Source organism: Streptomyces sp. NPDC006140, assembly GCF_040628815.1.
GTDB lineage: Bacteria > Actinomycetota > Actinomycetes > Streptomycetales > Streptomycetaceae > Streptomyces.
Genome location: NZ_JBEXTS010000012.1, coordinates 1 through 57048, shown reverse-complemented (window position 1 = coordinate 57048; position 57048 = coordinate 1). Strand labels below are relative to the sequence as shown.

Annotated in this window: 50 protein-coding genes and 3 pseudogenes (1 of these 53 only partly in view); 20 read left to right on the top strand and 33 right to left on the bottom strand. The window is 71.6% G+C overall.

The window, feature by feature from the left end; all coding sequences use genetic code 11:
* The 7 genes from ABZ386_RS28245 to ABZ386_RS28215 all read right to left on the bottom strand — a co-directional run.
* Nucleotides 1–222 carry the beginning of a siderophore-interacting protein gene (locus tag ABZ386_RS28245; protein ID WP_358966383.1) on the bottom strand. It extends 630 nt beyond the left edge of the window, so 222 of the gene's 852 nt are visible here — the first part of the coding sequence; it begins with the start codon at nt 220–222; its stop codon lies beyond the left edge, outside the window.
* A 125-nt stretch (nt 223–347) separates the two neighbouring features.
* Nucleotides 348–1391 (bottom strand): ABC transporter substrate-binding protein, encoded by a 1044-nt coding sequence (locus ABZ386_RS28240; RefSeq protein ID WP_351341754.1) that lies wholly within the window; start codon nt 1389–1391, stop codon nt 348–350.
* A gap of 182 nt (nt 1392–1573) precedes the next feature.
* Complete coding sequence (locus ABZ386_RS28235) at nt 1574–3577, bottom strand: glycosyltransferase family 2 protein (protein WP_358966380.1); 2004 nt, start codon at nt 3575–3577, stop codon at nt 1574–1576.
* A gap of 172 nt (nt 3578–3749) precedes the next feature.
* Entirely contained in the window at nt 3750–4910 is a 1161-nt protein-coding gene (locus ABZ386_RS28230; protein WP_351341748.1) for an acyl-CoA dehydrogenase family protein, read from the bottom strand.
* Between the two features lie 5 nt (nt 4911–4915).
* On the bottom strand, nt 4916–5866 hold the full coding sequence (locus ABZ386_RS28225; RefSeq protein ID WP_358966377.1) for a hydroxymethylglutaryl-CoA lyase: 951 nt from the start codon (nt 5864–5866) through the stop codon (nt 4916–4918).
* On the bottom strand, nt 5863–7779 hold the full coding sequence (locus ABZ386_RS28220; protein WP_358966374.1) for an acetyl/propionyl/methylcrotonyl-CoA carboxylase subunit alpha: 1917 nt from the start codon (nt 7777–7779) through the stop codon (nt 5863–5865). Before ABZ386_RS28220 ends, ABZ386_RS28225 begins: the two co-directional genes overlap by 4 nt.
* Before the next feature lie 14 nt (nt 7780–7793).
* The gene (locus ABZ386_RS28215; RefSeq protein WP_356616295.1) at nt 7794–9410 is read right to left on the bottom strand and encodes a carboxyl transferase domain-containing protein; all 1617 of its coding nucleotides are present in this window, start codon (nt 9408–9410) and stop codon (nt 7794–7796) included.
* 86 nt (nt 9411–9496) lie between these two features.
* Here ABZ386_RS28215 and ABZ386_RS28210 point away from each other — a divergent pair, with 86 nt between their 5' ends.
* Nucleotides 9497–10093, top strand: coding sequence for a TetR/AcrR family transcriptional regulator (locus tag ABZ386_RS28210; protein WP_114252830.1), 597 nt, complete (start codon nt 9497–9499; stop codon nt 10091–10093).
* Nucleotides 10094–10196: 103 nt separating this feature from the next.
* Complete coding sequence (locus tag ABZ386_RS28205; protein WP_351341736.1) at nt 10197–10637, top strand: DUF6086 family protein; 441 nt, start codon at nt 10197–10199, stop codon at nt 10635–10637.
* 50 nt (nt 10638–10687) lie between these two features.
* Here ABZ386_RS28205 and ABZ386_RS28200 read toward each other — a convergent pair.
* Nucleotides 10688–10795 (bottom strand): annotated as a pseudogene (locus tag ABZ386_RS28200) (nucleotidyltransferase family protein); the annotation flags it as partial.
* Nucleotides 10796–10854: 59 nt separating this feature from the next.
* On the opposite strand from ABZ386_RS28200, the gene ABZ386_RS28195 reads away from it, so the two are divergent.
* From ABZ386_RS28195 to ABZ386_RS28185, 3 genes are all read left to right on the top strand, one after another.
* On the top strand, nt 10855–11205 hold the full coding sequence (locus tag ABZ386_RS28195) for a hypothetical protein (RefSeq protein ID WP_351341733.1): 351 nt from the start codon (nt 10855–10857) through the stop codon (nt 11203–11205).
* Between the two features lie 474 nt (nt 11206–11679).
* Nucleotides 11680–12837 (top strand): acyl-CoA dehydrogenase family protein, encoded by a 1158-nt coding sequence (locus tag ABZ386_RS28190; RefSeq protein WP_351341730.1) that lies wholly within the window; start codon nt 11680–11682, stop codon nt 12835–12837.
* A gap of 35 nt (nt 12838–12872) precedes the next feature.
* A complete protein-coding gene (locus ABZ386_RS28185) occupies nt 12873–13754 on the top strand; it encodes an acyl-CoA thioesterase II (RefSeq protein WP_351341727.1) in 882 nt (293 codons plus the stop codon).
* On the opposite strand, the gene ABZ386_RS28180 is transcribed toward ABZ386_RS28185, so the two are convergent.
* Together ABZ386_RS28180 and ABZ386_RS28175 are read right to left on the bottom strand one after the other, a co-directional pair.
* Nucleotides 13747–14535 carry a phosphatase gene (locus ABZ386_RS28180; protein ID WP_351341724.1) on the bottom strand — a complete coding sequence of 263 codons (789 nt, stop codon included), beginning with the start codon at nt 14533–14535 and terminating at the stop codon, nt 13747–13749. The two genes, ABZ386_RS28185 and ABZ386_RS28180, sit on opposite strands and share 8 nt — an antisense overlap.
* Nucleotides 14536–14628: 93 nt before the next feature.
* Nucleotides 14629–16275 carry a PucR family transcriptional regulator gene (locus ABZ386_RS28175; RefSeq protein WP_358966371.1) on the bottom strand — a complete coding sequence of 549 codons (1647 nt, stop codon included), beginning with the start codon at nt 16273–16275 and terminating at the stop codon, nt 14629–14631.
* 116 nt (nt 16276–16391) lie between these two features.
* Between ABZ386_RS28175 and ABZ386_RS28170 the strand changes: the two are divergent.
* The 5 genes and pseudogenes from ABZ386_RS28170 (at nt 16392) to ppk2 (ending at nt 21280) form a co-directional block, all read left to right on the top strand.
* A pseudogene (locus ABZ386_RS28170) lies at nt 16392–17231 on the top strand (hypothetical protein).
* Nucleotides 17232–17287: 56 nt separating this feature from the next.
* A complete protein-coding gene (speB, locus tag ABZ386_RS28165; protein ID WP_031114210.1) occupies nt 17288–18268 on the top strand; it encodes an agmatinase in 981 nt (326 codons plus the stop codon).
* Nucleotides 18265–19950, top strand: coding sequence for a thiamine pyrophosphate-binding protein (locus ABZ386_RS28160; RefSeq protein ID WP_358966368.1), 1686 nt, complete (start codon nt 18265–18267; stop codon nt 19948–19950). Before speB ends, ABZ386_RS28160 begins: the two co-directional genes overlap by 4 nt.
* Nucleotides 19951–20050: 100 nt before the next feature.
* Nucleotides 20051–20293, top strand: coding sequence for a DUF6411 family protein (locus ABZ386_RS28155; RefSeq protein ID WP_351341714.1), 243 nt, complete (start codon nt 20051–20053; stop codon nt 20291–20293).
* Nucleotides 20294–20323: 30 nt separating this feature from the next.
* A complete protein-coding gene (ppk2, locus tag ABZ386_RS28150; protein ID WP_358966365.1) occupies nt 20324–21280 on the top strand; it encodes a polyphosphate kinase 2 in 957 nt (318 codons plus the stop codon).
* Nucleotides 21281–21365: 85 nt separating this feature from the next.
* Here the strand turns inward: ppk2 and ABZ386_RS28145 are convergent, their stop codons facing one another.
* The 3 genes from ABZ386_RS28145 to ABZ386_RS28135 all read right to left on the bottom strand — a co-directional run bounded on the left by ABZ386_RS28145 (nt 21366) and on the right by ABZ386_RS28135 (nt 25072).
* Entirely contained in the window at nt 21366–21968 is a 603-nt protein-coding gene (locus tag ABZ386_RS28145; protein ID WP_351341709.1) for a hypothetical protein, read from the bottom strand.
* Between the two features lie 194 nt (nt 21969–22162).
* Nucleotides 22163–22765 (bottom strand): hypothetical protein, encoded by a 603-nt coding sequence (locus tag ABZ386_RS28140; protein WP_356500950.1) that lies wholly within the window; start codon nt 22763–22765, stop codon nt 22163–22165.
* A 138-nt stretch (nt 22766–22903) separates the two neighbouring features.
* Complete coding sequence (locus tag ABZ386_RS28135) at nt 22904–25072, bottom strand: glycosyltransferase family 39 protein (protein WP_358966361.1); 2169 nt, start codon at nt 25070–25072, stop codon at nt 22904–22906.
* A 145-nt stretch (nt 25073–25217) separates the two neighbouring features.
* Here ABZ386_RS28135 and ABZ386_RS28130 point away from each other — a divergent pair, with 145 nt between their 5' ends.
* On the top strand, nt 25218–26069 hold the full coding sequence (locus ABZ386_RS28130; protein WP_351341701.1) for a serine hydrolase: 852 nt from the start codon (nt 25218–25220) through the stop codon (nt 26067–26069).
* A gap of 53 nt (nt 26070–26122) precedes the next feature.
* Nucleotides 26123–27088 carry an esterase-like activity of phytase family protein gene (locus ABZ386_RS28125; RefSeq protein ID WP_351341699.1) on the top strand — a complete coding sequence of 322 codons (966 nt, stop codon included), beginning with the start codon at nt 26123–26125 and terminating at the stop codon, nt 27086–27088.
* On the opposite strand, the gene ABZ386_RS28120 is transcribed toward ABZ386_RS28125, so the two are convergent.
* Nucleotides 27089–27454, bottom strand: a complete 366-nt coding sequence (locus tag ABZ386_RS28120; protein WP_358966359.1) for a hypothetical protein — start codon at nt 27452–27454, stop codon at nt 27089–27091.
* Nucleotides 27455–27596: 142 nt separating this feature from the next.
* Here ABZ386_RS28120 and ABZ386_RS28115 point away from each other — a divergent pair, with 142 nt between their 5' ends.
* The 3 genes from ABZ386_RS28115 to ABZ386_RS28105 all read left to right on the top strand — a co-directional run bounded on the left by ABZ386_RS28115 (nt 27597) and on the right by ABZ386_RS28105 (nt 33372).
* Complete coding sequence (locus ABZ386_RS28115) at nt 27597–31316, top strand: ABC transporter ATP-binding protein (protein WP_356500944.1); 3720 nt, start codon at nt 27597–27599, stop codon at nt 31314–31316.
* Nucleotides 31317–31428: 112 nt separating this feature from the next.
* Nucleotides 31429–31821 carry a hypothetical protein gene (locus ABZ386_RS28110; RefSeq protein WP_351341691.1) on the top strand — a complete coding sequence of 131 codons (393 nt, stop codon included), beginning with the start codon at nt 31429–31431 and terminating at the stop codon, nt 31819–31821.
* A gap of 114 nt (nt 31822–31935) precedes the next feature.
* The gene (locus ABZ386_RS28105) at nt 31936–33372 is read left to right on the top strand and encodes a S28 family serine protease (protein ID WP_358966356.1); all 1437 of its coding nucleotides are present in this window, start codon (nt 31936–31938) and stop codon (nt 33370–33372) included.
* A gap of 25 nt (nt 33373–33397) precedes the next feature.
* Here the strand turns inward: ABZ386_RS28105 and ABZ386_RS28100 are convergent, their stop codons facing one another.
* From ABZ386_RS28100 to ABZ386_RS28055, 10 genes are all read right to left on the bottom strand, one after another.
* Nucleotides 33398–34054 carry a hypothetical protein gene (locus ABZ386_RS28100; RefSeq protein WP_358966353.1) on the bottom strand — a complete coding sequence of 219 codons (657 nt, stop codon included), beginning with the start codon at nt 34052–34054 and terminating at the stop codon, nt 33398–33400.
* A 146-nt stretch (nt 34055–34200) separates the two neighbouring features.
* The gene (locus ABZ386_RS28095) at nt 34201–36036 is read right to left on the bottom strand and encodes a glycoside hydrolase family 3 protein (protein WP_355723942.1); all 1836 of its coding nucleotides are present in this window, start codon (nt 36034–36036) and stop codon (nt 34201–34203) included.
* Nucleotides 36037–36415: 379 nt separating this feature from the next.
* Nucleotides 36416–38206, bottom strand: coding sequence for an ABC transporter ATP-binding protein (locus ABZ386_RS28090; RefSeq protein ID WP_356500939.1), 1791 nt, complete (start codon nt 38204–38206; stop codon nt 36416–36418).
* A gap of 28 nt (nt 38207–38234) precedes the next feature.
* On the bottom strand, nt 38235–38726 hold the full coding sequence (locus tag ABZ386_RS28085) for a lasso peptide biosynthesis B2 protein (RefSeq protein WP_358966350.1): 492 nt from the start codon (nt 38724–38726) through the stop codon (nt 38235–38237).
* Entirely contained in the window at nt 38723–39013 is a 291-nt protein-coding gene (locus tag ABZ386_RS28080; protein ID WP_351341676.1) for a lasso peptide biosynthesis PqqD family chaperone, read from the bottom strand. Before ABZ386_RS28080 ends, ABZ386_RS28085 begins: the two co-directional genes overlap by 4 nt.
* 16 nt (nt 39014–39029) lie before the next feature.
* Nucleotides 39030–40862 (bottom strand): lasso peptide isopeptide bond-forming cyclase, encoded by a 1833-nt coding sequence (locus tag ABZ386_RS28075; RefSeq protein ID WP_358966347.1) that lies wholly within the window; start codon nt 40860–40862, stop codon nt 39030–39032.
* A 58-nt stretch (nt 40863–40920) separates the two neighbouring features.
* Nucleotides 40921–41031 carry a keywimysin-related RiPP gene (locus ABZ386_RS28070; RefSeq protein WP_351341670.1) on the bottom strand — a complete coding sequence of 37 codons (111 nt, stop codon included), beginning with the start codon at nt 41029–41031 and terminating at the stop codon, nt 40921–40923.
* A gap of 193 nt (nt 41032–41224) precedes the next feature.
* Nucleotides 41225–42028 carry a sugar phosphate isomerase/epimerase family protein gene (locus tag ABZ386_RS28065; protein ID WP_355723954.1) on the bottom strand — a complete coding sequence of 268 codons (804 nt, stop codon included), beginning with the start codon at nt 42026–42028 and terminating at the stop codon, nt 41225–41227.
* Between the two features lie 11 nt (nt 42029–42039).
* Nucleotides 42040–43005 (bottom strand): bifunctional helix-turn-helix transcriptional regulator/GNAT family N-acetyltransferase, encoded by a 966-nt coding sequence (locus ABZ386_RS28060; protein ID WP_351341665.1) that lies wholly within the window; start codon nt 43003–43005, stop codon nt 42040–42042.
* A gap of 72 nt (nt 43006–43077) precedes the next feature.
* Nucleotides 43078–43677 carry a dihydrofolate reductase family protein gene (locus ABZ386_RS28055; RefSeq protein ID WP_351341662.1) on the bottom strand — a complete coding sequence of 200 codons (600 nt, stop codon included), beginning with the start codon at nt 43675–43677 and terminating at the stop codon, nt 43078–43080.
* Nucleotides 43678–43835: 158 nt separating this feature from the next.
* Here ABZ386_RS28055 and ABZ386_RS28050 point away from each other — a divergent pair, with 158 nt between their 5' ends.
* Nucleotides 43836–44426, top strand: a complete 591-nt coding sequence (locus ABZ386_RS28050) for a class I SAM-dependent methyltransferase (protein WP_358966344.1) — start codon at nt 43836–43838, stop codon at nt 44424–44426.
* Here ABZ386_RS28050 and ABZ386_RS28045 read toward each other — a convergent pair.
* Both ABZ386_RS28045 and ABZ386_RS28040 read right to left on the bottom strand, forming a co-directional pair.
* On the bottom strand, nt 44419–45333 hold the full coding sequence (locus ABZ386_RS28045) for an amidohydrolase family protein (RefSeq protein ID WP_358966341.1): 915 nt from the start codon (nt 45331–45333) through the stop codon (nt 44419–44421). The genes ABZ386_RS28050 and ABZ386_RS28045 overlap by 8 nt on opposite strands.
* Nucleotides 45334–45587: 254 nt before the next feature.
* Nucleotides 45588–46637: a LacI family DNA-binding transcriptional regulator gene (locus tag ABZ386_RS28040; protein ID WP_351341654.1), complete on the bottom strand. Its 1050-nt coding sequence runs from the start codon at nt 46635–46637 to the stop codon at nt 45588–45590.
* A gap of 310 nt (nt 46638–46947) precedes the next feature.
* Here ABZ386_RS28040 and ABZ386_RS28035 point away from each other — a divergent pair, with 310 nt between their 5' ends.
* Genes ABZ386_RS28035 through ABZ386_RS28025 form a run of 3 tightly spaced genes read left to right on the top strand, consistent with a single transcriptional unit; the run spans nt 46948 to nt 50080 of the window.
* Nucleotides 46948–48099, top strand: coding sequence for a Gfo/Idh/MocA family oxidoreductase (locus tag ABZ386_RS28035; RefSeq protein ID WP_355726048.1), 1152 nt, complete (start codon nt 46948–46950; stop codon nt 48097–48099).
* The gene (locus tag ABZ386_RS28030) at nt 48096–49247 is read left to right on the top strand and encodes a dihydrodipicolinate synthase family protein (protein WP_351341649.1); all 1152 of its coding nucleotides are present in this window, start codon (nt 48096–48098) and stop codon (nt 49245–49247) included. The genes ABZ386_RS28035 and ABZ386_RS28030 overlap by 4 nt, the downstream gene beginning before the upstream one ends.
* Entirely contained in the window at nt 49244–50080 is an 837-nt protein-coding gene (locus ABZ386_RS28025) for a sugar phosphate isomerase/epimerase family protein (protein WP_358966338.1), read from the top strand. The genes ABZ386_RS28030 and ABZ386_RS28025 overlap by 4 nt, the downstream gene beginning before the upstream one ends.
* A 67-nt stretch (nt 50081–50147) precedes the next feature.
* Here ABZ386_RS28025 and ABZ386_RS28020 read toward each other — a convergent pair whose 3' ends face one another.
* Nucleotides 50148–51038, bottom strand: coding sequence for an NAD(P)-binding domain-containing protein (locus ABZ386_RS28020; RefSeq protein ID WP_358966335.1), 891 nt, complete (start codon nt 51036–51038; stop codon nt 50148–50150).
* A gap of 50 nt (nt 51039–51088) precedes the next feature.
* Between ABZ386_RS28020 and ABZ386_RS28015 the strand changes: the two genes are divergently transcribed.
* A complete protein-coding gene (locus ABZ386_RS28015; RefSeq protein WP_356500928.1) occupies nt 51089–51493 on the top strand; it encodes a MerR family transcriptional regulator in 405 nt (134 codons plus the stop codon).
* 1219 nt (nt 51494–52712) lie between these two features.
* Here ABZ386_RS28015 and ABZ386_RS28010 read toward each other — a convergent pair.
* The 6 genes and pseudogenes from ABZ386_RS28010 to ABZ386_RS27985 all read right to left on the bottom strand — a co-directional run.
* On the bottom strand, nt 52713–53186 hold the full coding sequence (locus ABZ386_RS28010) for an SUKH-3 domain-containing protein (protein WP_358966332.1): 474 nt from the start codon (nt 53184–53186) through the stop codon (nt 52713–52715).
* Between the two features lie 40 nt (nt 53187–53226).
* A complete protein-coding gene (locus tag ABZ386_RS28005) occupies nt 53227–53931 on the bottom strand; it encodes a hypothetical protein (protein WP_358966329.1) in 705 nt (234 codons plus the stop codon).
* Nucleotides 53932–54042: 111 nt separating this feature from the next.
* A complete protein-coding gene (locus ABZ386_RS28000) occupies nt 54043–54426 on the bottom strand; it encodes a hypothetical protein (RefSeq protein WP_358966327.1) in 384 nt (127 codons plus the stop codon).
* 185 nt (nt 54427–54611) lie between these two features.
* On the bottom strand, nt 54612–54959 hold the full coding sequence (locus ABZ386_RS27995) for a helix-turn-helix domain-containing protein (RefSeq protein WP_356500919.1): 348 nt from the start codon (nt 54957–54959) through the stop codon (nt 54612–54614).
* A 36-nt stretch (nt 54960–54995) separates the two neighbouring features.
* Entirely contained in the window at nt 54996–55364 is a 369-nt protein-coding gene (locus tag ABZ386_RS27990) for a hypothetical protein (RefSeq protein WP_355725903.1), read from the bottom strand.
* 5 nt (nt 55365–55369) lie between these two features.
* Nucleotides 55370–57048: pseudogene (locus ABZ386_RS27985) on the bottom strand (hypothetical protein); the annotation flags it as partial.

The window sequence follows — 57048 nt, the reverse complement described above, 5'->3', positions numbered from 1 at the left end:
CCAGCCCTGCCACCACCCGTCACCCAGCTCGAGCGGAACGACCGGCTCGGGCTGCCCCGGGTGCGGCAGGAACAGGGACAGCGACTGGTCGCGCCCGTCGGAGTGGAAGGCGTGCAGGTCGGGCCCGCCGAAGGTGACCCGGACCAGAGACGGCCCGAGCAGCCTCGTCCGCACGACCTGCAGCGAGAAGAAACGGAACGGGGCGGCTACGGCGGTGGTCATGGATGTACTCCTGAGTCGTCGTCAGGGGGTGGGGGGCTCGCCCTTCAGGGGCGCGGGGAACTGCGCGAGCAGCCACGGCGGGCCCGCAGCCGCAGACCCCGGCACGCCCCCACGGCGCCGAACGCCTAGCTGACCTTCTTCGCGTTCTCGATGGCCTTCGCCAGGTTCTCCACCAACGGCACGCACTTGTCGTAGGACAGGATCGGCTCGGGCGAACGCGCGATGACCTGCCCGGCCTTGACCGCGGGCAGCTTCTTCCAGGTCGCCTCGGTGATGTCCGCCGGCTGGATCGTCGAGGACCGGTCGTCCATCATGATGATGTCCGCCGGGTACTTGTCGACGTTCTCCCAGCTCAGGCTCTCGAACCAGCCGCCGCCCTGCGCCTTGGCCTTCTCCGGCGGTTCGACGAAGTTCACGCCGAGGGCCTTGAAGTACTCCAGGTCGACGGAGAGGTTGGTGCCGGAGACGTAGAAGAGCTCCTGGCTCGCGGAGCCGGCCATCACCTTGATGTCGGGGTGGGCCTTGGCGGCCTTGCGGAGACGCTCGGAGGCCTCCTCGAACCGCTTCTTGGCGTCGGTGACCTTCGCGGCCTTCATGTCGCCGCCGAGGGACTCGGCCAGCTCCCACATGCGCTGCAGCGGGGCGGTGAGCTGACGGTCGTAGACGGAGATGCCGACGCTCGGGGCGAGCTTGGCGATCTTGTCCTTCGAGGCCTCGGGGACGTACCAGAGGGTGCCGGCCGAGTCGAACATCGTGGTGATCAGCACGTCGGGGGCGAGGGCGGCGTACTTCTCGACGTTGAACTGGTCCCAGGTGTTGCCGAGGATGGTCACCTTGCTGATGTCCATGTCGCCGGCCTGGACGTCGGGCTTGCCGGCCTGCGTCTTGGTGGGGCCGAAGACGCCCTTGACGGAGACGCCGTAGTCGTACAGGGCGGCGGCGACACCGGTGAAGGCGACGATGTTCGCGGGTACCTTGTCGAGCTGGACGGTCTTGCCGCGGTCGTCCTTGAAGGACCACGGACCGGACTTGGCGGACGCCGTCGATTCCGAGCCGCCGTCCTTGGAGTCCTCGCTGCCGCACGCGGTCACGAGGGCGCCGAGTCCGAGTGCGCCACCGGCGGCGAGGAGGCCGCGGCGGGAGAAGCGGGCGGTTCTGGCGTTCGACATGGGTGGGTCTGCTTTCGTACGTACGGAGCCACTGCGGGCGCGGCTGATGGCCACTTGGCTGGAATCAAGCTTAGGTTAGCCTAACCTCAGATCTTGTCCAGGGGGGCCCTGGTATCCGTGCCCGGGGTAGCGGGCGGGGATGCCCTAGGTAGCAGTGATCCGAATCACGAGTGCGGCCCCGCCTATGACATGAGGCGGCGCTTCACGGCCCGGACCAGGTCCGTACGGGCCACCCGCAGTGCGAACCCCGCCTGCCCGTCCCGGACGGGCTTCGCGTACCAGGGGAGGCCGCGGCGGCGCCAGCCGGCGGGGGCGAGGCTCGCGGGGAGCGGCGGCAGCTCCAAGGCCCAGGATCCGAGCCGTAGTCGGCCCCGCCACAGCCCGGCCGGCAACCCGGTCACCGGCACCCGTACGACGAAGTCGCCACCGGACTGCGAGGCCGGGCGGGCCGGGAAGACGGCGGTGCCGCCCCGGCCGTCCTCCAGGTGGACGGCGAGAGCGCCGTCCGGGAAGGAGGCGAGGGTGCACCGGCCGGCGAACTCCAGCTCCGTGGCCGCGCCCGGGGCCCACCGCGGGTCGCGCAGGCTCAGCTGCGGCAGCACCTTGTGCTTGCGTTCGCCGATGTCGAGCGTGAAGTTGCCGTGCGGTCTGGTGGTGTAGAGCGTGACCGCGCGGGTCTCCTCGCCGTGGCGCACGATGTGGGTCGCCGCCGCCCCGGAGACCCCTGCGTCCCGTTTGCTGCCGATGCGCACCTCGCGGGAGATGCCCTGGGCGCCGATCGCCAGGGAGACGTCCCAGAGCCCGTCGGGGAGGGGTGATCCGCCACCGGCGGTCGTGATGTCGACGGACGCTTCGAAACCGGCCCTCTCGTAGCGGTACCGGCCCTTGTCCTCCGCCTCGCCGAGTCCGGGCGTCTCGGTGGGGGTGACGGGCAGCCGGTGCTCCTGGCCGCTGTCCCGTTCGCGCAGCACGAGTTCGGTGGAGACGTCGTCGGTGGCCACCCGGTGCAGGTAGCCGTGCCCGGCGAGGTACAGCACGGTTCCGCGCAGTTCGGCCCGGGTGACGCGGTGGCGCACCCCGAGCTGGCGGGTGACGTCGTAGCAGGAGTCGGGGATGGCGCGGGACGGGTCGCGCAGGTAGGGGTAGCGGGCGTAGGCGCGGCCCTGGTCGACGAGGACGGGGGTGGCGACGCCGCTTCTGCCCAGCTCGCGCTCGAAGCGGACCAGTTCGAGCAGCTCGTCCAGCATGGTGTGGCGGACGAGGTGCAGCCGCAGCCGGGCCATCGCCGACAACTGGTCGTCCAGCCCCTCGTGCCACAGCGGGGCGATGACCTCGGCGAGCCGGGCCAGGGCCTTCTCCTGCTCGGGGCGGGGCTCGTGCACCAGGTGGTCGAGGAGCTGCCGCACCTCGACGGTCAGATGGCGGTGGGCCAGGTGGTCGCGGCCGGGGCCGGGCGGCACCTGCTCCAGGAGCAGGTCGACGACGCGCGGCAGGAAGCGCAGACGGGGTTCGGTGCCGCCCGTCCGCAGCGTGATGTTGCCGCTGTCCTCGCGCTCGACCCAGAACAGGCAGTCGTAGTCGGCGAGTACGGATATGCCGTCCGCGTGCAGATAGGCCGGGCCGACGAAAAGCTGGTCCTCGCCGATTTTCAGGTCCGTCGGGAAGCGCAGTTCCAGCCGCTCCAGAAGCTCGCGGCGGAACAGCTTCATGGGGTTGAGGGTCCAGTACACCCGGGACGAGAAGACGTCGGTGCGCGGCTGGTTGCGCCGGAACATCGAGGTGGGCGCCCCGCGTCCGCCGACCCCCACCATCTTGCCGAGCACGATGTCGGTGCCGTTCTCCTCGGCCATGGCGACCATGCGTTCCAGGGCCTCGGGGCCCAGGTAGTCGTCGGCGTCGAGGAAGAAGACGAACCTGCCCCGGGCGTGGTCGAGCCCCGTGTTCCGGGGCGCCGAGGGGCCCCCGGAATTCGCCTGGTGGAAGACGCGCAGCAGCCCCGGGTACTCCCGCGCGAGCCGGTCGAGTTCCTCGCCCGTCCCGTCGGTCGAACCGTCGTCGACGGCGAGGATTTCCACCGCGTCCCGGCCGATGCTCTGCTCGGCGACGGATAGGACGCAACGCGTGAGATACGGCATCGCGTTGTAAGCAGCGATCACCACGGAAACGGCAGGGCCGGCCAACGTCATGCTCCCCCGGAGAAACGAGGCACGCCCCCTCGTCCGGCTTGGTCAGCATGCGCCGGTGGTCAATCGGCGCAGGGGAAAGTGCCATTTGTGCCGTGAAGGTACCATGAGGTAGGCGTGGCCACGAAGTGAAGATCTGAGGAAGTGTCGGCTCGGAGCGCCTTTCGGCCGGTTGTCAGCCCACGAGCCCCAACTCCCGGGCGATCAGCATCCGCTGGACCTCGCTCGTGCCCTCGCCGATCTCCAGGATCTTGGAGTCGCGCCACATGCGGGCGACCGGGTACTCGTTCATGAAGCCGTAGCCGCCGTGGATCTGGGTGGCTTCCCGGGCGTTGTCGACGGCGATGGTGGAGGAGTGGAGCTTGGCCAGGGCCGCCTCCTTCTTGAAGGGTTCACCGGCGACCAGGCGGGCCGCCGCGTCGCGCCAGGCCAGGCGGGCCGTGTGGGCCTTCATCTCCATGTCGGCGATCTTGAACTGGATCGCCTGGTTCGCGGCGATCGGCTTGCCGAAGGCGTGCCGTTCCTTGGCGTACTTGACCGACTCGTCGACGCAGCCCTGGGCGAGGCCCGTCGCCAGGGCGGCGATCGCGATGCGGCCCTCGTCGAGGATGCGCAGGAACTGGGCGTAGCCGCGGCCCTCCTCGCCCAGGAGGTTCGCCGCCGGGACACGGACGTCCGTGAAGGACAGCTCGCGGGTGTCCGAGGCGTTCCAGCCGACCTTCGAGTAGGGGGCCGCGACCGTGAAGCCGGGCGTGCCGGACGGGACGATGATCGAGGAGATCTGGGGCTTGCCGTCGGGGGTGCGGCCGGTGACCGCCGTGACCGTGACCAGGCCCGTGATGTCCGTGCCCGAGTTGGTGATGAAGCACTTCGTGCCGTTGATGACCCACTCGTTCGTCGACGCGTCCAGGCGGGCCGTCGTGCGCGTCGCGCCCGCGTCGCTGCCGCCGTCCGGTTCCGTCAGACCGAACGCGCCCAGGACCTCGCCGGAGCAGAGGCGGGGGAGCCACTCCCGCTTCTGGTCTTCCGTGCCGTAGCGGTAGATGGGCATCGCGCCGAGGGAGACGCCGGCTTCGAGCGTGATGGCGACCGAGGAGTCCACCCGCGCCAGTTCCTCCAGGGCCACGCCGAGGGCCAGGTAGTCGCCGCCCATGCCGCCGTACTCCTCGGGGAACGGCAGGCCGAACAGGCCCATGCGGCCCATCTCCCGGACGATCTCGTACGGGAACTCGTGCCGCTCGTAGAAGTCGCCGATCTTCGGCGCCACCACCTCGTGTGCGAACTCCTCGACCGTGCGGCGGAGTTCCTCCAGCTCGGGGGAGAGACGGTAGTCCATGGTGATCAGTGCTCCTCGGTGTCCTCGTGGGACAGGGCTCGGACGGTGCGGGACGGGCTGGGTCGGCCCAGGTGGGCGGCCATCCACGTGCTCGTGGCGACGAGGCGGCCGAGGTCGATGCCGGTGTCGATGCCGAGGCCCCGCAGCATCCACACGAGGTCTTCGGTGGCGAGGTTCCCGGTCGCCGACTTCGCGTAGGGGCAGCCGCCCAGGCCGCCCGCCGAGGCGTCGACCGTCGTCACGCCCTGCTGGAGGGCGGTCAGCGTGTTGGCGAGGGCCTGGCCGTAGGTGTCGTGGAAGTGGACGCCGAGGGCGGACGGGGGGATCCCCGCCTCGTCGAGGGCCGCGAGGAGCGCCACCACGTGGCCCGGGGTCGCCACGCCGATCGTGTCGCCCAGGCTCAGTTCGTCGCAGCCCAGGTCCATCAGGGCCCGGCAGACCTTCACCACCTGGGGGATCGGGACCGGGCCCTCCCAGGGGTCGCCGAAGCACATGGAGAGATACCCGCGGACGTGCACGTCGTCCGCCTTCGCCCGGGCCACCACCGGCTCGAACATCGCCAGGGCCTCGTCCACCGTGCGGTTGAGGTTGGCCTTGGCGAAGGACTCCGTGGCGCTGGCGAAGACCGCGACCCGGCGGGCGCCGAGCGCCAGGGCGCGGTCCAGGCCCCGCTCGTTCGGGACGAGGACCGGGAGCGCCACCGGGAGGTCGCCCACGAGCGGGAACAGCTGCTCCGCGTCGGCCAGTTGGGGGACCCACTTGGGGTGGACGAAGCTCGTCGCCTCGATCGTCGTCAGGCCGGCGTCGGCCAGGCGGCGGATGAACTCCGCCTTGACCTCCGTGGGGACCGTCGCCTGCTCGTTCTGCAGGCCGTCGCGCGCGCCCACCTCGTGGATGCGGACCCGGGTGGGGAGGTTCCCGGCCGGGACGGCCATCGGGAGCCCTGGGACTGTCATTCCGCCGCCTCCTCGTTCGGTGCGATGACCGCCAGGACCTGGTCCATGGCGACCGTGCTGCCGGGCGCCACGTCCAGCTCGGTGACCTTGCCGGCGTGCGGGGCGGAGATGACGTGCTCCATCTTCATCGCCTCCACCACCAGCAGGCTCTGACCGGCGCTCACCTCGTCGCCGACGGCGACCTTGACCACCGTCACCGTGCCGGGCATGGGCGCGGTGAGGGAGTCGGCGCCCGCCTGCCCCGCCCGGGTCAGGGACGCGGCGACCGGGTCGTGGTCGCGGGCGTGCCAGGCGTCGCCGTCGCGGCCGAGCCAGTCGGCGGCACGGTGGAAGGTGTGCCGGACGCCGTCCAGGGTCACCGCGACCCGGTCGTCGGTGACCGTGGCCGTGCCGCGCGGGGTGTACTCCAGGGGGTCCTGCACCTTCAGGTGGAAGGCGGGTGGCTTCCGGGCGCCGCCCAGGCGCCAGCCGCTCGGCACCGAGAACGGGTCCGTCCAGCCGCCCGGCTCGGGCCTCAGGGCCTCCAGACGGACGGCCGCCGCCGCCTCGTAGACCTCCTCGGGGACGTCCGTCGGGACCAGGCTCTCCACCTCGCGCTCGACCAGGCCGGTGTCCATGTCGCCGGAGACCACCGCCGGGTGGGCGAGCAGGCGGCGCAGGAAGCCGGCGTTGGTCTGCACGCCCAGCGTGACCGTCTCCGCCAGGGCCGCGCGGAGCTTGCGCAGGGCCGTCGCCCGGTCGGGGCCGTAGGCGATGACCTTGGAGAGCATCGGGTCGTAGAGGCTGCCGACCTCGGTGCCCTCGGTGAGGCCCGAGTCGGTGCGCACGCCGTCGCCCTGCGGTTCGCGGAGCCTGAGGACCGTGCCGCCGGAGGGGAGGAAGCCGCGGGCCGGGTCCTCGGCGCAGATGCGGGCCTCCACGGCGTGCCCGGTCAGGCGTACGTCCTCCTGGGTGAAGCCGAGGGGCTCGTCGGCCGCGACGCGCAGCTGCCACTCGACCAGGTCCAGGCCCGTGACCAGTTCCGTGACCGGGTGCTCCACCTGGAGGCGGGTGTTCATCTCCATGAAGTAGTACGACGACGGGTCGTTGCCCGGGACGATGAACTCCACCGTGCCCGCGCCCCGGTAGCCGCAGGAGCGGGCCGCCTGGACCGCCGCCTCGCCCATCGCGGCACGCGTCTCCTCGTCGAGCAGGACGCTCGGCGCCTCCTCGATGATCTTCTGGTGGCGGCGCTGCAGGGAGCACTCGCGCTCGCCCAGGTGGACCACGTTGCCGTGGCCGTCGGCCAGGACCTGGATCTCGATGTGGCGGGGCCGGTCGATCCAGCGCTCCACGAGGAGCGTGTCGTCGCCGAAGGAGGCGCGGGCCTCGCGGCGGGCCGAGGCGATCTCGTCCTCCAGGCGGGTCAGGTCCCGGACCAGGCGCATGCCCTTGCCGCCGCCGCCCGCGCTGGGCTTCAGGAGCACGGGCGCGCCCAGCTCGCGGGCCGCCTCGGCCAGGTCCGGGTCCCGGCCGCCGGGCACCACCGGCACCCCGGCTTCCCGGACCGTCTCCTTGGCGCGGATCTTGTCGCCCATCAGGGCGATCGCGTCCGCCGGAGGGCCGATGAAGACCAGGCCGGCCTCGGCGCAGGCGCGCGCGAAGGCGGCGTTCTCGGCGAGGAAGCCGTAGCCCGGGTGGACCGCCTGCGCGCCCGTGCGGGCCGCCGCCTCCAGCAGGCGCTCCGCCGACAGGTAGCTCTCGGACGCCGGGGCCGGGCCGATCCGCACCGCCGTGTCCGCCTCGCGGACGTGCCGGGCGTCGGCGTCCGCGTCGGAGAAGACGGCCACCGAGCGTACGCCCATCGACCGCAGCGTCCGGATGACGCGTACGGCGATCTCGCCCCGGTTGGCCACCAGCACTGTCTCGAACATCGTCGTCCGTCCCCTCACATCCGGAAGACGCCGAACTGGGGGTCACCCAGGGGCGCGTTGGCGCACGCGGTCAGGGCCAGGCCCAGGACCTGGCGGGTGTCCAGTGGGTCGATCACACCGTCGTCCCAGAGGCGGGCCGTCGCGTAGTAGGCGCTGCCCTGGCGCTCGTACTGGGCGCGGATCGGGGCCTTGAAGGCGTCCTCCTCCTCCGCGGGCCAGGACTCGCCGCGGGCCTCCAGCTGGTCGCGCTTGACCGTGGCGAGGACCGAGGCGGCCTGCTCGCCGCCCATGACCGAGATCTTGGCGTTCGGCCACATCCACAGGAAGCGGGGGGAGTACGCCCTGCCGCACATGGAGTAGTTGCCCGCGCCGTACGAGCCGCCGACCACGACCGTGAGCTTCGGTACGCGGGTGCAGGCCACGGCCGTGACCATCTTGGCGCCGTGCTTGGCGATGCCGCCCGCCTCGTAGTCCTTGCCGACCATGAAGCCCGAGATGTTCTGCAGGAAGACCAGCGGGATGCCGCGCTGGTCGCACAGCTCGATGAAGTGGGCGCCCTTCTGGGCGGACTCGGCGAACAGGATGCCGTTGTTGGCGACGATGCCCACCGGATGCCCGTGGATCCGGGCGAAGCCGGTGACCAGGGTCTGGCCGAACTCGGACTTGAACTCCGCGAAGCGGGAGCCGTCGACGACCCGGGCGATGATCTCGCGCACGTCGTACGGGGTGCGGGAGTCGACCGGGACCGCGCCGTAGAGGCCGTGGGGGTCGACCTTGGGCTCGACGGGCTCCGTGACCTCCCAGGGGAGGGCGCCCCGGGCGGGGAGCGTGGAGACGATCGTGCGCACGATGCGCAGGGCGTGGGCGTCGTTCTCCGCGAGGTGGTCCGTGACGCCCGAGACGCGGGAGTGGACCTCGCCGCCGCCCAGCTCCTCGGCCGTGACGACCTCGCCGGTGGCCGCCTTCACCAGGGGCGGGCCGCCGAGGAAGATCGTGCCCTGGTTGCGGACGATCACCGCCTCGTCGCTCATCGCCGGGACGTACGCCCCGCCGGCCGTGCACGAGCCGAGGACCGCGGCGATCTGGGGGATGCCGGCGCCGGACATGCGGGCCTGGTTGTAGAAGATCCGGCCGAAGTGGTCGCGGTCCGGGAAGACCTCGTCCTGCATGGGCAGGAAGGCGCCGCCGGAGTCCACCAGGTAGACGCAGGGGAGGCGGTTGTCGAGGGCGACCTCCTGGGCGCGGAGGTGCTTCTTGACCGTCATCGGGTAATACGTGCCGCCCTTGACCGTGGCGTCGTTGGCGATGATCACCGCCTCGCGGCCGCTGACCCGGCCGATGCCGGCGATGACACCGGCGGCCGGGGCCTGGCCCTCGTACATCCCGTCGGCCGCGAGCGGGGCCAGCTCCAGGAAGGGTGAGCCGGGGTCGAGGAGGGTGTCGACGCGGTCGCGGGGGAGCAGCTTGCCGCGCGCCGTGTGGCGGGCGCGGGCCTTCTCGCCGCCGCCCTGTGCGGCCGCGGCCAGCTTGGCGCGCAGCTCCCCCACGAGGGTGCGGTGCGCCTCCTCGTTGGCCCGAAAGGCCTCCGACGCGGGGTCTGCCGCGCTCGTGAGCTCCGGTGCCTCGTGCATCCTGCGGTCCCCTCACCTTGTTAATGAGCGTTAACGCATTTCCTTCAGGTTAACGACCGCTAACCTCCCTGTCTAGAATTACTTTCATGGCCACGAGAACCGACGCCCCCACCCGACGCGAGCAGATCCTCAAGGAGGCCGCCCGGCTCTTCGCCGAGCGGGGCTTCCACGGGGTCGGAGTCGACGAGATAGGTGCCGCGGTCGGGATCAGCGGGCCCGGGCTGTACCGGCACTTCGCGGGCAAGGACGCGATGCTCGCGGAGCTGCTGGTGGGGATCAGCGGGCAGCTGCTGACCGGGGCGAAGCGGAGGGTCGCGGAGGCGGACGGGGGTGCGGGGGCGGAGGCGGTCCTCGACTCGCTGATCGAGGGACATATCGACTTCGCGCTCGACGACCGGCCTCTGATCACCCTGCACGACCGGGAGCTGGATCGCCTCCGGGACAGCGACCGGAAGATGGTGCGGCAGCTGCAGCGGCAGTACGTGGAGCTGTGGGTGGGGGTGGTGCGGGAGGTGTACCCGGGGCTGGGGGAGCCGGCGGCGCGGTCTGCCGTGCACTCGGTGTTCGGCTTGCTGAACTCCACGCCGCATCTGGGGCGGGCCGGGTCGTTGCCCGGGCGGGGGGCCACGGCGGAGTTGCTGCATCGGATGGCTCGGGGGGCGTTCGCGGCGGCGGGGGGCTGAGCGAACGGTGTCCGCGACCGCCGTCTGGCCGGGGCGTAACTCCGGCGACGCCGGTGATCCCGCTGGGTACGCTGGCCTGCCGTGATCGGCTGAAGGGGCCGCGATGAGCCAGTACTTCGACATGGGCGACGAGACCTTGTGGAACCCGTCCAACGGGGCCTCCCGCTTGTTCCGGCGGCAAGTAGCGGTTTTCGAGGCGGAACTGGGACTCTCGTCGGGTATCGGCCCCATGGAGAACGACGAGTGCCAGATCGACGTGGTCACCTTCGAGGCCTTCGTCAACGCCCTGCTGGCGTACCACCGAAGGGCGAGCCACGCCATCGTGCTGGCCCTCTCCGACGGCTTCACCGCCACTGTGCTGGCCCTTGCCGAGCGCGCCGGAATCGAGATGGACTGGGCACAGCTCGGCGCCGCCCCGGACGGCCCGCTCGAAGACGTGCAGGTCTCGGCCGTCACGGGGATGTCCGCCCCGGCGGAAGGCGGATCTTGGGCGGCAGGACTGCGCGAGAAAGCACGCGAGCTGGATCGCCGCATGCCCCGCTGACCGGAGCGGCTGGTCGAGCCACAACGCCGTACAGGCGTCTTCCACCCGCGCCGGCCTCGCGCGGTTTTGGTCTCGTACACCTCACGCGGAGCAAGCACTGGATTGGGCCGGACGACGAGATTGAACACGTCGGCAAGCCCATGCGGTGCCTAGACGCGCTGTCTCAAGCAGCGCCGCCGTCGGGAACGGGCAGGGGCGGCTGATCGTCGTACAGGGCATGCCTTCCGTTCTCGTTCTCGGTTTTGACCCGCACGCAGTGCCTGGCATGGACGGGGACGCCATGCGTGCGGTCCTGGACAAGGAACTGGCCCGTTTCGGCGAACATGCCATCGACGCTTCCATGGCACTGATCGCGCCGGATGAATCAGCCGAGTCCATGGTGGTGGCAGCACTGTCTGAACGGGACTGGGACGTGGTCGTCATCGGCGGTGGGATACGCAAACCGGAGCCTCTTCTGGTGTTCTTCGAGCAGGTCGTGAACCTGGTCCGAAGGCATGCACCGGGGGCCGCCATCGCGTTCAACACCAGCGGTGGTGACAGCGTCGAGGCAGCCAAGCGGTGGCTGTGAGCCCTGCCCTTGGGCCGAACCGTCTGCGGCGCAGCGAAACGCTGAACTCTCGCGGCAGCAGGTGTGACGACGAAGGATTGTGCGGCCTTGTCCCCTCCTGCTTTCACGGGCATCTCCCGGTGCACATCTCGGCGGTTTGATCGAGGAGTCGGCCGCTCCGTGGACGGCGCGCTGTGGGTCCGCGCTGCACGATCGACGGGGCGGAAAGGGCAAGCAGCAGCCGGGCGCCGGGCGATCGGGGAGATCCGCCCGCTGCTGGCCGCGCGGGGCTTCGCCGCCCCGCCCGAGACGAACGCGCAACGGCCGGGACGGTGGGCCTTGGGGTCTCCGACCGCACCGCCCGACGGCCCACCCGACACAAGTCGGCCACCGTGACGAGCATTACCCCACCCCCACCCTGGACGCTCCTCGCTACTCACCGGTACCTTGGTCTGAGCAAGCGCTTAGACAGCTGAGGTCCGTGGAGGTGGCGGCGTGCGCCGTACGGTGTTCAATGAGGATCACGAGGCGTTCCGGGAGACCCTTCGCGCCTTCATCGAGGCCGAGGTCGTGCCCGTGTACGACGAGTGGTTCGCGGCGGGCCAGGCGCCCCGCGACTTCTACTACAAGCTCGGCGAGCTGGGCATCTTCGGCATCAACGTGCCGGAGGAGTTCGGCGGCGCCGGCCTGGACAGCCACAAGTTCGAGGCCGTGCTGTACGAGGAGACCGCTCGCGCCGGCGTCCAGTTCGGCGGCTCCGGCGTGCACGTGCTGCTCGCCCTGCCCTACATCAAGATGCTGGCGACGGACGAGCAGAAGAAGCGGTACCTGCCGAAGTTCGTCACCGGCGAGGAGATGTGGGCCATCGCGATGACGGAGCCGGGCACCGGTTCCGACCTCGCGGGCATGAAGTCCACCGCCAAGCTGAGCGAGGACGGCACGCACTACGTCCTCAACGGCGCCAAGACGTTCATCACCGGCGGCGTGCACGCCGACCGCGTGATCGTCTGCGCCCGCACCTCCCCGCCCACCGCCGAGGACCGCCGCCACGGCATCTCCCTCTTCGCCGTCGACACCAAGTCCGAGGGCTACTCCGTCGGCCGCAAGCTCGACAAGCTCGGCCTGAAGACCTCCGACACCGCCGAGCTGGCGTTCGTCGACGTCAAGGTGCCCGTCGAGGACCTCCTCGGCGAGGAGAACAAGGGCTTCTACTACCTCGGCCACAACCTGGCCTCCGAGCGCTGGGGCATCGCCTTCGGCGCCTACGCGCAGGCCAAGGCCGCCGTCCGGTTCGCCAAGCAGTACGTGCAGGAGCGCACGGTCTTCGGCAAGCCGGTCGCGCACTTCCAGAACACCAAGTTCGAGCTGGCCGCCTGCCAGGCCGAGGTGGACGCCGCCGAGGCCGTCGCGGACCGCGCGACCGAGGCCCTCGACGCCGGTGAGCTGACCCCCGCCGAGGCCGCCTCCGCGAAGCTGTTCTGCACCGAGGTCGCCCACCGCGTCATCGACCGCTGCCTCCAGCTGCACGGCGGCTACGGCTACATGAACGAGTACCCGATCGCCCGCCTGTACGCGGACAACCGCGTCAACCGCATCTACGGCGGCACCAGCGAGATCATGAAGTCGATCATCGCGAAGGACATGGGGCTGTAAGCCGGCCGTAGTCATTGGCCGGTACAACAGTCCTCATGAGCCAGGCACTTCAGGACCTCCTCGATCTGCTCGACCTGGAGCAGATCGAGGAGGACATATTCCGCGGCCGGTCCCGGTCCGCCGTCGTCCCCCGGGTCTTCGGCGGGCAGGTCGCGGCGCAGGCGCTCGTCGCCGCCGGGCGGACGGTCCCCGAGGACCGGCCCGCTCACTCCCTCCACGCGTACTTCCTGCGTCCGGGCGATCCCGGCGCGCCCATCGTCTACACCGTCGACCGCATCCGCGACGGCCGCTCCTTCACCACCCGCCGGGTGGTGGCCGTCCAGCACGGCAAGCCGATCTTCCATCTGTCGGCGTCGTTCCAGGTGTACGAGGACGGGCTGGACCACCAGGAGCCGATGCCTGCCTCGCCCGACCCGGCGACCCTGCCGACCGGGGAGGAGCGGCTGCGCGGGTACGGGCATCTCGACCCGGTCGTGGTGGAGAAGTTCCTTCAGGCGCGGGCCGCCGTCGATCTGCGGTACGTCGACGAGCCGCCGTACGGGAAGTTCGGCGAGCCGCGCGAGCCGCACTCGCAGGTGTGGTTCCGCACCAACGGCAAACTGGCCGACGACCCGCTGCTGCACGTCGTCCTCGCCACGTACGTCTCCGACATGACGCTGCTGGACTCCGTGCTGCTCGCGCACGGGCGGGGCGGCTGGGCCGTCGGGGACGTCGTCGGGGCCTCGCTGGACCACGCGATGTGGTTCCACCGGCCGTTCCGCGCGGACGAGTGGCTGCTGTACGACCAGGAGTCCCCGTCCGCGTACGGCGGCCGGGGACTGGGGCAGGCGCGGATCTACACGCAGGACGGCCGGCTGGCCATCACGGTCATCCAGGAGGGCGTGGTCCGCGTCCCGCGCGGGCCGGGCGCTAGCTGAGGCCCGCCTCCGCCAGCAGGTACGCCGTCATCGGGTCGTAGTGGCGGGGGCTGACCACGTGGTCGTCGAGGGGCACCGTCACCTGCACGGTCCCCTCCGCCTCGGCGATGAACAGGGCCGGGTCGTTGCAGTCGGCGTAGCCGACCGAGTCGACGCCGTGCTGCCCGGCGTAGCCCGCCCAGCCGTGGTCGGCGACGACCAGGTCGGGCAGCGGGCGCCCCTCGCGCTCCAGGGCCGTCAGGATCGCCTTCATCGGTTCGCCCGAGTGGGTGTGCCACAGGGTGGCGCCGTGCTCCAGCACCGCCACGTCCGCGAACTGCATGACGTAGCCCTCCTCCGTCGTCAGCCCCTCCGGGATGACGACGATCTCGCAGCCGGCCGCGCGCAGGGCCGCCGCGGTCGCGCGGTGCACGTCGAGCAGCCCGCCCGGGTGGCCGGTGGCGAAGAGGACCCGCTGCTGCCCGTCGGCCGCCTTGCGCAGCCGCCCGGCCATCCGCTCCAGCCCGGCCACGGTCAGCTCCGGGTCGATGGTGTCCTGGCCGTACCGGTGCTCGGGGTCGTCGTTCACCCCGACGCGTTCCGCCATCACCGCGAGGACGTCCTGCTCGTCGCTCCAGCGGTCGCCGAGTTCCAGGCCGAGCCAGTAGTGGCGGTCGCCGTTCGCCAGCTTGCGGTAGTGGGAGAGGTTGTTCTCGCGCGGGGTGGCGACGTCGCCCGCGATGCGCGTCCTGACGAGGTGCTCGACGAGTTCGGCGCGGCTGGGTGTCCCGGGTATCGGCATGGCACCCATTGTGAGGCAGCCGACTGTGGGCGACCCTGGCGTATCGCACGCTGGGACGTGCGTCACGTACTCGGAGAGGTCCCGCTCACGTACTCAGATGTGCCGCAGCGCGAACCAGAGTTCCATGCGGACGTCCGGGTCGTCGAGGTCCGTCTCCAGCAGGGCCGCGCAGCGGGCGATGCGCTGCCGGACGGTGTTGCGGTGCACGGACAGGGCGACGGCCGTGCGGTCCCAACTGCCGTGCAGGGAGAGCCAGGCGCGCAGGGTCTCGGTGAGCGCGGGGTGGGCCGTGACGGGCGCGAGCAGGGCGCGGGCGTGGGCCGTCGCCTCGCCGGGCGGGACCAGGCCGGCGAGGGCGGGGCGCGGACCGTGCCGGAGCAGCGGGGTCCGGGTGGCGCGGGCCCGGGCCAGGGCGCGGGCCGCCTGGGTGTCGGCGGCGGGCCAGTCGGCCGGTGTGACGGCGGCGCTGACGCCCAGGGTCCAGCCGGGCAGCGGGGCCGGTTCCCGGTCGGCCGGGACCAGGACGCGGACGACGTCGCCCGCCGGATCGACCAGGGCGGAGCCGAGCGCGGCGCCCAGCGCGGAGGCCGCGACGGGGTCGGGGGCGCCGTCCCCGTCCGGCCGGGCGTGCACGACGAGCCACCGCTCACCGCCCAGCAGCGGCGCGACCTCCTCGGGCGGCGCGCCCAGCAGCAGCCGCACCAGCGCGGCGGAACGGGCCGCCCCCGTGCCGCTGTGCTGCTCCCCGGTGAGGAGGGACAGCAGCACGGCGGCGACGGAGGCGATGGTGTGGTCCCCGGGGGCGCGGTGCGGGGTGGCCACCCCGAGCACGAAGCCGTGCCCGGCGCCGAGGGCGTAGACCGCGAGGTGGGCGCCGTTGACGGTGTCGGTGGCGGAGGCCGGGCGGCTCGTGGGTGCGGTCGGGGTCGGGGTCGGGGCGGGGCGGCCGGACGCGGGACCGGGACGGTGCCCCGCGCGAGACCGGACCGCCTCGGGCTCACCCGGGCGGGTCACGGCCGCGTGGTGCCGCGGTGCGGAGCTGGGCGGCGGTGTCCCGCTCCCCGGCGGCGCCGGTCGGTCCGGCTGTACGACCTTCGCCAGCCGCGCCAGCGCCGCGCGCGCCTCGCCTCCCGGCTCCCGCCCCGCCCCCGCGATCTCCGCCCCGTCGGGCCCGTACAGCACGGCCCGGCCGCCCAGCCGCTGGGCCAGCCGGCGGAGGACCGAGGGGACCGGGTCGGGGCGGGAGGCGGCGGAGGCGAGGCTCTGCTGGGCCTCGGTCACCCGGCGGAGTTCGGCCAGGCGGGCCCGGGACATCAGCTGCCAGACCGCCCTGGCCACCCCCGAGAACGTGGTCTGCGGCGGCACCTCCAGCAGCGGCAGGCCGTGCGCCTCGCAGGCCTCGACCAGCGCCCTCGGCACCGTGTCGTGCACCGGAGCCACCCCGAAGCCCAGGGCCGCTCCGCCCGCCGCGACGATCCGGGAGACGTAGTCGTCGAAATAGGTCCCGGACCCCGTCGCCTCCGGGATGTGCACGCCCGCCGTGAGCAGCAGCTCCCCGCCCAGCAGGTACGGATACGGGTCGGCCATCTCCGAGGTGTGCACCCAGTGCACGACGGTGCCGGCGGCGGGCGGTCCAGCGATCTGCCGCAGCGCCAGCTCCTCGCGGGCCAGCAGCGCGGGCAGTTCCACCGGCGGGGTGGGGGGAACAGCCGACTCCGGCATGGTGTGCGTTCCCTCCATTCGCAGCCACCTGGAATGGATGAAACGTACACTTCGCAGTCGCTTTCCGGCCACCTAGGGTCAGTCCTCGTCCCCCTCGTCGTCCCCCGCGACCGAGCACGTGCGAAGGAGGCCGTATGGCCGTCGACTACCTCGTGATCGTCGTCTACCTGGCCGGGATGCCGGCCATGGGCTGGTGGGGCATGCGCCGCGCCCGGTGCAAGAGCGAGTTCCTCGTGGCCGGCCGCCGGCTCGGCCCGGCCATGTACTCCGGCACCATGGCGGCGATCGTCCTCGGCGGCTCGATCGGCGTCGCGTACTCCACCCTCGGCGGCATGTGGTCGATCACGCTGACGGACATGGTGCGGTTCGTCGTGAAAAACACGCGTGTTCGCCGCCCGCAGCGACCGCACCGCCAAGTGGGGCGGGACCATCGCCGGCACGTACTGCCTCGCCTACGCCCTCGCCGGTGCGGTCATCGGTACGGCCGCCAAGGTGCTGTACCCGAAGCTGGGCAGCGCGGACGACGCCTTCGCGACGATCGTGAAGGACGAACTGCCCGTCGGCGTGCGCGGGTTGGTGCTCGCCGCCGCGCTGGCCGCCGTGATGTCGACCTCCTCCGGCGCGCTGATCGCCCGCGCCACCGTCGCCAACAACGACATCTGGTCAAGGCTGCGGGGGAGGGCCGCCGAGGGGGAACGCGACGAGGTGCGGGGAAACCGCGCCTTCATCCTGCTCATGGGCCTCGCCGTGATCGCCACGGCCATCGCCATCGACAACGTCGTGGAGGCCCTGACCGTCGCCTACAACCTCCTCGTCGGCGGACTCGCGGTCATCGTGCTGATGGCGACCCACGGCATCCTGGCCAACGAGCCCGTGTACCACGGCCTGCTCGCCCCGTCCTGGCCGCCTGGCGCGAGCGGCTCGCCGGACGGTCTTCCGAACTCCCGTCCGAACCGGTCGCGGCTCCCCAGTAGAGTCGTAGAGCAAGCAGTACATACGCGATGAAGCGTAGGAAAGAAGGCATTTCTTCATGAGCAGCAACGAGACTCCGCGCGGGCCCGTCGACTCCTCCCGCATCCCGCGGTACGCCGGTCCCGCGACCTTCGCCCGGCTGCCCCGGCTCGACGAGGTCGGCCGGGCCGATGTCGCCGTGGTGGGCGTGCCGTTCGACTCGGGTGTCTCGTACCGGCCGGGCGCCCGCTTCGGCGGCAACGCGATCCGTGAGGCGTCCCGGCTGCTGCGCCCGTACAACCCGGCGCAGGACGCCTCGCCCTTCGCCCTCGCGCAGGTCGCGGACGGCGGTGACATCGCCGTGAACCCGTTCAACATCAACGAGGCCGTGGAGACCGTCGAGGCCGCCGCGGACGACCTGCTCGGCACGGGCGCCCGGCTGATGACCCTCGGCGGCGACCACACCATCGCGCTGCCCCTGCTGCGCTCGGTCGCGAAGAAGCACGGCCCCGTCGCCCTGCTGCACTTCGACGCCCACCTCGACACCTGGGACACCTACTTCGGCGCCGAGTACACCCACGGCACCCCGTTCCGCCGCGCGGTCGAGGAGGGCATCCTCGACACCGAGGCGCTCTCGCACGTCGGCATCCGCGGCCCGCTCTACGGCAAGCAGGACCTCACCGACGACGAGAAGATGGGCTTCGGCATCGTCACCTCGGCGGACGTCTACCGGCGCGGTGCCGACGAGGTCGCCGACCAGCTCCGCCAGCGCATCGGCGACCGGCCGCTGTACATCTCCATCGACATCGACTGCCTCGACCCGGCCCACGCCCCCGGCACCGGCACGCCCGAGGCCGGCGGCATGACCTCGCGCGAGCTGCTGGAGATCCTGCGCGGGCTGGCCTCCTGCAACCTGGTCTCGGCGGACGTCGTCGAGGTGGCCCCCGCGTACGATCACGCGGAGATCACATCGGTGGCCGCGTCCCACACGGCGTACGAACTGACCACGATCATGTCCCGCCAGATCGCCGCGGCCCGGAAGGACTCGGAAGCCAAGTGACCCACGACCACGACCTGGTGCTCCGCCCGACGCCCGCCCAGACGGAGGCCGCGCTCAACCCTCCTGACGGCCGCACCGGCGGAGACCTGGTCGTGGAGAGCCTGGCCGCCCTGGGCGCGACGACCGTCTTCGGCCTGCCCGGCCAGCACGCCCTCGGCATGTTCGACGCGCTGCGCCGCTCGGACCTGCGCTACATCGGCCTGCGGGTGGAGAACAACGCCGGGTTCGCGGCGGACGCCTACGGCCGGATCACCGGCGAGGCCGCGCCGCTGCTGCTGTCGACCGGGCCGGGCGCGCTGACGTCCCTGCCCGCGCTCCAGGAGGCGGCGGCCGCGTCCGCGCCGGTACTGGCGATCAGCAGCCAGGTCCCGACGGCGGGCCTCGGCGGCGGGCGCCACGGCTACCTCCACGAACTGCCCGACCAGGCGGCCTCGTTCCGGGGCGTGGTCAAGTCCGTGCACACCGCGCGCACCCAGTCGCAGATCCCCTCCGCGATCGAGGCGGCCTGGAAGTCGGCGCTGACCGCCCCGCACGGGCCGGTGTGGGTGGAGATCCCGCAGGACGTGCTGCTCGCGGAGACGGCCATCCCGGTGGTGACGGGCGGCGACGCGTTCCCCGAGGAGCTGCCGCCCCGCCCCGAGCTCACCGCCGTCGCCGCAGACCTGCTGTCGAACGCGGCCCGCCCGGCGATCATCGCGGGTGGGGGAGTGGTCCGGGCGGACGCCTCCGGCAAGCTGAAGCAGCTGGCGGAGAGGCTCCGGGCGCCGGTCGTCACGACCCCCGGCGGCAAGGGCGCGTTCCCCTGGACGCACCCGCTGTCCCTCCAGTCCTGGCTGGAGGACCGGCACACCACCGACTTCCTGGAGGACGCCGACGTCCTCCTCGTCGTCGGCTCGGGCCTCGGTGAACTCTCCTCGAACTACCACACGTTCAAGCCGCGCGGCCGGATCGTCCAGATCGAGGCCGACCTCGGCAAGCTGGAGTCCAACCACCCGGCCCTGGGCATCCACGCGGACGCCCGGCTCGCGCTCCAGGCGCTGCTGGAGACGGTGACGCCCCGCGAGGACGCGACGGCCCCGGACCGGGTCCGGGACCTGCTCGCGAAGGTCGCCGACCGCATCGCCGCCCAGGACCTCACCCTGGAACAGGACGTGCTGGCGTCCGTGCGCCGGGCGCTCCCGGCCGACTCCCCGTCCTTCTGGGACATGACCATCCTGGCCTACTGGGCCTGGTCGGCCTTCGACGCCAAGGGCCCCAACCACCTGCACTCCGCCCAGGGCGCGGGCGGCCTCGGCTACGCCTTCCCGGCGGCCCTCGGCGCGGCGGTGGCCGACCCGACCCGCCCGGTCCTCGCGGTCTCCGGCGACGGCGGCGCCCTGTACTCGATCGCCGAGCTGGCGACGGCCCGCCAGTACGGCCTGAACGTCACCTGGCTCATCGTCGACGACGGCGGTTACGGCATCCTGCGCGAGTACATGACCGACGCGTTCGGCGAGGCGACCGCGACGGAACTGACCCGGCCGGACTTCGTGGCGCTGGCCGAGTCCTTCGGCGTCCCCGGCGTCCGCACCACCCCGGAGAACCTGGAGCGGGATCTCGCCAAGGCGCTGGCCTCGCCCGGGCCCTCGGTGGTCCTGCTCCCCGCGGTGCTGCGGATGTTCGCGCCGACACATCTGGACTGAGCGGCGGCCGGACCGGCCGGGCGGAGTTTCCCGCTCCTCACATGGGAGGGCCAGGAGGGGGCACTTGGAGTATCCGCCCACCAGCGAAGGGGAGCAGATCATGGCAATCGCAGCCGTCATAGCCGTCTGTGTCGTCCTGGCCGTCCTGGCGTTCCTCGTCCCCCGCCTCTCCCGCCATCCCGAACGCGGCACACAGCGCACGCTCGGTGCCGGCGCCCGGGCCGGAGGCAAGGCGCCCGGCCCCCTGGGCCGGCTCTTCAGCAAGCCCTTCCGCACCAGCTCGCGGGCGGTGAGCCGCAGCGGTTCGGCGGGCCGCCGGACCCGCGGCCGCCTGCCCTTCTGACCGGGGCGCCGGCCCAGCGGGAGCGAGGACATGAACACCGAAGACGCCGACAGGCTGCTGGAAGGGCTCACCGTCGACGACAGCAGACGCGAGCAGCCCATCGTCCTGGACGCCGACGGGCGTCCCATCCGCACCTGGCGGGAGAACTACCCGTACGACCGCAAGGTGCGGCGCAAGGAGTACGAGCGGACCAAGCGCGTCCTGCAGATCGAGCTGCTCAAGCTCCAGCGGTGGGTCAAGGACACCGGCGCACGCGTGGTCGTCGTGTGCGAGGGGCGTGACGCGGCGGGCAAGGGCGGCACGATCCAGCGGCTCACCGAGCGGCTGAACCCGCGCGGCGCCCGCGTGGTCGCCTTGGACAAGCCCACCGAGCGCGAGAAGGGCCAGTGGTACTTCCAGCGGTACATCGCACAGCTGCCCACCGCCGGGGAGATCGTCTTCTTCGACCGCTCCTGGTACAACCGGGCCGGTGTGGAGCGGGTGATGGGCTTCTGCTCCAAGGACGAGTACGAGCTGTTCCTCGACCAGTGCCCGGTCTTCGAACGGATGCTGGTCGACGACGGCATCCTGCTCGTGAAGTTCTGGTTCTCCGTCTCCCGCGCGGAGCAGCGCACCCGCTTCGCGATACGGCAGATCGACCCCGTGCGCCAGTGGAAGCTGTCCCCGACCGACCTGGCCTCGCTGGACCTCTGGGACGACTACACCGAGGCGAAGGTCGACATGTTCCGTGCCACGGACACCGCGCACGCGCCCTGGACCGTGGTCAAGAGCAACGACAAGCGGCGCGCCCGGCTGGAGACCATGCGCAGTCTGCTGTCGCGCATCGACTACGCCAGCAAGGACGAGGAGGCGGTCGGCACACCGGACCCCCTCATCGTCGGCGCCGCCGACACACTTCTGGAGCCGGGTGAGGAGGACACCACCCTGTCACCCACCCCCCTGTCCTCCGGCGCCGACGGCCCGGGCCGCCACCCGGAAACCGGCTGACGCTCACCGTCCGAGGCGGCCCACCCGCACCGGTCGCCGGTCGCCGGAGGATGTCGCGTTACTGGTCGCGTGACAGGTCGCGTTACTAGAGGCCGTCGCGGACCATCGCGGCGACGATGTGGACGTGGCGGTCGGCCGCCGTGTTCGACCACTCGTTGTCGTAGTTCAGGCCGTAGGGCCAGAAGTGGCCGCCGCCGGTGGAGATCTTGGCGCCGGAGCCGTCGTACTGCTTGACGAGCGCGGTGGCCTGCGCGCCGGTCCAGGTGCCGCTGCCGCCGAGCCGGGACCAGCCGCCGCTCAGTCCCACGCCGAGGGTGTGGGAGATCTCGTGCAGGGCCGTCCGCTCGGTCATGTAACTGCGGTTGCTGCCGAAGCGGATCGTGCCGTTGGTGCTGCCGTCGGCGGTGGGGACGCCCGGCTCGTAGCGGACGGTGATGGTCTTGCCCAGGTCGCTGAGGTTGTTGTAGCGGGCCACGGCCGCGTTCATGGCCTTGGTGATGAGGTCGTAGGCGGAGCGCTGGTCCGCGGTGGGGTTGCTCGCGCGGACGAGGGACCAGGTGATGGTGGCCGCGGCGGCGCGTTCCCGGGCCGGGGCGGGCGCGGTCCGGGGGGTGGCGGCCTGGGCGACACCCGGTCCGGCCAGCAGCGCGGCCGTCAGGGCGGCCACGAGTGCCTTGCGTGGGCTCATTGCGGATCCTCCTGTGGGGGGCGGCCGTCACGAAACTTTCGACACTTCGCACGGCGTTCGGGATCTCGGACATACGGCGCCGCGGTCCCCATCGGAGCGGATGAAACGAAAGCCCTTGCCCGACACGGCAGTTGGCGCGCTGTCGACCGCAAGTATCCCGGTGGGAAAGGTGACGTCAAGGGTTCGTGCAGAGGTCAGTGGAACCAGAAGAGCAGCGTGTCCGGGTTCGTCCCGAGCTTGCGCGAACGCTCCCACTCCTCCGCCTCGAACCGCATGACCTCGGCGAACCGGCGGGCCGCGTCGCGGAATTCGGCGTCCAGCCGGTCCAGCACGGACGCGTAGGCGTCGGCGAGGGCACCGGCCCGCTGGGCCGGCAGGGTGCCGATGGCGGGCACGGCGTCGCCGGGGTGGGGCAGGCGCAGGGGCGGGCCGCTGAACAGGAACGTGCCGGGGAGCAGGTCGGACGGGACGCCGTGCCGGGCCAGTTCGTCGTCCAGGGCGTAGAACCACGCCGGGCGCCGCCAGTCGCCGAGGTCGGTGGGGTCCGAGAAGTGCGCGGCGACGACCTGGTAGAAGGCGTAACTGTACGAAGGGCAGAGGTCGGTGCTCGGGGTGCCGTCGATCAGCTCCTCCAGGGCCTGGCGGATGGAGACGTCCAGCTCGATGCCCTGCTCCAGGAACCGGGCGTCGGTGCGCTCGCACTCCGTGCGCACCCGGGCGAGCGTGCGCTCCTGCTGCTCGGTCCGCTCCACCGCGGTGAGCAGCCGCACCACCGTCCGCATGTCGCCGGTGCTCATCTCCAGGCAGTAGCCCACCGCTCGTTTCCCTTCACCCGCTCGCCGGACACCCGGTGTCCATGATCGGGGACGGGGGAACGGCCCCGGACCGAGGGGTCGGGGCCGTTCGACCGTGCGGGCCGCCGGGGTGACGTGACGTCAGCTGACGTCGGACGCGTCCAGGCGGTAGATCGCCGACTGGTTCGACTGCGCCGAGGAGCCGGAGGCCGATCCCGAACTCGATGCCGAATTCGTGCTCTTGCTGTAGTCGCTCTCCCGCACCGCCGTGCCGTGCTTCCGCACCCACGCCGTGACCTCGGAGCTGACGGCGGAGCCGCCGCCCGGGCCGCCCCCCATGCCGCCGCCGAGCTGGATGTAGTGCAGCTCGCCGTCCTTCACCAGCTCCTTGAGCCGGGTGAGCGTCATCGCCTTGTCACTGCCGGACCAGCCCCACATGGAGATGACGGGCTCGCCGCTGCTGACGATGAGCTGGGCCGCGCCCTGCGAACCGGACACCGCCAGCAGCCACTTGGCGCCGTCCCGGTGCTTCTTCAGGTACGCGATCAGCTCGCTGCTCGCGCCGCCGCCCATGCCGCCGGGCTGCCGGGCGCCGGAGCTGCTGCCCTCGGCCGTGCCGCCGGCGCTGCCCGGGGGTGTGCCGACCGCCCCGCCAGGAGCCTGACCGCCCTGGCTGTTCTGGCCGGTCTGCCCGCTCCGGCCGCCCGGTCCGCCCTGCCCGTTCTGGCCGCCGGGCGGCATCCCGCCGCCCGGGAGCCCCCGGCCGCCGGTGCCCCCGCGCCCGCCTCCGCCTCCAGGCCCGCCGAAGCCGCTCCCCGTGGACGGCCCCGCCGTCGGGTTCGTACCGCCCATGCCGCCGCCGGCTCCGGACGACGGCACCGACCAGGCGTACGCGGCCGGTCCCGCCACCGCCGCCACGACCGCCGCCGCCACCGACACCCCGAGCAACCGCAGCCGCAGGCCCGAGGTGCCGGAGCGGAAGACGAACAGGCCCGCGATCGCCAGCGCCATCACGACCAGGACGGCAGGCCACAGCCAGGTGTTCCAGCCGGAGGCCCGCCGCAGCAGCACCACGGCCCAGACGGCCGTGCCGCCCAGCCCGAGGGGCAGCACCCACACCCACCGCCGGTCGGCCTGGAAGGCGCGCAGCAGCATGACCCCGCCGCCCCCGCACAGCGCCGCGACGCCCGGGGCGAGCGCGGTCGTGTAGTACGGGTGCATCGTGCCCTCGGCCAGCGCGAACGTCAGGTAGTGCAGGGCGGTCCAGCCGCCCCACAGCACGAGCGCGGCCCGGGTGGGATCCGTACGCGGGGCGCGGCCGCACAGCACCAGGCCACCGGCGAGGGCGACACCGGCGAAGGGGATCAGCCAGGAGATCTGGCCGCCGAGGATGTCGTTGAACATCCGGCCGAGGCCCGCGGTGCCGGAGAAGCCGCCGCCCCCGCCGCCCCCGCCGTTGCCGTCACCACCGAGGATCCGGCCGAGGCCGTTGTAGCCCATGATCAGGTTCCAGGCGGTGCCGTCGGTCGAACCGCCGATGTAGGGCCGCTCGGAGGCCGGCACCAGCGACACGGCCGCCGCCCACCAGAAGCTGGACACCGCCAGCACGACACCGGCGAGCAGCAGGTTCACGATCCGCTTCGGCCACGCGGGCCGGGCCGCGTACAGGTAGACCACGAGCACGGCGGGCAGCGCGATGTACCCCTGGAGCATCTTGGTGTTGAAGGCGAGCCCGAAGCAGGCCGCCGAGCCGAGCAGCGGCAGCAGCCGACCGTCGCGCGTCGCGCGCAGGGCGAGGGCCGCGCCGGACACCATGAGGAACACCAGCAGGGTGTCGGGGTTGTTGTCACGGTTGATGGCGACCGTGATCGGGGTGAGGGCCAGGACGAGGGCCGCCACGGCCGCCGCCGCGTGCCCGAACACCCGCTTCACGCAGGCGTGCAGGATCCAGATCGTGGCCAGGGCCGCCCCGATCATCGGCGCCATCATCTGCCAGGTGCCGTACCCGAAGACCCGGCACGACAGGCCCATGACCATCAGCGCGAGCGGCGGCTTGTCGACGGTGAGGAAGTTCCCGGCGTCCAACGAGCCGAAGAACCAGGCCTTCCAGCTCTCCGTGCCGCTCAGCACGGCGGCGCTGTAGAAGCTGTTGAGGCCGGCGCCGGACAGGTTCCAGGAGTACAGCACCGCGGCCAGGGCGAGGATCGCGAGCAGGACGGGGAGCGACCAGCGCGGAGCGGCGGCGTCGCCTCGGGGCGGGTTCGCGGGGGGCTCGGCGGCGCGGAGCTGGGTTTCGGCGGCAGATGTCACCCGAGCATCGTGGACAGCCCCGGTTGGTGGCCGCTGTGGCGAAGCTGGCCCTTTCCTGTGAAACCGCACGGCGCGAGGTAACGACTCGTATAAGCCTTCGCCAATGCCTACAACCTTTACCCCACGCTCGTGTGTCAAGGGATGCATGACTCCTGGGATATCCCGCCGTGCCAGAGTGCTGGCGGTGGCCGTGGGTACGGGTGTGCTCGTGCCGCTCGTCGCCGCCGCCACGCCCGCGGCCGCCGCCACCCCGGCCGTGAGCTGCACCTCGGCCAAGGCCGGCCTCGCCGCCAAGCTGCAGAAGGACATCACGGCCGCGCTCGCCACCCGCAAGGGCACCGTCGCCGTCGGCCTCCACGACCGCAGCACCAACACGACCTGCACCCTGCGCGCGAACTCCGCCTACGACTCGGCCAGTGTGGTCAAGGTCACCGTCCTCGCCGCGCTGCTGTGGGACGCGAAGAAGTCGGACCGGTATCTCACCGACCGCGAGAACACCCTCGCCAAGGCCATGATCACCAAGTCGGACAACGCCGCGACCTCCACCCTGTGGAAGCAGCTCGGCATGACGAAGATCAAGGGCTTCCTCGCCGCGGCCGGCATGACCCAGACCAAGCCCGGCGCGAACGGCTACTGGGGCCTGACCCAGATCACCGTCACCGACGAGCAGAAACTGCTGAAGCTCATCACCGGCAAGAACACGGTCCTGAGCGACAACTCCCGCGCCTACATCCTCAAGCTGATGAGCCAGGTCGTCTCGTCCCAGCGCTGGGGCACCCCGTACGGCGTTCCCTCCGGCGTCACCGTCGCCGTCAAGAACGGCTGGCTGCAGCGCTCCACGAACGGCTGGCGGGTGCACAGCATCGGCGCGTTCAAGGGCGGCGGCCACGACTACACGATGAGCGTGCTCACCCACGGCAACAGCACCATGAACTACGGCATCGCCACCATCCAGGCCGTGGCCAAGGTCATCCACCGGGACCTGGCCGCGAGCTGACCCTTCACCCCATCGCCCACCCGGCGTCACCGGCCCGCCCTACGGTGACGCCCATGCCTCTGCGAACCCACCTCGCCCTCCTCACGGCGGGCCTGGCGGCGGCCACGTGCCTGACCGCCGCCGGCCCCGCCCAGGCGTCGACGTCCCACGCCTGCTCGCCGTCCGTCTCCATCGACGGCTTCTCCGACGCGCTCGACAAGACGACGTACGAGAACACCGTCGTCGGCAACTTCTCCGCGCTGGCCGTCGACCGGGACGGCTCCCTGGCCGCCCTCTCCGACCGCTCGTCCCTGTTCCGCCTGGACGCGCGGACGCTGCGGCCCCGGTCAGTGCTCCCCCTCTCCGACGAGAAGGGGGCCGCGCTCGACTCCGAGGGCCTGGTCGTGGACCGCGACGGCAGCTACCTCGTCTCCTCCGAGACCGAGCCGTCGGTACGCCGCTACTCCCGCACCGGCGCGATCCTCGACCGGCTCCCCGTCCCGGACGACCTGCGCGTGGCGCCCGCCGGCCGCGCCCGGTCCAACGGCACCTTCGAGGGCCTGACCCTGCTGCCCGGCGGCCGCACCCTCGTCGCGTCCATGGAGTACCCCCTGGCCGGCGACCCCGCCGACACCGTCCGCTTCCAGACCTGGCAGCGCCACGGCTCCCGCTTCCGGCTCGGCGCCCAGTACACCTACCGCACCGACCCCGGCCTGGGCGTTCCCGAGATCCGGGCGACTCCCGACGGCCGCCTCCTCGTCCTGGAACGCGGCTTCACCGCCGGCGTCGGCAACACGGTCCGCCTCTACCTGGCCGACCCCCGCCACGGCCTGCGGAAGACCCTGCTCACCGACCTCGTGACCTGCCCGTCCCTGGGCGCCACGGCCAGGCAGCCCCAGCCGAACCCCCTCCTCGACAACATCGAGGGCATGACGGTCACGGGCCGCGCCAAGAACACCCTGAGGGTCCTGCTGGTCAGCGACGACAACGAGAACCCGGCCCAGACGACCCGCTTCTACGCTCTGCGGGTACGCCTCTGATCACATCTCCCAGCCCAGCAGCGGGACACGGACCCCGGTGAGCAGGGCCAGGACCAGCACCGCCGACAGCAGCAGCACCGCGGCGAGGCGCACCACGGCGAGCGCGTCCACCGCGGTGCGCAGCGGCGGCCAGGGCAGCAGGCGCAGCGTCCAGGTCACCGCGACCGAGACGGCGAGGAGCAGGGCCAGCCGGGCGATCTCCGCGTCGCCGGACATCTGGCGCGGCGCGCCCGGGTCCAGGTCGTAGCCCTCCGCGTACATCGCGAAGGCGAGTACCCGCCAGCACAGGGCGGCGCACAGCGCCACCACGGCTTCGGCGCGCGCGAAGCGGGGTCGCCGCCAGGCCCGGGCGAGTGTCGCATGCATGATCGGACGACCTTAGCCCAGTCCTACGACCTTGGTCGGGTGTTCCTCCTCCCCTGGTCGGGGAAGGGGCGGCGCGGGATGAAATCCGGGGCTCTCCGCGTTGGTGCCTTCCGGCAGAGCAGGACGACAGGAAGGCATCGGCGTGACACCGAAACGGGGATGGGCACGACGGCTGTGGGCGTACGCGTGGCGCCACCCCAAGGACGTCGTACTCGCCCTCGGGTCCTCCCTCGCCGGCATGGCCGTGATGGCCCTCGTCCCGCTGATCACGAAGGTGATCATCGACGACGTCATCACCGAGCACACCAGGTCCATGACCACCTGGGCCGGTCTCCTCATCGCCGCCGCCCTGGTCGTCTACGTCCTCACGTACGTCCGCCGCTACTACGGCGGCCGTCTCGCCCTCGACGTCCAGCACGACCTGCGGACGGAGATGTTCGGCACGATCACCCGGCTCGACGGCCGCCGCCAGGACGAGCTGTCCACCGGCCAGGTCGTCGGCCGCGCCACCAGCGACCTCCAGCTGATCCAGGGCCTGCTCTTCATGCTCCCGATGACCATCGGGAACTTCATGCTCTTCCTGATCTCCCTGGTGATCATGGCGTGGCTGTCCGTGCCGCTCACCCTGGTCGCCCTGGCCGTGGCGCCCGCCCTGTGGTGGATCGCCAAGCGCAGCCGCACCCGCCTGCACCCCTCCACCTGGTACGCCCAGGCCCAGGCCGCCGCCGTCGCGGGCGTGGTCGACGGGGCCGTCAGCGGCGTGCGTGTGGTGAAGGGCTTCGGGCAGGAGGAGCAGGAGACCGGCAAGCTCCGGGACGTCAGCCGCAGGCTCTTCGCGGGCCGGCTGCGCACCATCCGCCTGAACTCCGTCTACACCCCGGCCCTGCAGTCCGTCCCCGCCCTCGGCCAGGTCGCGATGCTGGCCCTCGGCGGCTGGCTGGCCGTGCGCGGGCACATCACGCTCGGCACGTTCGTCGCCTTCTCCACCTACCTCGCGCAGCTGGTCGGCCCGGTCCGCATGCTCGCCATGGTGCTCACGGTCGGCCAGCAGGCCCGCGCCGGCACCGAGCGCGTCCTGGAGCTGATCGACACCGAGCCGTCCCTGACCGACGGCACCAAGGACCTGCCCGCCGACGCGCCCGCGACCGTCGAGTTCGACGACGTCTCCTTCGGCTACGAGGACGGCCGGCCCGTCCTCGACGGCCTCTCCTTCGAGATCCGCCCCGGCGAGACCCTCGCCGTCGTCGGCTCCTCCGGCTCCGGCAAGTCCACCGTCTCCCTGCTCCTGCCGCGCTTCTACGACGTCACCCGCGGTGCCGTCCTGGTCGGCGGGCACGACGTGCGCGAGCTGACGCTGGAGTCGCTGCGGTCCGCGATCGGGCTGGTCCCGGAGGACTCGTTCCTCTTCTCCGACACTGTCCGCAACAACATCGCCTACGGCCGCCCGGACGCCACCCAGGAGGAGATCGAGAAGGCCGCCCGCGCCGCCCAGGCGGACCGGTTCATCGCCGAACTGCCCGACGGTTACGACACCACCGTCGGCGAGCACGGCCTCACCCTCTCCGGCGGGCAGCGCCAGCGCGTCGCCCTGGCCCGCGCGATCCTCAGCGACCCGCGCCTGCTGGTCCTGGACGACGCCACCTCCGCCGTGGACGCCCGCGTCGAGCACGAGATCCACGAGGCGCTCAAGGGCGTCATGCGCGGCCGCACGACCCTGCTGATCGCCCACCGCCGCTCCACCCTGAACCTCGCCGACCGCATCGCCGTGCTGGACGGCGGCCGGCTCGCCGACATCGGCACCCACGAAGAACTCCAGGAGCGCTCGGCGCTCTACCGCCGCCTGCTCACCGACCCCGACGAACTGGGCGCGGTCTCCCCGGGCCACACCCCGCCCGCCTGTCCCGAGGAGGACACCTCCGTACGGGAGGAGCTGGACGCGGAGTTCGACGCCGAACGCGGGGTCACGCCCCGGCTGTGGAGCGGTGACCGCGAGCGCAAGGATCTGGCCCTCGCCGAGAGCCCGGCCACCCCCGAGCTGCTCGCCCAGGTCGAGGCGCTGCCCCCGGCCACCGACGTGCCGGACGTCGACGAGTCCCGGGCCGTCCAGCCGGAGGAGTCCTACGGCCTGCGCCGGCTGCTGCGCGGCTTCGGGCTGCCGCTGCTGGTCAGCCTGGCCCTGGTCGCCACCGACGCGGGCATGGGCCTGCTGCTGCCGGTGCTGATCCGGCACGGCATCGACTCGGGCGTCACGCAGGCCGCGCTCGGCGCCGTGTGGGCCGCGTCCCTGCTCGCGCTGCTGACGGTGGTCGTGCAGTGGGCGGCCCAGGTCGGCGAGACCCGTATGACCGGACGTACCGGCGAGCGGGTCCTGTACTCGCTCCGCCTGAAGATCTTCGCCCAGCTCCAGCGCCTCGGGCTCGACTACTACGAGCGCGAGCTGACCGGCCGGATCATGACCCGGATGACGACCGACGTCGACGCGCTGTCGACGTTCCTGCAGACGGGCCTGGTCACCGCCTTCGTCTCGGTCGTCACCTTCTTCGGCATCATGGTCGCCCTGCTGGTCATCGACCTCGAGCTCGCCCTGGTCGTCTTCGCGACGCTGCCGCCGCTGATCATCGCCACGTACTTCTTCCGCCGGGCGAGCGTGAAGGCCTACGAACTGGCGCGCGAGCGCGTGTCGGTGGTCAACGCCGACCTGCAGGAGTCCGTGTCCGGGCTGCGGATCGTGCAGGCGTTCCGGCGCGAGCGGGACGGCGGGCGACGGTTCGCCGAGCGCAGCGACAGCTACCGTCGGGCGCGCATCCGCGGCCAGTGGCTGATCTCCGTGTACTTCCCGTTCGTGCAGTTCCTGTCGTCGGTGGCGGCCGCGGCCGTGCTGATCGTGGGCGGGGCCCGGGTCGACGACGGCACGCTGGCCATCGGCTCCCTGGTCGCCTACCTGCTCTACATCGACCTGTTCTTCGCGCCCGTGCAGCAGCTCTCCCAGGTCTTCGACGGCTACCAGCAGGCGTCCGTCTCGCTGGGCCGCATCCAGGAGCTGCTCCAGGAGCCGACGTCGACGAAGTCCGCCGACGAACCCCGCGAAGTCCTGTCCCTGCGCGGCGAGATCGCCTTCGAGGACGTGCACTTCGCCTACGGGGACGACGAGGAGGCCCTCGGCGGGGTCGACCTGCGCATTCCGGCCGGGCAGACCGTCGCGTTCGTCGGCGAGACCGGCGCGGGCAAGTCGACCCTGGTCAAGCTCGTGGCCCGCTTCTACGACCCGACCGGCGGCCGGGTCACCGTCGACGGTGCCGATCTGCGCACCCTGGACCTCACCTCGTACCGGCACCGTCTGGGGGTCGTCCCGCAGGAGGCGTACCTCTTCCAGGGCACCGTCCGCGACGCCATCGCCTACGGCCGGCCCGACGCCACCGACGCCGAGGTGGAGGCGGCGGCCCGGGCGGTCGGCGCCCACGACATGATCGCCACCCTGGAGGGCGGCTACCTCCACGAGGTCGCCGAGCGCGGCCGCAACCTCTCCGCCGGGCAGCGCCAGCTCATCGCCCTGGCCCGCGCCGAGCTGGTCGACCCGGACGTGCTGCTGCTCGACGAGGCCACGGCCGCCCTCGACCTGGCCACGGAGGCCCAGGTCAACCAGGCCACCGACCGCCTTGCCGGCCGCCGTACGACCCTCGTCGTCGCCCACCGGCTCACCACCGCCGCCCGCGCCGACCGGGTCGTCGTCATGGACCACGGCCGGGTCGCCGAGGACGGCACGCACGAGGAGCTGCTCGCGCGCGGCGGCCGGTACGCGGAGCTGTGGCGGACCTTCATCGGTGCCGCCGAGCCGGAGGAGCCGGTCGGCGCGTCCCGTTGAGCCCTCCCCGGGACCGCGTTTCCGTAACGCTCGTGCAACCGTCCGACATACGTCATGCGTCCGTACACCCGTACGCCGATGGTCGCGGACGACGCGGTACGAGAGGACGACAGTGGACAGTGGAGCGATACGCCGACGGCTCGCGCTCGGCCTGGCCGTGCTGACCGCCTCCGGCCTGCTCGCCGTCGCGGCCCCGGGCGAGGCGCAGGCCGCCTCCGCCGCCTACTGCCCCGGCCGCAAGGTCCGCACCCTGCCGTTCTCCACCGGGACCGTGCTCGTCTACAAGCGCGGCGGCTACGTCTGCGCCGTGACCCTCACCAAGAAGCCCGGCGTGAAGCGCGCGATGTCGGTGAGCGTGCAGGCGCGCGGCAACCTGCCGGTCGTCGACCAGGGCAGGTTCGCCTATCACGCGGGCCCGGTGACCGTGCACGCCGGGCGCCGCTGCGTGTGGCTCAAGGGCAAGGTGGGCCGGGGGAAGTACAGCTCCGGCTGGATCCTGTGCTGACTCCCGGCACCCTCTGAAGTGCGCCCGCGCACAGGGATTTCCCTATGTCCCCTGGTGCTTGGGCGAGTTGGTCCGCTAGCTTCCGGCGCACATCTGTCTCACAGGGGAGTGCGCATGCGCAAGGCGCTCAGATGGCTGCTGGCGCTCACGGTGCTCATAGGCACCTTGGGCACGGCGGGAGCGGCCACCGCCGCCGACGCCACCGGCACCGACGGCACCACCGACATCAAGGAAAGGCTGCTCTCCGTACCGGGCATGAGCCTGGTCGAGGAGAAGCCGTACACGGGCTACCGCTTCTTCGTCCTGAACTACACGCAGCCGGTCGACCACCGCAGGCCCTCCAAGGGCACGTTCCAGCAGCGCATCACCGTGCTGCACAAGGACGTCTCGCGCCCGACGGTCTTCTTCACCAGCGGCTACAACGTCTCCACGACGCCCCGCCGCAGCGAGCCGACCCAGATCGTGGACGGCAACCAGGTCTCCCTGGAGTACCGCTTCTTCACCCCGTCCCGGCCCCAGCCGGCCGACTGGTCCAAGCTGGACATCTGGCAGGCCGCCAGCGACCAGCACCGCGTCTTCACGGCGCTGAAGGGCATCTACGGCAAGAAGTGGATCTCCACGGGCGGCTCGAAGGGCGGCATGACCGCCACCTACTACGAGCGCTTCTACCCGCGTGACATGGACGGCGTCGTCGCCTACGTCGCCCCCAACGACGTGGTGAACAAGGAGGACTCGGCCTACGACCGGTTCTTCGCCCGCGTCGGCACCAAGGAGTGCCGCGACCGGCTGAACGGCGTGCAGCGCGAGGCGCTGGTGCGCCGCGAGCCGCTGGAGAAGAAGTACGCCGCCTACGCGCAGGACAACGGCCTCACCTTCACCACCATCGGCAGCCTGGACAAGGCCTACGAGGCCACCGTCCTGGACTACGTGTGGGGCTTCTGGCAGTACAGCCTGCTGTCCGACTGCGACCAGATCCCGGCCGACGCCAAGAACGCCACCGACGACGAGATCTGGGACTCCGTCGACACGATCGCCGGCTTCTCCGCCTACGCCGACCAGGGCCTGGAGCAGTACACGCCGTACTACTACCAGGCGGGCACGCAGCTCGGCGCGCCGACGATCGGCTTCCCGCACATCGAGAAGCAGTACATCCGCTACGGCTACCAGCCGCCCCGGAACTTCGTCCCCCGGGACATCCCCATGCGGTTCCAGCCGCAGGCGATGCGGGACGTCGACAGCTGGGTGCGGCACAACGCCCGGCAGATGCTCTTCGTCAACGGCCAGAACGACCCGTGGAGCGCGGAGCCGTTCCGCCTCGGCAAGGGCGCGAAGGACTCCTACGTCTTCACCGCCCCGGGCATGAACCACGGCGCCAACGTCGCGAGCCTCGTCCCCGAGCAGAAGGCACTCGCCACCGCCCGCATCCTCGACTGGGCCGGTGTCGCCCCGAGCGCGGTGCAGGCCGACCCGCAGACGGCCAAGCCGCTGGCGAAGTTCGACGCCAAGCTGGACAAGCGGGACGTGCAGCGCGAGATGACGCTGCGTCCGTAAGCCCGTAGTCCCCGCGCCCGGCCGCTCACAGCGGCCGGGCGCACCCCACCGGCCGGTCCCCGCCGAGGCGGACGTACAGGGCGGTCGAGGCGGGGCAGTCGGCCCGCGCGGTGACCGCCCGGGTCACCTTGAACTCCGGCTGCTGCTCGCCCTTCCCGTCGCAGGCCGCCTCGCGGACCTGCCCGTCGCCGGAGCTGTAGACGCAGTCGCCGACGATGGTGCGCGGACCGCCCCCGCCGCCCGGGTCGCCCGGATGCGGCGGCTGGAGGTTGCGCATGCACGCGTAGCCCTGCGGCACCGCCCCGTCGCCGTCCTCGTCGGACGCGGGCCGCTGCTCGCTGATGTGCAGCACGAAGTCGGTGGTCGCCGGGCAGCGCGGCCCGTCCCGCACCGCGCCGTCGTGCCGCGCCACGACCCGCGCCGCCGCCCGCTCCCCGGAGCACGGCACCTCGGTGAAGCTCGTCGTGCCGAACGAACTGCACTCGTCGACCGCGAGGAACACCGCCCCGTACCCGGACGGCCGGGCCGGCTGTGGCGACACCGCGGAGGGACTCCCGGTCGCCGGCTCGCCCGGCCGGCCGTCCTCCGCCACGCCCGCCGACGGGCTCTGGCACCCGGTCAGCAGTGCTCCGAGCAGCACCAGCCGCCCGCACACCACCCCCGCTGAACTTCTCTCGCGCATCGCCATCCCCCCGAGTGCCCAGGGCCCGTCGTCCAGATCACAAACGACAGGCCCTGGCCCAGCGTGACTCTCCGGGTGGGCGCACGCCAGGCTCACGGGTCGGTTTGCGCACCTTGGGGGTGGTGTGCCCGGTCCGTGGCGTACGTCTAGTACGTCAGCCCGTACCCGATCGGGTACAGCACCTGCTCCGGATCATCCGCCCGCCGCACCGCCACCGGGAGCTTCCCGCGCGGCTCCACCCGCCCGGCGATCACCCGGGCGGCGGCCCGCAGTTCGACGTCGGTCCAGGAGTAGGCGGCCAGGCAGGCCGCGGCGGACGGCAACCGGGCCACGTCGTACGGGTTGCGGATCGCGACCGCCACGACCGGCCGCCCGGTCGCCGCGAGCTGCTCGACCAGTGTCTGCTGGGCGCTGCCCGCGCCGACGTTGTAGGTGGCGGCCACCACCGCGTCCGCGTCCCGCGCCGCCGCGACCGCCCGGGCGACGGTCGCCGCGGAGGGTGCCGTGCCGGTCGGCAGGGCGGTGGCGGTGAAGCCCAGTTCGGTCAGCGCGCCCGCGAGCACGCCGGTGGGCGGCCCGGTCGTCCCGGACGGCGAGGCCGGGTCGGCCCCGACCACGAGCACCTTGGGGTACCGGCGCCGGGACAGCGGCAGCAGCCGCCCCTCGTTGACGAGCAGTGTGGTCGTCCGCTCGGCGATCCGGTCGGCCGCCGCCAGATGCGCCCGGGTCCCGACGGTCCGGTCGACGCCGCCGTGGGTGACGTACGGCGAACGGAACAGCCCGAGCTTCGCCTTGAGCCGCAGGATCCGCAGGACCGAGGTGTCCAGCCGGGCTTCGGTCAGCTCGCCCCCGCGCACGGCGGCCAGGACGGCGTTCCAGGCGAGGTCCAGGTCGGGCGGGTTGAGGAGCTGGTCCACGCCCGCCTTCAGCGCGAGCACCGGCACCCGGTCGTCGCCGTACTTGGTCCGCACGCCCTCCATGCCGAGGGAGTCGGTGACCACGACCCCGTCGTAGCCGAGCTTCTCGCGCAGGATGCCGGTGAGGATCGGGCGGGAGAGGGTGGCCGGGTCGCCGGAGTCGTCCAGGGCGGGGACCATCAGGTGCGCGGTCATGATCGAGTCGATGCCGGCGGCGATGGCGGCCCGGAACGGCGGGGCGTCCAGCTTCTCCCACAGCTCCCGGCTGTGCGTGATGGTGGGGAAGCCGGTGTGGCTGTCGACGTTGGTGTCCCCGTGCCCGGGGAAGTGCTTGGCGGTCGCGGCGACCCCGGCCCCCTGGTACCCGGCGACCTCGGCGGCCACCAGCGCGGCCACGGCACGCGGTTCGGCGCCGAAGGACCGTACGCCGATGACCGGGTTGGCCGGGTTGACGTTCACGTCGGCGACGGGGGAGTAGTCCTGCCGGATGCCCATCGCGCGCAGCTCGGCGCCCGCGATCCGGCCCAGCGTCCGGGCGTCCCGCCGGGATCCGCCCGCGCCCAGGGCCATGGCGCCGGGGAAGAGCGTGGCGGGCTTGCCCACCCGGGCCACGATCCCGTGCTCCTGGTCGGTGGAGATCAGCACGGGCAGTCCGCGCGGCAGGTCCAGGGAGGCCCGCTGGATGCCGTTGGACAGGTCGGCGATCTGGTGCGGCTCGCGGGTGTTGTGCGCCCAGGCGAAGTAGATGATGCCGCCGACCCGGTACTTTGCGACCAGCTCGGCGGCCGTACGGACCCCGATCTCCTTGAGGTTGGCGTCGATGTCGGCCTGGTCGGGGGCGGTGGCGGAGTGGCCGTAGACCCGCATCACGAAGAGCTGCCCGACCTTCTCCTCCAGCGTCATGCGGGAGACGAGGGCGCGGAGCCGGCGGTCGTCCGGGGCGTCGGCGGCGGACGCGGGCCCGGCGGCCGCGAGGGCGGCGGTGAGGCCCGCGGTGGCGGCGAGGACGGTACGTCTGGAGGGCTGTGCGGTGTTTCCCGTGCTTCCCGTGCCGGTGTCGTGCACGTGGGCTCCTTCCGGAGGTGATCCGCTCGGATCCGCTGAAGGAAATCTGAAGGAAACTTCCAGGAGGTCAGCAATAACCGGGAAGTTTCTGCCAGTCAAGGGAATGCACAGTAACCGGGAAGGGGCCGCCACCGGCGCGGTTGGAGGGGGGCGCGCCGATGGCAGCGGGGCCGCCGGCCGCGGTACGGCGGAGAGGGTGGTCAGCGATCGCAGCCAGCAGCGAGGGCCGACACCGCACCGAGGTGACTCCCCGGCGGCCTGGGATTGGACGACGCGAGTCCGGCCCGGGTTCCCGACTCGGCCCGGATTTCCGGAAATCGGTACGCGAGAGGCTCCGGCGGCTCAACGGGGCGGGTGAGTTGCTGCTTTCGGCCACGGTTCACCCGGCGCCCGCCCGCGACGCGTCCGCCTCCCCGGGACGCTGGGTGTGGACCAGACGCCGGTAGTGCTCGCTGGTGGCGGCCAGGTGGGCGTGGCTGCCGGCGGCGACGACGCGGCCCTCGTCGAGCACGAGGACCAGGTCCGCGGCGCGGATCGTCGACATGCGGTGGGCGATCACCAGCAGGGTGCACTCCGCCGACACCTCGCGGATCGACCGGCGCAGCGCCTCCTCGCTGACGGCGTCCAGGTGCGCGGTCGGCTCGTCCAGCAGCAGCAGCCGGGGCCGGGCCAGCAGCGACCGGGCGATGGCGATCCGCTGGCGCTCCCCGCCGGACAGCGCCGTGCCGTGCTCCCCGGCGTCGGTGTCCAGACCCTGCGGCAGCCGTGCCACCAGATCCGTCAGATGCACCATGCCGACGACCCGCTCCACCTCCTCGGGCGGCGCGTCGGGAACGGCGTACGTCAGGTTCTCCCGCAGCGTCCCGTACAGCACCGGCGCCTGCTGCTCCACCAGGCCGACGCGGGCCCGGTGCGCCGCGCGGCCCACCGCCCGTACGTCCCGGCCGTCGAATTCGATCCGCCCCCGGTCGGGGTCGTAGAACCGCTCGACGAGCGCGAAGACGGTCGACTTCCCGACGCCGGAGCTGCCGATCAGGGCGACATGGGCGTGCTCGGGCACCTCGAAGGACACCCCGCGCAGCACGGGCCGGTCCGGTTCGTAGCCGAACCAGACGTCCCGGAACGCCAGCAGGGGCGGCCGGGCGGCACCGTCGGGGCGGGGCGCCGGCCGCCGGGGCGCCGTGTCCCGCTCGGTGGGCAGCGCCAGCACCTCGGTGATCCGGCGGTAGGCGCCCACGCCCTGCTGCATGGTGCTGACGGACTGGAACACGGTCCCGATCGGACCCACCAGATAGATCATGTACAGCAGGAAGGCGGCCAGATCCGCCAGCGACCCCTGCCGGTCGGCGACCCGCAGTCCGCCGATCAGCAGCACGACGATGAACGACCCCTTCACGGCCAGTTCGACGGCCGGGGCCACCACCGCGTCCAGCTTCGCCATCCGCACGCTCCCCGCGTACGCCGACCTGGCCCCGCCGCCGATGCGCTCCGACTCGCGCTGCTCGGCACGGCTGGCCCGGACGGTGCGGATGGCACCGAGCGCCCGCTCCAGGTCGGCGGTCATCGCCCCCGTGGCCCGCTGCGTGGCCAGGGACGCCGACGCGATGCCGCGCAGCACCGAGCCGACCAGGACCGTGCCCAGCGTCACCACGGCCAGCACGACGAGGAACATCGTCCAGTCCAGCCAGATCATCAGCGCCACGACCCCGGCCAGGCCGATCCCCCCGGTCACCGCGTCCGTGAACCCCTCGGCGACCAGCAGCCGCAGCGTGGTGCTGTCGGTGCTGACCCGGGAGATCAGGTCACCGACGCGATGCCGGTCGTAGGAGGCCATGGGCAGCCGCAGCACATGCCGGATCAGCCCGAGCCGGACGCCCAGCACCACGCCCTCGCCGGTGCGGGCCAGGACGTACTGGGCGAAGCCCTGCACCAGCGCCTGGGCCAGGAAGAACACCACGAGGAGACCGACGACCGGCCCGATCGCGCTCCCGGACGCGGCCGACTCGATGACCCGCCGCACCAGCAGCGGCTGGGCGAGACCGAGGCCCGTCGCGCCCAGCGTCAGCAGCACGGCGAGGGCGACCCGCCGGCGGTGGCCGCGCAGCAGGCGCAGGACGTCCCGGGGGCCCACCCGGTCACCCGCGGTCCTCCTCCCACGCCCGGCAGTCACGGCTGACGCTTCCTCCCACGCCCGGCGCTCACGGCCGGCGGGACCCGGCGTCCGCGTCCCGTCCGGCCCTCACCGCCGACCGGACCCGCTGTCCGTCCTCGGCGCACGCCACGGTGAACAGCGGCCGGAAGTAGCCGGGCGGGTACTCCTCGCCCACCGGCACCCCCTCCGCCTCCACCCAGGCGTGCGCGCCGAACGGCGGCAGCCGCCGCGCCCCCACGCACCAGGTGGGCCACCGGCCGCGCAGTCGGCACAGCAGGGCCGTGGCCAGGGACCGGGGCAGGCAGCCCTCCCGCCCCGCGCAGGCCAGGCTGACGGCGACCACGGCGTCCCGGGCCGCCCGCGTCTCCTCGACGGTGGCCGGGCGGGCACCCCGGCTGAGCCGCTCCAGCACGGTCCGTACACGCCGGGGCCGCCGGGTGGCCAGCAGCCGCGCGACGGCCACCACCAGCCGCACCTCCAGCCGCCGCCGCGGCGGCACCGCACGCGGCGCGTGCGCGACGACCTCCGGCGAGCTCATGACGACCGCCCACGCACGCCACGCCGGGTGTCCTCCTCCACCAGGCCCGCCGCCCGCAGTTCGCCGACCAGCTCCCGGACGTCCCGCCCGGCGCTGTCGGCGTCCACCTCGTACTCGGCGGTCAGCTCCCGCACGGCGTCCTCGGCGCCCCTGCCGTCCAGCAGGGCCCGCACGACGACGGCCGCGGTGGGATTGAGGGTCCAGTACTGGTCGCGGTCCTCGTCCAGCAGCGCGATCCCGTACTCGGTCTCGGCGGTGTACACACCCGCACGCAGCTTGAGCGTCATGACGTCTCCTTCGGACTCAGGACGGTACGGCCGCGGCGCCCTGCAGCGTGCGCAGCCAGAGCTCGCACGCCACCGTCTGGTACAGGGCGTCGAACTGCAGCGACGGCGGCAGCGGACGGCGGCACACCTCGCGCAGGGCGTCGGCGTCGACCAGGCCCAGCCGGGCCAGTCGCGAGTCCTCGCACAGGGCGAGCAGCCCGGCCCGGTTCTCCCGCAGCCCGGCCTCCACGTCGTGCGAGCCCTCGTCCTTGGTGTGCCGGGACAGGCTCCCCTCGGGCACCACACCCCGCATGGCCACGACGATCAGCGGCTTGTACCGCCAGGGCGTGACCCGGTCCTGCGGCCGCACCGCCAGGCCCGCCTCCACGACCCGGTCGTCGTAGTACGGGGCGGCGAGGCCCACCCCGAACCGCGCGGCCATCTGCCCCAGCTGCCGGACCATCCGGGAGGTGCTCCGCATCGCCTCCAGCTCCACGTGCTGCCCGCGCGTGGGGGCCAGCGGCTCCGCCGTCCGGGCCGCGTCGCGGATCACGTCCCGCACGGCCGCGACGGCGTCCCCGGTCGCCCACGGCGGCAGCCGCGGCGGCATCCCCCAGTCCAGGGTCGGGGTGTCCTCCGGGGGCGGTACGGCGGTGAGCTGCTCGGCGACCCGGGCGAGCCAGGCCCGGTAGGGGCTGCCGTCCCGCAGCTGCCGCAGCGTCTGCCGGTACGACCAGGGGCGCTGGGCGGCGAACCCGCGCACCCGCTGCCACGCCACGCGGGGGTGGCCGCGCAGCAGCGCGTGCAGATGCGCCGGCGAACCCGCGAGCAGCTCGTCCCCGCCGAACCCGGTCAGATGCAGCCGTGAGCCGCGCGCCGCGGCGGACCGCGGGATCACCAGCCACCCGCCGCGATGCACGACGGCCGGGCACGGCTCGTCGAACAGGTCGTCCGCCTCGTCCAGCCCGTCGTAGACCAACGGCACCTCGTCCCCGGCGAAGACATGGTGCTCGACGCCGTCCAGTCCGGCCACGGTACGGCGCGCCCAGGTCACGTCGTCGCTCATGGGGTCGCGGCCGTCGGCGGTGTAGGCGACGACCCGGGCGCTCCCGCCGGCCGCCAGGGCGCACACGGAGGTGGAGTCCAGCCCGCCCAGGTCGCAGCTCACCAGCCGGCGCCCCCGGACCCGGGCCGCCACGGCGGCGCCCAGCGCCTCCCGCAGCCTCGCCGCGCCCTCGGCCATCGGCACGACCGGCTCGGGCGGGCTCCACCACCTCAGCCGCCGCTCCCGGCCGTCCCGGTCGAGCAGCAGGCAGTGGCCGCCCGGCAGCACCTGCACGCCCTGCCACACGGGCAGGCCCGCCACCGGGTGCAGCGCGAACGAATTCAGCAGCCGGACCGCCAGCAGCCGCTCGTCGATGTGCGCGTCGAGCAGCCGGGCGAGGACATCGGCCCGGTCACCGGCCACCACCACGTCACCGACGCGGGCATGGAAAACGGGCCGCAGCCCGGTGACACTGCCCTGAACCCGTACACATCCGCCGGCGGAAACGACCAGATGGAAACTCCCGGCGAACGAACCGACCGCCCTGTCGCGGTCGGCGGCGGTACGCAGCCGCCCGGCGACCGCGCTCAGTTCCGCGCCGGTGACGGCGTGTTCACCGAGCACCGCGACGCGGGAGGGCCCGGCCGCGCCGACGGTCAGGGCCCCGTCGTCCCAGCGGCCGAGCAGCCAGGGCCGCCCCGACGCATGGCCGACCTCCCGCACGGCCCAGCGGCGCAGCGCGGCGCCGACCGGGGCGGCTTCGGCACGGTCGGGCAGGGCGACGAACCAGCCCGGGAGCGCGTCGGGGTCGGCGAAACGGTCCACGTGGACGCCCTCCTTGCTCCCGGGCCCGGTCGCTCCCCCAGGGGAAACGACCGACGCGTCACAGGCTGAACCTCAGGCGGATGAGCCGCTCGGGCCCTCTGTTCGTGCCGAGGCCGGTGGCGCGGAAAGTGCCGACCGCAGTCAGCGTCGGACGCTCGTACGCACGCATTTCGTGCACCCCCTTTCCGTTTTCAGTCCTCCGGTATTTCGGGTGCCGATGAAACGCGGCATTCGCGATCCAACTTCTCTTTCCAGCCTAGACTTTGACGGGCCGAATTGCCCACTCGAGCCGTGAACCGCCGTTTCGTATTCAATTGTTGACGGCGTCGTTTTGTTGACGGGATCGTCAGAATGCGGGTCGATTACGCCGATTCGTTGAGCAGCCGGCTCAGGTGCTCACGCCCCGGGCCCAGCAGATCGGGCAGCGGCGCCGCGCCCTCGTACCAGCGCTTCTCGTACTCCCAGCACAGCCAGCCGTCCCAGCCGTGCCGGGAGAGGACTTCCACGCACTCGGCCAGGGGCAGGACGCCCTCGCCGAGGGGCAGCGGGGTCGTGTCCTCGGCGGAGGCGATGTCCTTGACCTGGACGTAGCCGAGGTGGGGGGAGAGGGCCGCGTAGGTCTCCGAGGGCTGCTCACCGCCCAGCCAGGTGTGCATGACGTCCCAGAGCGCGCCGACCTGACGGTGGCCGACGAGCCCGAGGACGCGCATGGCGTCGGCGGCGGTGCGGTGCGAGTCGTGGGTCTCCAGGAGCACGCGCACGTTGCGGTCGCCCGCGTACTCGGCGGCCGTGCCCAGGCGGCGGGCGGCCGTCGCGTCCGCCTCCTCAGGGGTCTGGACGTCCAGGTCGCCGCCGGGGAAGACGCGGACGTACGGGGCACCGAGGTCGTGGGCCAGGTCGAGGAGGGCGCGGATCTCGGCCAGGACGGGCTCGTCGTCGCCCGGGGCGGCGACCCGCGCGTATCCCGCGAGGCCCAGGATCTCTACGCCCGCCCCTTTGAACTCGGCCGCCACCTCGGCCCGCCGATCCGGATCGAGGCCGGTGTGGACCGGCTCCTCGGGGTGGGTGCGCAACTCGACGCCGTGATAGCCGTGCGTACTGGCGAGCCGCAGCACGTCGGACAGGGGCAGGCCGGGGACACCGAGGGTGGAGAACGCCAGCTTCATGTGGACGGACCCTACCCGGCGTCCCCGCCCGCGACTCCCTTTCGTCGGTCGGGTGTTGCGTGAAGATCCAGTCGCCAGTCCTGGCCGGTCAGGTCCCGGCCGAAGGAGTGGTGCGGTTTCTCGGCGACCAGGACGAAGCCGTGGCGCCGGTAGATGCGGCGGGCCGCGGCGAGGACGTCGTTGGTCCACAGCACGACCTCGCGGTAGCCGGCCTCGCGGGCGAAGTCGACGACGGCCTCCACCAGCCGGTCGCCGATGCCGAGCCCCCGCGCGTGCGGCTCGACGAGCAGCAGGCGCAGGCGCGCGGCCCCGGGCGCCTCGTCCCGTACGCACATCACGCACCCCACCGGCCGGCCGTCCAGCTCGGCGATCCACGTCCGCTCCAGGTGGGGGTCGTGGTCCTCGGCGTAGTCGGCGACGATCCTCGCGACCAGCCCCTCGTAGTCGGCGTTCCAGCCGTACTCGGCGGCGTACAGCGCGGCGTTGCGCTGCACGATCCAGCCGAGGTCGCCGGGGGCGGGCTCGCGCAGGGCGACGTCCTCGGGGCGCGGGGCCCGGCCGCCGCCGAGAATCGCCCGGACGGTCCCCAGCGCCTTCGCCAGCCGCGGCCGGTCCGCCGCCCGCACGGTGTCCAGCAGCGCCTCGACCGACTCCCGCGCCCGCTCGTCGAGGAGCGCGGCGACCTCCCGGCCGCGGGTGGTGAGCGTGATCCGGCGACGGCGCGGATCCGTCTCGGACGGGCCGCGCTCGATCAGCCCGTCCTTCTCGAACCGGTTCAGGATGCGGCTCAGGTATCCGGCGTCCAGGTGCAACTGGGCCCGCAGGTCGGCGGCGTCCGTGCGCGGCGCGTGGGCCAGCTCGTAGATCACCCGGGACTCGGTGAGGGTGTAGGGGGCGTACAGCTGACGGCCGTAGTCGAGGGCGCCGATGACGTTCGTGTAGAAGCGGTTGAAGGAGCGGATGTCCTGGACGGTCACGACCACCACCCCGGTCCTTGACTGAGTCAGAGGTTCCGATGGGGTGAGCCTAGGCCGCCCAGGTCGCCGGGACTACCCCTCGCTCGCCGCCGGCCGGTACACGCACACCTGTGCCCCGGTCTTGGCGGTGGTCGTCGAGACCAGCTCCATCGGGCGCTTCGCCCCGTCCCCGGGGAAGATCGTCTTGCCGCCGCCGAGGAGCACCGGCATGACGACGAGCTGGAGCTCGTCCACCAGGCCCTCGGACAGCAGCGTCCGCACGAGCGTCGGGCTGCCCATCATCGCGAGGTCGCCGCCCTCGCTCGCGCGCAGCTCCCGGATCCGGGCCACGGCCCGGTCGCCGGGGATCAGCGAGGAGTTGTTCCAGGTGAGGTCGTCCTCGCCGAGCGTGCTGGACACCACGTACTTCTTCAGGGAGTTCATCCGGTCCGCGAACGGGTCCCCGTCCCGCTCCGGCCAGGCCGCCGCCATCGTCTGCCACGTCCGCCGCCCGAACAGCAGCGCCTCGGCTCTGCCCAGCCCCGCGTCGAAGGCGCCGCCCAGCACCTCCTCGTCGAAGTAGGGGTGCGACCACCCGCCGTGCGCGAAGCCCCCGTCGGTGTCCTCCTCCGGCCCGCCCGGGGCCTGCACCACACCGTCCAGGCTGATGAACTCGGTGACGACGATACGCATGGGACTCACTCCGCTTTCTCGCACAGGCGATGAGGACATTCGATACGGCACTGCAGACCGGTCTGCGACGCGAAACTCATCGCCCCGGCCGCGAACCCGCCCCTCACGCCCGGGGCCACCCCCCGCACCGCTCGGGCAGGGGCAATAGCGTCCGGCCCATGGTCTCCTCGAAGACGACGGCGGTGTACGACGAACACGCCGACCGGTACAACGAGTTGATGTCCCCGGAGGCCGGCGGCGACTACCTCCGGCACGTCCACGCCACCCTCCGCGACCTGCTGGGCCCCGGCGACGGAGCCACCTGCCTCGACGTCTGCTGCGGCACCGGCGCCCACGCCGCCACCCTCACCGCCCTCGGCTGGTCACCCGTCGGCGCGGACCTCTCCCGCAACCAGCTGCGGCACGCCGCCCGGCGCCTCCCCGTGGCCGTGGCCGACGCCACCGCCCTCCCCCTGGCCACCGGCTCCCTCCCGGCCGCCGTATGCGTCCTGGCCGGCACGGACGTACCCGACTACCCCGCCGCGCTCCGCGAGATCGCCCGCGCCCTGGCCCCCTCCTGGAACACCACCGGCGTACGCGCCCGCCTCGGCGCCTGGCACATCCCGCTCGCCGAACTCCTCAACGGGGCGACGGCGGCGGACCTGAGCATCGAACGGACGGCGGAGGCGGGCCGGGAGGGGGTGCCGGAACTCTTCGGATTCACGGCGACGCTCGGCCGGGAAGCGTCGCCGGCCACCCCCGTCACGTGACCTGAAGTCCGAACAACTCCGCCGCGTTGTCGTGGCACACGGCCCGCAGCCACTCCTCTCCGAGGCCCAGCCGTTCCAGGGCGTCGAGCTGGTGCAGGTAGCGGTAGGGGATGTTGGGGAAGTCCGAGCCGAGCAGCACGCGGTCGCCGAGTGCGGCGAGCCGGGGCAGGGCGCGGCGCGGGAACGGCATGAGCCCCTCGGCGAAATCGGTGAACGCCATCGTCGTGTCCAGCCGCACCTCGTCGTACCGCTCGGCGAGGCCGAAGAACTCCTCGTACTCGGGCATGCCCATGTGCGCGACGATCAGCCGGAGCCCCGGATGCCGCGCCAGCACCCGCGCGATGGGCTCGGGGCCGGTGTGCTTGCCGGGCGCGGGCCCGGAGCCGCAGTGCACCACCACGGGGATCCCGGCCTCGGCCAGCAGCCCCCACACCGGCTGGAGGAACTCGTCGGCCGGGTCGTACGCCCCCACCTGCACATGCGCCTTGAACACGCGCGCGCCCGCTTCGACGGCCTCACGGACGTACGACCCGGCGTCCGGCTCGGGAAAGAAGGTGGCGGTGTGCAGGCAGTCGGGGGTGCGCCGGGCGAAGTCGACCGCCCAGCCGTTGAGCCACGCGGCCATGCCGGGTTTGTGCGGGTAGAGCATCGCGGTGAACGCCCGCACACCGAACTCCCGCAGCAGAGCGGCTCGCTCGGCCTCCGCCGTCCGGTACGTGATCGGCCACTCCAGCCCACCGACCAGCGGACCGTTGGTGTCGAAGTACTCCCAGACCTTGCGCAGGACCCGCTCGGGCATGAAGTGCGTGTGGACGTCGACCAGCCCCGGAACCCCGAGCCGCCCCCAGAACCGCCGCACGTCACGGACCTCCTCGGAGTCGCCGGACAGGGCGTGTGGCTCGCTCATACGGCTCCCTGCCCCGACCATCTCCTCACCCACCGCCGCCACCGCCTCCATGCCGATCAGCCCCACCCAGCCCGTCCGGGTTCGATAACGACGGCGCTCAGCCCCACCCCAGCCCGTCCGGCGCTTGAGGACGAGGCCGTTCAGGCCGAAGCGGGGCCTGGGGGCGGCAGCCCCCAGCACGGCCCGGGCAGCAACGCCCAGAACTACGAAACCCCCGGCACTACGAAACCCCCGGCACTACGAAACCCCCAGCACTACGAAACCCGCGGCACCCCGGAGGACCCCCGCACCATCAACTCCCCCCGCACCGACGCGATGCCCCCCGGCGGCGCCTCCTCCCGCCCCATGGCGATCCGCCCGGCCCGAGCCCCGGCCTCCGCCAACGGCAACCGCACCGTCGTCAGCGAAGGCACCGCGTCGATGCTGAACGGCAGATCGTCGAACCCGGCCACCGACACGTCCTCCGGAATCCGCAGCCCGGAGTCCCGCAGCGCCGCACACGCCCCCAGCGCGACGGAGTCGTTCGCCGCGACGACCGCCGTCAGCGACGGATCCCGCCGCAGCAGCTCCAGCGTCGCCTCGTACCCGGAGCGGCGGTCGTACCGCCCGTGCACGGTCCACCGGGGGTCCTCCTCGATCCCGTGCGCGGCCAGCGCCGCCCGGTGCCCCTCCAGCCGGTGCCGCGTCGTCGTCCGCTCCTCCGGTCCCGCGATGTACCCGAGCCGCCGGTGCCCGAGCCCGATGAGGTGCTCGGTCAGCTCCTGCCCGCCCCCGCGGTTGTCGAAGGTCAGCGCGATCGCTCCGGTCCCCGGCGCCGGCGGACGCCCGCACAGCACGACCCGCGTCCCGGCGTCCGCCAGCTTCCGCACCTTCGCGTCCATCGCCGCCTGGTGCGCCGCGTCCTCGATCGCGCCGCCGGTGAGCACCACGGCCGCCGCCCGCTGCCGCTGCAGCAGCGTGAGGTACGTCAGCTCCCGCTCCGGCGAGCCGCCCGTGTTGCAGACCACCGCGAGTCTCTCCCCGCCCGCACGGCCGCCCGGCCCGCCGATCTCGGCCTGGATCGCGCTCGCCATGATCCCGAAGAACGGGTCGGCGATGTCGTTCACCAGGATCCCGACCAGGTCGGAGGTGGCGGCGGCCAGGGCGCTCGCGGGCCCGTTGAGCACGTAGTCCAGCTCGTCCACGGCCTTCAGCACCCGCTCCCGGGTGGAGGCGGCCACGGGGTAGTTCCCGTTCAGCACGCGCGACACCGTCGCGGGGGAGACCTGTGCGCGGGCCGCCACATCCGCCAGGGTCACCGTCATCTCGTCGTCCTCCGGTCGCGCATCTCGTCGTCCGCCCTCCTACACACCCATACCTATGACCATGGTTCCGCTGGTTCCGACGGACCTATGGCCATGGTTTGAGCAGACCTTAAGCCCCCGAGCCCCGGTTGTTCGCCCCCTCGAACAACTCGTCCTGGTCACGGTCTTGTCCGGACCGCGGTTCAGAGGCTAGCTTCTCCGTATATAGAAAGCGCTTGCTGTAACGCTCACCAGTCCACAGGACGGCTCACCGGCCCCCGGTGACGGGTGGGGCGTACGCGGCGCGACGACCGCGTACGAAGGGAACGACGTGACACGCAAGACGGTGCGTATCGCCATGAACGGCGTCACCGGGCGCATGGGCTACCGCCAGCACCTGGTCCGCTCCATCCTGGCCCTGCGCGAGCAGGGCGGCCTCGACCTCGGCGACGGCACCGTGCTGTGGCCCGAGCCGATCCTGGTCGGCCGCCGCGAGCACGCGCTCAGGGCGCTGGCGGAGCAGCACGGGCTGGAGCACGTCTCGACCGACCTGGACGCGGTCCTCGCCGACGAGACGGTGGACATCTACTTCGACGCGCAGGTCACCTCCGCCCGTGAGGAGGCGCTCAAGAAGGCCATCGCCGCCGGCAAGCACATCTACACCGAGAAGCCGACCGCCACCGGCCTGGAAGGCGCCCTCGACCTCGCCCGCCTGGCCCATGAGGCCGGCATCAAGCACGGCGTCGTCCAGGACAAGCTCTTCCTCCCCGGCCTGCTGAAGCTGAAGCGCCTCATCGACGGCGGCTTCTTCGGCCGGATCCTGTCGGTGCGCGGCGAGTTCGGCTACTGGGTCTTCGAGGGCGACTGGCAGGCCGCCCAGCGCCCGTCCTGGAACTACCGGGCCGAGGACGGCGGCGGCATCGTCGTCGACATGTTCCCGCACTGGGAGTACGTGCTGCACGAGCTGTTCGGCCGCGTGAAGTCCGTCCAGGCCATCGCCACCACCCACATCCCGGAGCGCTGGGACGAGAACGGCAAGCCCTACGACGCGACGGCCGACGACGCCGCGTACGGCATCTTCGAGCTCGACGGCGGCGCCATCGCCCAGATCAACTCCTCCTGGGCGGTCCGCGTCAACCGCGACGAGCTGGTGGAGTTCCAGGTCGACGGCACGGAGGGCTCGGCGGTGGCCGGGCTCAGGAACTGCCGCGTCCAGCACCGTTCGGCGACGCCCAAGCCGGTCTGGAACCCGGACATCCCCGTCACGGAGGTCTTCCGCGACCAGTGGCAGGAGGTCCCCGACAACCAGGACTTCGACAACGGCTTCAAGGCCCAGTGGGAGCTGTTCCTCAAGCACGTCTACGCCGACGCGCCCTACCACTGGGACCTGCTGGCCGGTGCCCGCGGTGTCCAGCTCGCCGAGCTGGGCCTGAAGTCCTCGGCCGAGGGCCGCCGCCTCGACGTACCGGAGATCTCGCTGTGACCATCCGACTCCCGGACAGCGGCGGGGCGCTGCGGACGTACGAGCCCCGCACCGAGCCCCTCGCCGTGACCCCCGGCACCCCCTTCACCTCCCGCACGGTCTTCTCGGCGGCGCACGTCGTCGCCGACCCGTACGCGGACGTGTCCCCCGACTCGCCCGCCGCCGTCGACTGGGACGCCACCCTCGCCTTCCGCCGCCACCTGTGGTCGCACGGTCTGGGCGTCGCCGAGGCCATGGACACCGCCCAGCGCGGCATGGGCCTGGACTGGGCGGGCGCGGCGGAACTGATCCGCCGCTCGGCGGCCGAGGCGAAGTCGGTCGGCGGCCTGATCGCCTGCGGCGTGGGCACCGACCAGCTCGCCGCGGGCACGCTCGCCGAGGTGCGCACGGCCTACGAGGAGCAGCTCGCGGTCGTCGAGGAGTCCGGCGCGCAGGCCATCCTGATGGCGTCCCGGGCGCTCGCGGCGGCCGCCTCCGGCCCCGAGGACTACCTGGAGGTCTACGGCCACCTGCTGCGCCAGGCCGCCGAGCCGGTGATCCTGCACTGGCTGGGCCCGATGTTCGACCCGGCGCTGGAAGGCTACTGGGGCTCGTCCGACCTGGACGCGGCGACGGACACCTTCCTGGAGGTGATCTCGGCGCACCCCGACAAGGTCGACGGCATCAAGGTCTCGCTGCTGGACGCCCAGCGGGAGATCGACATCCGCCGCCGGCTTCCGCAGGGCGTGCGCTGCTACACCGGCGACGACTTCAACTACCCGGAGCTGATCGCCGGCGACGACCAGGGCTTCAGCCACGCCCTGCTCGGCATCTTCGACCCGCTGGGCCCGCTGGCGGCCGAGGCGGTCCGGGTCCTGGACACGGGCGACGTGAAGGGCTTCCGGGGACTGCTGGACCCCACGGTCGAGCTGTCCCGCCACCTCTTCCAGACCCCCACCCGCTTCTACAAGACGGGCGTGGTCTTCCTCGCCTGGCTCGCGGGCCACCAGTCCCACTTCACGATGGTCGGCGGCCTCCAGTCGGCCCGCTCCCTCCCGCACTTCGCGAAGGCCTACGAACTCGCCGACGGCCTCGGCCTGTTCCCCGACCCGAAGCTGGCGGAGGAGCGCATGAAGACCCTGCTGAGCGTGTACGGGGTGAACCAGTGAGCACCACCGGGCTGGACCGCTTCTCCATCAACCAGATGACGGTGAAGCAGCTGTCGATGCCGGAACTGGTCGACGGCTGCGGCCGGCTGGGCATCCGCAACATCGGCCTGTGGCGCGAGCCGGTGCAGTCGTACGGCCTGGAGGCCACGGCGAAGCTGGTCCGGGACGCGGGGCTGACGGTGACGACGCTGTGCCGGGGCGGCTTCTTCACGGCGATCGACCCGGGGGAGCGGGCCGAGGCCCTGGCCGACAACCGCCGCGCGATCGACGAGGCGGCCACGCTCGGCACGGACACCCTGGTCCTGGTCTCGGGCGGCCTCCCGGCGGGCTCCAAGGACCTGCACGGGGCGCGGGAGCGCATCGCGGACGCCCTGGCGGAACTGGGCCCGTACGCGGAGCGGCACGGCGTCCGCCTCGCGATCGAGCCGCTGCACCCCATGTACGCCTCGGACCGCTGCGTGGTGTCGACGCTGGCCCAGGCCCTCGACCTGGCGGAGCGCTTCCCGGCGCACCAGGTCGGCGTCACGGTCGACACGTACCACATCTGGTGGGACGACACGGCACCCGCGCAGATCGCCCGGGCGGGCGAGGGCGGCCGCATCCACACCTTCCAGCTCGCCGACTGGACGACCCCCCTCCCGGAGGGCGTGCTGACCGGCCGCGGCCAGATCGGTGACGGCGCGATCGACATGCGCGAGTGGCAGGGTTACGTGGAGGCCGCCGGCTACACCGGCGCGATCGAGGTCGAGCTGTTCAACGACGGGTTGTGGGCCCGGGACGGCCAGGAGGTCCTGGCGGAGACGGCGGCGCGGTTCGTCGAGCACACCCGCTAGCACCAGGCGCGCTGCCCTGTCCCCTGGCTGTCCGGGGGCGGGGCAGCGGCCGCTGCCCCGAACCGGGTCAGCTGCCGCCAGGCTTGCTGAACTCCTCGATGAGCACGGGATACTGCTCCCTGCCGTGCCCGGCGGCGATCGCACGGTCGGCCATCGCCTTGATCAGCTTGGGCAGTTCGGCGTTGACCCCCACCGCCTCGCTCTCCTCGACCAGGTGGGCCATGGCACGCGCGTCGGTCTCCAGCGCAGACACCTCGGCCGGGAAGGAACCGCTGTCGATCTGCTCGGCGTACCCCGGGAGCCACTCGGCCACGCCGGCGGCGATCTGCCGGGCGAACGGCGCGAACGTCCCGGCGTCGACACCGGCCGTCCTGAGCAGCGCCGTGCCCTGGAGCCATGCGTTGAGCACGCTCCACATCATGGCCAGACCGGCCACGTCGTACAGGGACGCGAGCCCGTGGTCCGCACCGAGGTGGGTGACGGTGCCGAGCGCGCCGAGCACGGACTCGTACTCCTCGAAGTCCGCCCGGGCGCCGCTGTGCAGGATCACCGCCTCGGCGGTCCCGATCGCCGGCGGCACGGCCATGATGGCGCCGTCCAGGTAACGGGCGCCGCGCTGCTCCGCCCATCGGGCGGTCTCCCGGGCCTGGGCCGAGTCGCCCGAGGTCAGGTTGACCAGCATCGCGCCGTCCAGAGAGACCCCGTCCACGCCGAGCAGTTCGCGCACGGCCTGGTAGTCGGTGAGGCAGACGACCGTCAGAGCACCCGCCTGGATCGCGTCACCGACCGAAGGGGCGAGCCGCGCGCCCTCGGCCACCAGCCGCTCGGCCTTGGACGCCGTACGGTTCCACACGGTCGTCGGATGCCCGGCCCGCAGGAACGCCCCGGCGAGCGCCTGCCCCATCAGCCCAAGTCCGACCACAGATACGTGAGTTGGGGATGTGCTGTCCTTGTCCATGACAGCATCGTCAACGTTGAGACCGGTGTGAAGGTCAAGGGGGGTTTCCGATGCGGATCGGGGAACTGAGCCGACGGACGGGCGTCAACGCCCACCAGCTGCGTTACTACGAGGCCCAGGGGCTGCTGGAGGCGGACCGCGGCGCGAACGGCTACCGCGAGTACGACGACAACGCCGTACTGCGGGTGAAACAGATCCGGCACCTGCTGGGCGCGGGCCTGTCCTCCGAGGACATCGCGTACGTACTGCCCTGCGCGGTCGGCGAGACCCCGACCCTGCCCGGCTGCCCGGAACTACTGACCGCGATGCGCACCCGCCTACGACGCCTCGACGACCAGATGCAACGGCTCACCCAGTCCCGCGACGCCCTCACCGCGTACATCGAGGCGGCGGAGCGCGTGGGCGAGCACTACCCGCCCTTCGACGGCACGGAATGGACCGCCGTTCCAGCGTGATCCGACACCTTTCACACCTCGAGGTACCGTCCACCGCCTGTGAGGCCGCACTGCGACCTTCACGTACGGCTGCCAGACATCGCGGCACGCGTCAAAGGCTGTTGGTCATGTTAGGTCCGGAGCCTTCGTCGTACGGCTCGGGACTTGCGATTCCCGACGTTGCGCAGATCGGCGCCCGTGAACCACAACTCCGAGGGCAGCCCCGCTGTCAGCCCCGCGATCGGTCACGCAGGGCAGCGAGAGCGACGGTGCGCGGTTCGCACGCCGGAGCCACCCGGCCTGCGCTCGTGTCAGCCGTCGTCGACACCTCGGCCAGAGCCGCCGACGGAGACAACCCCCGGTCGTGCGCGGACCGCAGGCGCTCCAGCCAGGCCAACCCGGCGTGGTACGTGGCGTCGTCGCCGACCTCAAGCGGTTCAAAACTCGCCGCGTTCTCCTCGTCGGACGCCCACAGATGTCCGACGATCCCGCGCTCATCCTGTACGGGGACATACCGCACGTCTCCCTCAGCGGTACGCCGGTACCCGATCCTCCCGAACCCAGGAGTCTGCGTGAACGCCCTGTACCGGTAAGGGATCTCGAAGCTCTCCCAGACGTCCAGAGCGTGCCGTCCTGGTCGAAGAAGTTCTCGGCGCCGGTTTCACTCGGCCGCGCGAAGTAGGTCGGGTCGTCCGGATCGGTCTCGGTTCCAAAGACCTCGGCGATATCCCGAAGCGCCGCGGCCAATCGGGGACCGTTCGCTGCGTACACCTCTGGCTGGGGCCGCCCCCGGAGGTCATACGGAAGCCAGTGAACAGTGTGCGTCACCAATTCCACGCTGATGTGATCGAGCAGGGTCGAGGCTCCCAGCCGTAAGAGGTCGGCCTTCTCACGGCCACCGCCTCTGATCACTACTTCGCCGAGGCCGTCGGCGTCCGCGTACACGGACCCGATCTCCCCCGGGCGCCTGCCCGCTTCGACTTCCTCAGCCATGCTCTTCGCGACATCCGCAGGAGCCCACGTATCCTCCGGCTCGAAGTCTTCCCGGAAGAGGTAACTGTTCTTCCTGCCCGCCTCGTGAACGGACACAGACACACGCGGGGCGCCGATCACGAGCCTGTGCCTGCTCAGAACCGCGTACGCCGTGAACAGTTCACTCAAGCAGGCAGCGACACTGCCGCCTCCCTCACGCTCACGTCCCCAGGTCCAACGGGCGACGGCCGTGGTCGCTTTCCCTTGCTCAGACAGAACAGTCCTCCACGTCCGGAGCGTCGACCCCACTCAGGAACCGTGAGAACGCGTCGTACTCGTCCGCTCCCAGGAAATACCCCCCGGTGTGGTGCAGATGGAACCAACGCCCGGTCTCGTCCACCAGAAGGAGGCCGAACTCGGATTCCTCGAATCCGATGGGAAAGAGCCCCACTCCGATACCGGCCGCCAGCTCCTGAATGAGAGCAGCATCGCCTTCGTAGCCGATCGTCGGTTTCATCAGCCATGTCTCCGCCGCCTTCGGATGCGGGAGGCGCAGCAGGCCATAGGCGTGGACGACCCGGGTGGCCGCCGGGGAAGGAGACAGGGCGACACCCTGCCGCTCGGCATCCCGCACCCGTATCTCGACAAGCTCCGCCGCGCGATCTCCGAGATCCCGGCCAGGAGCCCAGCCGTTCGAGATCAGCCAAGCCATCACTTGTGGCGTCGGCTGCTGGGAAGCCATGGCTGCGTATGACCTCAAGTACCCTCCATCGCCAATCACTTCACGGAAGTTCCGGAAAAGACTCGCGCGGTTCTTCCAGCGCACGCTCACCCGGTTCGGCCGCCACAAGACCGCGTGCAGCGTTCGAAGCCCAGTCTGTATCGATACGGCGAGCCGCAGAAACCACCAAGGCCAGCTGAAGACCGAGATCGTACGAGTGTCGCTCGTGCTCCAGCCTCGTGATACCGCGCCCCACCGTGCCTTTGATCACCGACAGAGAGGCCACGACGAGATCCTCACGCAGCAGGGAGCTGATGTGCCGACCGAATTGAACCGAGTCGACCACTCCGAACAACGCCTCCGCAGCCCGTACGCGCTCGGCACCGGTGCCGCGTTCGTCCTCCATGTCCACGCTGTCGCCCACAGCGTCTGCCAACACGCCGAAGGTGTCGTCCTCACCGTTCAGCCTGTCGTACGAGGCACCCCGCCAGGCGACTGCTCCGGGTGAATGAGCGGCAGCAACCACTTCTTCGTACCCGACGGCGTCACCCCAGCGGGTCAGCGCGACGCACGCCAGGAAACGCCCGGCCGGGTCCTCACCCGAATCCCGCAGCACTTGCCTGAGGGCCTCGGAGCGATCCCTGTAACCGCCGTCGAGGCCATCGCTGATGACGTCGTCGGGATCGGCTGGCATTCCGTCAAAGTCCACGAAGAGCAGCTCAGCAACTCGGGCGCTGGGCTCCCATGAATCAAGACTGTCGGGCACTTTGTACTCCAACTCCGCTGGATCTGTTCAAGGCGCCAGATCTCGACGCCGTTGACTTTGCCAGCCGCGATGTCAGCCTACGCCCGGCCGATGCGAGCGCGCGGTCGAGTCTCACAAGCGAGGGCGGATTTCCTTGGCGATTTCCATGAGACTCGACAAGTCCTCAGCCGGCATGGCGTGGCCAAAGGACCTGATCCGCTCCAAAAACTCGTGCGGCAGACAGATGTGATGGGTTCTCACGTAGAACCAGAGATCTCCTCGCCACACCCATTCTCCATCCGAGTAGATGGAGTCAGCCCCCGTGATCGTCTCGTCGGAACCTAGAACGTCCTCGGAGGAACCCATGACGCTGAAAAGGTCATACCCGGACAGCAAATACTGGACAATCTCTCGCTCATCTATGTATGCGGCATCCGCAATGAAATCCCGCACACTCCCTCTGGGTATCCCAAAAGAAGGCGACCATAGCTCGTGAAAGTGATCCGCAATCTTCATGAGAAGTCTTTTGGCCGTGTAGATCTCTTGCTGGTTCCGCCCCTTGAGGTCGTACGGCAGCCCTCGCCATCGGCACCCTGAAGATCCTCGGAGCCGACAACATCGCCAAGACCACCCGCGCCATCCGCCACGAACCCGAACGAGCACTCGCCATCCTGGGTATCACCAACATCGGACCCGGACACTCATGGAACTTGACCAAGCCCTGCCGCGGCCCGGGTCCACAACGGGCCGCCGATCATCAGCTCCTCGGGCGAGCAGTCCGCCATCGCCTGAAAGAGCGTGCCCCGTTCCACATCACTGATCAGCTCCTGCGGAACCGGCCGCCGTGTGCGCCGCACCGCCAACGCCTCCCGCCCGCCGCCGCGGTAGGCCCGCCACCAGCTACCCACCGACCGCTCGCTGACCCCGAACATCCCGGCCGCCTGCCGGTACGTACGCACCGTGCCCGATTCCAGCGCGGCCACCACCCGCAGCCGCACCACCTCCCGTGCGACGGGCGGCAGCCGACGCGCGTCCTCAACCTCGATCACACCCGGTCAACGAGCAGGCAACTCAACCATTCCGGCTCAATAATTGCGGTTCGTGCGTTCCCAGGAGCGGGTGGGGCGGCCTTCCTCATCCCACTCGTAGTCGGCAATAGGAACTTTTCCGTCCTCACTATTGATCATGTGCTTTGCTAGGACTCCGTTTGGGTGCCAGCGCTTGAATTCTCCTGAAACGAACCCCATGCGCATCATGCCCTCGGCCCGGAGTGTGCCGTCCTTGTACCACTCACGATAGGGGCCGTCCTTAAGTCCGTCCGTGTAAGTTGCAAGGCTCACCAAATGCCCAGCCAAGTACTCCACGGCCTCCCCTGTGTAGGGCTGCCCGGCATAGAGCAACCGGTGATCGAAGCCGATGTCGACCTCGTCGTCGTCAATGTCAATACGTTGCATTTTCACTACCACGGAAGCTTGTTCTGGGCGTTGGGAGGGAATCCGGTGAAGCGCCCGAAGGAACTCGGCACTTCGTGCAGCATGTTGGCGCAATTCGCACAGAAAGGTGCTGCCTTCGGCGGTACGGGGATCTCCAAGTCGAAGTCCTTTTTGAACGGGAACCACACGGAAGCGCGCAGTTCACTTAGAGCACTCGGGCCATCGGGGAGGCCCAGCTTCCGACGCTCCCACAGTAGCCGGTTCGCGGCCTTCACCTCAGCGTGCTGCAGGATCGGTGCGGGGTGAGGCGGATTGGATTCGATTGCCTCGTAACGCTCAGCGAGCGTCGGATGAAGGTCATCGAGCGGGATCAAGGCATCAGCAGGCCCGTTGATACCTTCGTAGACAAGGCCGGTGCGTGTATCTATCACCGAACCGACGCAGGCCCCCGTCTGCGTCTTTGGGAACGTTCCATCATTCTTGGCTTGCATATAGATGTCGACTCGATCTCTGGAAAGAGACTGAATGAACTTTTCGACCGGGCGGCCATCTACATGGGTGATGAGGCCATTGGCGGTTTCGACTCGGGAAGGGTCCATTTGCCCCAGGAACTTGTCTCCGGGACCGACCCCAGGCAGGCTTCCTTCGTGTACCAGGGCGTCCGTCGGGTCGTACCCGTCCGGATAACCAGGGCTATGTGGAGCGTCAGGAGACGCGGAGCCGTGATCCTGGTGACCCGCGCCATCGCCACCATGGTTGGCTACAGGGTGGCTGTCTCCAGGAAGTCCCCCATCGTGGTTGCCGCTGTGGGCGTCCTGGTGATGGACGGTTGGGTGGTCACTGAGGCCATTGGGTGACGGTTCATGGCGGGGAGAGGAAGTATGGCCGTTGTCGCCAGCCCCATGGTGAGCATCTGAGTGTCCACCCGTGTGACTGGCTGGCGGTCCATGGCTGGCAGATGGTCCTTGAGTAACGTCGTCGGCCCTACCGCTGGGCAGGTTGTCGCCTGCGTGACCAGTCGGAAGATGGTCGCCAGCTCCGCCGCTTGGCAGATCTCCACCTGCGTGGACGGATGACATGTCGCTGCTTGCCTGGACGGTCGGTGTGGCGGGTACGTCGTCGTTGACCCGGCCGACGTCGTCGAGGCTGTTGCCCAGGCGCTGGCCGGCTTGGCCGGCTTGTTCGGCGGTGTGGGTGCCGGCGCCGACCAGGGCGGGTTGCTGGGCGGGGGAGTCGACGCGTGGGGTGTCCGCACCCGAGGCCGGGCCGGCCGGGGTGTCGGGCATGTGGGGCTGGTCGACGACGTCGCCGGGGCCGTCGGCGGATTTCTGCAGGACGTTGCCGTGCTCGTCGAGGATGTTGCCGTCGGGATCGTAGTAGCGGGCCGGGGCGCCGTCCTCGGTGGGGAGTTTCGTGGTGCCTTCGGGCAGGACCGGGGCGTCGTCGGGCAGCCGGACGTTGCCGTCGGGCAGTTTCGTCGCCCCGTCCGGCAGGGCCGCGCCCTCGGGCAGTTGCACGGTGCCGTCGGGGAGCTTGACCGTGCCTTCGGGCAGGGTGACGGCGTTCTCGGGCAGGGCCGGGATGTCGATGTTGCCCACGCCACGCAGGTTCTTGGTGATGTCGCCGATCTTCGACAAACCGGCGCCCGCGCCCTTGGCGATGTAGGTCATCGGGTCGATGACCCGGCCGGCCTTGCCCGCCACCG

Bases quoted from the DNA above. Each gene is read 5' to 3' on its own strand.
- ABZ386_RS28240 (WP_351341754.1), bottom strand. From the start codon at position 1,391: ATGTCGAACGCCAGAACCGCCCGCTTCTCCCGCCGCGGCCTCCTCGCC.
- ABZ386_RS28235 (WP_358966380.1), bottom strand. From the start codon at position 3,577: ATGACGTTGGCCGGCCCTGCCGTTTCCGTGGTGATCGCTGCTTACAAC.
- ABZ386_RS28230 (WP_351341748.1), bottom strand. From the start codon at position 4,910: ATGGACTACCGTCTCTCCCCCGAGCTGGAGGAACTCCGCCGCACGGTC.
- ABZ386_RS28225 (WP_358966377.1), bottom strand. From the start codon at position 5,866: ATGACAGTCCCAGGGCTCCCGATGGCCGTCCCGGCCGGGAACCTCCCC.
- ABZ386_RS28220 (WP_358966374.1), bottom strand. From the start codon at position 7,779: ATGTTCGAGACAGTGCTGGTGGCCAACCGGGGCGAGATCGCCGTACGC.
- ABZ386_RS28215 (WP_356616295.1), bottom strand. From the start codon at position 9,410: ATGCACGAGGCACCGGAGCTCACGAGCGCGGCAGACCCCGCGTCGGAG.
- ABZ386_RS28210 (WP_114252830.1), top strand. From the start codon at position 9,497: ATGGCCACGAGAACCGACGCCCCCACCCGACGCGAGCAGATCCTCAAG.
- ABZ386_RS28205 (WP_351341736.1), top strand. From the start codon at position 10,197: ATGAGCCAGTACTTCGACATGGGCGACGAGACCTTGTGGAACCCGTCC.
- ABZ386_RS28195 (WP_351341733.1), top strand. From the start codon at position 10,855: ATGCCTTCCGTTCTCGTTCTCGGTTTTGACCCGCACGCAGTGCCTGGC.
- ABZ386_RS28185 (WP_351341727.1), top strand. From the start codon at position 12,873: ATGAGCCAGGCACTTCAGGACCTCCTCGATCTGCTCGACCTGGAGCAG.
- ABZ386_RS28180 (WP_351341724.1), bottom strand. From the start codon at position 14,535: ATGCCGATACCCGGGACACCCAGCCGCGCCGAACTCGTCGAGCACCTC.
- ABZ386_RS28175 (WP_358966371.1), bottom strand. From the start codon at position 16,275: ATGGAGGGAACGCACACCATGCCGGAGTCGGCTGTTCCCCCCACCCCG.
- speB (WP_031114210.1), top strand. From the start codon at position 17,288: ATGAGCAGCAACGAGACTCCGCGCGGGCCCGTCGACTCCTCCCGCATC.
- ABZ386_RS28155 (WP_351341714.1), top strand. From the start codon at position 20,051: ATGGCAATCGCAGCCGTCATAGCCGTCTGTGTCGTCCTGGCCGTCCTG.
- ppk2 (WP_358966365.1), top strand. From the start codon at position 20,324: ATGAACACCGAAGACGCCGACAGGCTGCTGGAAGGGCTCACCGTCGAC.
- ABZ386_RS28145 (WP_351341709.1), bottom strand. From the start codon at position 21,968: ATGAGCCCACGCAAGGCACTCGTGGCCGCCCTGACGGCCGCGCTGCTG.
- ABZ386_RS28140 (WP_356500950.1), bottom strand. From the start codon at position 22,765: ATGAGCACCGGCGACATGCGGACGGTGGTGCGGCTGCTCACCGCGGTG.
- ABZ386_RS28130 (WP_351341701.1), top strand. From the start codon at position 25,218: ATGACTCCTGGGATATCCCGCCGTGCCAGAGTGCTGGCGGTGGCCGTG.
- ABZ386_RS28125 (WP_351341699.1), top strand. From the start codon at position 26,123: ATGCCTCTGCGAACCCACCTCGCCCTCCTCACGGCGGGCCTGGCGGCG.
- ABZ386_RS28120 (WP_358966359.1), bottom strand. From the start codon at position 27,454: ATGCATGCGACACTCGCCCGGGCCTGGCGGCGACCCCGCTTCGCGCGC.
- ABZ386_RS28105 (WP_358966356.1), top strand. From the start codon at position 31,936: ATGCGCAAGGCGCTCAGATGGCTGCTGGCGCTCACGGTGCTCATAGGC.
- ABZ386_RS28100 (WP_358966353.1), bottom strand. From the start codon at position 34,054: ATGCGCGAGAGAAGTTCAGCGGGGGTGGTGTGCGGGCGGCTGGTGCTG.
- ABZ386_RS28085 (WP_358966350.1), bottom strand. From the start codon at position 38,726: ATGAGCTCGCCGGAGGTCGTCGCGCACGCGCCGCGTGCGGTGCCGCCG.
- ABZ386_RS28080 (WP_351341676.1), bottom strand. From the start codon at position 39,013: ATGACGCTCAAGCTGCGTGCGGGTGTGTACACCGCCGAGACCGAGTAC.
- ABZ386_RS28070 (WP_351341670.1), bottom strand. From the start codon at position 41,031: ATGCGTGCGTACGAGCGTCCGACGCTGACTGCGGTCGGCACTTTCCGC.
- ABZ386_RS28065 (WP_355723954.1), bottom strand. From the start codon at position 42,028: ATGAAGCTGGCGTTCTCCACCCTCGGTGTCCCCGGCCTGCCCCTGTCC.
- ABZ386_RS28055 (WP_351341662.1), bottom strand. From the start codon at position 43,677: ATGCGTATCGTCGTCACCGAGTTCATCAGCCTGGACGGTGTGGTGCAG.
- ABZ386_RS28050 (WP_358966344.1), top strand. From the start codon at position 43,836: ATGGTCTCCTCGAAGACGACGGCGGTGTACGACGAACACGCCGACCGG.
- ABZ386_RS28045 (WP_358966341.1), bottom strand. From the start codon at position 45,333: ATGAGCGAGCCACACGCCCTGTCCGGCGACTCCGAGGAGGTCCGTGAC.
- ABZ386_RS28040 (WP_351341654.1), bottom strand. From the start codon at position 46,637: ATGACGGTGACCCTGGCGGATGTGGCGGCCCGCGCACAGGTCTCCCCC.
- ABZ386_RS28020 (WP_358966335.1), bottom strand. From the start codon at position 51,038: ATGGACAAGGACAGCACATCCCCAACTCACGTATCTGTGGTCGGACTT.
- ABZ386_RS28015 (WP_356500928.1), top strand. From the start codon at position 51,089: ATGCGGATCGGGGAACTGAGCCGACGGACGGGCGTCAACGCCCACCAG.
- ABZ386_RS28010 (WP_358966332.1), bottom strand. From the start codon at position 53,186: ATGGCTTCCCAGCAGCCGACGCCACAAGTGATGGCTTGGCTGATCTCG.
- ABZ386_RS28000 (WP_358966327.1), bottom strand. From the start codon at position 54,426: ATGAAGATTGCGGATCACTTTCACGAGCTATGGTCGCCTTCTTTTGGG.
- ABZ386_RS27990 (WP_355725903.1), bottom strand. From the start codon at position 55,364: ATGCAACGTATTGACATTGACGACGACGAGGTCGACATCGGCTTCGAT.